This window comes from Microbulbifer litoralis (assembly GCF_023634065.1).
Classification (GTDB): Bacteria; Pseudomonadota; Gammaproteobacteria; order Pseudomonadales; family Cellvibrionaceae; genus Microbulbifer; species Microbulbifer litoralis.
The window spans coordinates 1-57,671 of the sequence record NZ_JALKCV010000014.1; the positions used below are offsets into that span (position 1 = coordinate 1).

At 59.9% G+C, this 57,671-nt stretch carries 40 protein-coding genes (1 of these 40 running past the window's edge); 21 read left to right on the plus strand and 19 right to left on the minus strand.

What is annotated here, in order from left to right; genetic code table 11:
- Positions 1 to 71: 71 nt before the first annotated feature.
- The 9 genes from MWN76_RS17155 to MWN76_RS21055 all read right to left on the minus strand — a co-directional run bounded on the left by MWN76_RS17155 (position 72) and on the right by MWN76_RS21055 (position 15,602).
- Positions 72 to 1,328 (minus strand): hypothetical protein, encoded by a 1,257-nt coding sequence (locus MWN76_RS17155; RefSeq protein ID WP_250463636.1) that lies wholly within the window; start codon positions 1,326 to 1,328, stop codon positions 72 to 74.
- A 113-nt stretch (positions 1,329 to 1,441) separates the two neighbouring features.
- Entirely contained in the window at positions 1,442 to 2,086 is a 645-nt protein-coding gene (locus MWN76_RS17160) for a hypothetical protein (RefSeq protein WP_250463639.1), read from the minus strand.
- Between the two features lie 1,080 nt (positions 2,087 to 3,166).
- Entirely contained in the window at positions 3,167 to 3,718 is a 552-nt protein-coding gene (locus MWN76_RS17165) for a hypothetical protein (RefSeq protein ID WP_250463641.1), read from the minus strand.
- A gap of 63 nt (positions 3,719 to 3,781) precedes the next feature.
- The gene (locus MWN76_RS17170; protein ID WP_250463643.1) at positions 3,782 to 4,318 is read right to left on the minus strand and encodes a hypothetical protein; all 537 of its coding nucleotides are present in this window, start codon (positions 4,316 to 4,318) and stop codon (positions 3,782 to 3,784) included.
- Between the two features lie 474 nt (positions 4,319 to 4,792).
- Positions 4,793 to 5,545 carry an acyl-homoserine-lactone synthase gene (locus tag MWN76_RS17175; protein ID WP_250463645.1) on the minus strand — a complete coding sequence of 251 codons (753 nt, stop codon included), beginning with the start codon at positions 5,543 to 5,545 and terminating at the stop codon, positions 4,793 to 4,795.
- A 369-nt stretch (positions 5,546 to 5,914) separates the two neighbouring features.
- A complete protein-coding gene (locus tag MWN76_RS17180; RefSeq protein WP_250463647.1) occupies positions 5,915 to 6,643 on the minus strand; it encodes a helix-turn-helix transcriptional regulator in 729 nt (242 codons plus the stop codon).
- Between the two features lie 794 nt (positions 6,644 to 7,437).
- Entirely contained in the window at positions 7,438 to 7,962 is a 525-nt protein-coding gene (locus tag MWN76_RS17185) for a hypothetical protein (protein ID WP_250463649.1), read from the minus strand.
- 526 nt (positions 7,963 to 8,488) lie between these two features.
- The gene (locus tag MWN76_RS17190) at positions 8,489 to 12,814 is read right to left on the minus strand and encodes a thrombospondin type 3 repeat-containing protein (RefSeq protein ID WP_250463651.1); all 4,326 of its coding nucleotides are present in this window, start codon (positions 12,812 to 12,814) and stop codon (positions 8,489 to 8,491) included.
- Positions 12,815 to 15,479: 2,665 nt separating this feature from the next.
- A complete protein-coding gene (locus tag MWN76_RS21055; RefSeq protein ID WP_284500683.1) occupies positions 15,480 to 15,602 on the minus strand; it encodes a hypothetical protein in 123 nt (40 codons plus the stop codon).
- 28 nt (positions 15,603 to 15,630) lie between these two features.
- Here MWN76_RS21055 and MWN76_RS17195 point away from each other — a divergent pair, with 28 nt between their 5' ends.
- The 6 genes from MWN76_RS17195 (at position 15,631) to MWN76_RS17220 (ending at position 23,401) form a co-directional block, all read left to right on the plus strand.
- Entirely contained in the window at positions 15,631 to 17,109 is a 1,479-nt protein-coding gene (locus MWN76_RS17195) for an AlkA N-terminal domain-containing protein (protein WP_250463653.1), read from the plus strand.
- Positions 17,106 to 17,606 (plus strand): methylated-DNA--[protein]-cysteine S-methyltransferase, encoded by a 501-nt coding sequence (locus tag MWN76_RS17200; protein WP_250463654.1) that lies wholly within the window; start codon positions 17,106 to 17,108, stop codon positions 17,604 to 17,606. Before MWN76_RS17195 ends, MWN76_RS17200 begins: the two co-directional genes overlap by 4 nt.
- Positions 17,607 to 17,869: 263 nt before the next feature.
- Positions 17,870 to 18,400: a gamma carbonic anhydrase family protein gene (locus MWN76_RS17205; RefSeq protein ID WP_250463658.1), complete on the plus strand. Its 531-nt coding sequence runs from the start codon at positions 17,870 to 17,872 to the stop codon at positions 18,398 to 18,400.
- Positions 18,400 to 18,603, plus strand: coding sequence for a DUF1289 domain-containing protein (locus MWN76_RS17210; RefSeq protein ID WP_250463662.1), 204 nt, complete (start codon positions 18,400 to 18,402; stop codon positions 18,601 to 18,603). The genes MWN76_RS17205 and MWN76_RS17210 overlap by 1 nt, the downstream gene beginning before the upstream one ends.
- Before the next feature lie 99 nt (positions 18,604 to 18,702).
- Positions 18,703 to 22,242 (plus strand): DNA polymerase III subunit alpha, encoded by a 3,540-nt coding sequence (gene dnaE / locus MWN76_RS17215; protein ID WP_250463665.1) that lies wholly within the window; start codon positions 18,703 to 18,705, stop codon positions 22,240 to 22,242.
- 202 nt (positions 22,243 to 22,444) lie between these two features.
- Positions 22,445 to 23,401 (plus strand): acetyl-CoA carboxylase carboxyltransferase subunit alpha, encoded by a 957-nt coding sequence (locus MWN76_RS17220; RefSeq protein ID WP_250463668.1) that lies wholly within the window; start codon positions 22,445 to 22,447, stop codon positions 23,399 to 23,401.
- Between the two features lie 133 nt (positions 23,402 to 23,534).
- Here MWN76_RS17220 and MWN76_RS17225 read toward each other — a convergent pair whose 3' ends face one another.
- Positions 23,535 to 23,828: a DegV family protein gene (locus MWN76_RS17225; RefSeq protein WP_250463671.1), complete on the minus strand. Its 294-nt coding sequence runs from the start codon at positions 23,826 to 23,828 to the stop codon at positions 23,535 to 23,537.
- Between the two features lie 961 nt (positions 23,829 to 24,789).
- On the opposite strand from MWN76_RS17225, the gene MWN76_RS17230 reads away from it, so the two are divergent.
- The 9 genes from MWN76_RS17230 (at position 24,790) to MWN76_RS17270 (ending at position 41,228) form a co-directional block, all read left to right on the plus strand.
- Positions 24,790 to 25,893 carry a TolB family protein gene (locus MWN76_RS17230; protein WP_250463675.1) on the plus strand — a complete coding sequence of 368 codons (1,104 nt, stop codon included), beginning with the start codon at positions 24,790 to 24,792 and terminating at the stop codon, positions 25,891 to 25,893.
- Entirely contained in the window at positions 25,894 to 26,556 is a 663-nt protein-coding gene (locus MWN76_RS17235; protein WP_250463678.1) for a hypothetical protein, read from the plus strand.
- 151 nt (positions 26,557 to 26,707) lie between these two features.
- Positions 26,708 to 28,609, plus strand: a complete 1,902-nt coding sequence (locus MWN76_RS17240; RefSeq protein ID WP_250463681.1) for a cellulase family glycosylhydrolase — start codon at positions 26,708 to 26,710, stop codon at positions 28,607 to 28,609.
- A 181-nt stretch (positions 28,610 to 28,790) separates the two neighbouring features.
- Complete coding sequence (locus MWN76_RS17245; protein WP_250463684.1) at positions 28,791 to 30,554, plus strand: glycoside hydrolase family 6 protein; 1,764 nt, start codon at positions 28,791 to 28,793, stop codon at positions 30,552 to 30,554.
- A gap of 196 nt (positions 30,555 to 30,750) precedes the next feature.
- Positions 30,751 to 32,154: a cellulase family glycosylhydrolase gene (locus MWN76_RS17250; protein WP_250463687.1), complete on the plus strand. Its 1,404-nt coding sequence runs from the start codon at positions 30,751 to 30,753 to the stop codon at positions 32,152 to 32,154.
- 100 nt (positions 32,155 to 32,254) lie between these two features.
- Positions 32,255 to 33,646: a methyltransferase family protein gene (locus MWN76_RS17255; protein ID WP_250463690.1), complete on the plus strand. Its 1,392-nt coding sequence runs from the start codon at positions 32,255 to 32,257 to the stop codon at positions 33,644 to 33,646.
- Positions 33,647 to 33,726: 80 nt separating this feature from the next.
- Complete coding sequence (locus MWN76_RS17260; protein ID WP_250463692.1) at positions 33,727 to 36,387, plus strand: rhamnogalacturonan lyase family protein; 2,661 nt, start codon at positions 33,727 to 33,729, stop codon at positions 36,385 to 36,387.
- Between the two features lie 356 nt (positions 36,388 to 36,743).
- A complete protein-coding gene (locus tag MWN76_RS17265) occupies positions 36,744 to 39,548 on the plus strand; it encodes a glycoside hydrolase family 9 protein (protein ID WP_250463695.1) in 2,805 nt (934 codons plus the stop codon).
- Between the two features lie 291 nt (positions 39,549 to 39,839).
- Positions 39,840 to 41,228 carry a cellulase family glycosylhydrolase gene (locus tag MWN76_RS17270; RefSeq protein WP_250463697.1) on the plus strand — a complete coding sequence of 463 codons (1,389 nt, stop codon included), beginning with the start codon at positions 39,840 to 39,842 and terminating at the stop codon, positions 41,226 to 41,228.
- Between the two features lie 100 nt (positions 41,229 to 41,328).
- On the opposite strand, the gene MWN76_RS17275 is transcribed toward MWN76_RS17270, so the two are convergent.
- A complete protein-coding gene (locus MWN76_RS17275; protein WP_250463699.1) occupies positions 41,329 to 41,982 on the minus strand; it encodes a tyrosine-type recombinase/integrase in 654 nt (217 codons plus the stop codon).
- Entirely contained in the window at positions 41,961 to 42,359 is a 399-nt protein-coding gene (locus tag MWN76_RS17280) for a phage integrase N-terminal SAM-like domain-containing protein (protein WP_250463701.1), read from the minus strand. The genes MWN76_RS17275 and MWN76_RS17280 overlap by 22 nt, the downstream gene beginning before the upstream one ends.
- 1,295 nt (positions 42,360 to 43,654) lie before the next feature.
- Between MWN76_RS17280 and MWN76_RS17285 the strand changes: the two genes are divergently transcribed.
- The 3 genes from MWN76_RS17285 (at position 43,655) to MWN76_RS17295 (ending at position 45,726) form a co-directional block, all read left to right on the plus strand.
- Positions 43,655 to 43,924, plus strand: coding sequence for a hypothetical protein (locus MWN76_RS17285; RefSeq protein ID WP_250463702.1), 270 nt, complete (start codon positions 43,655 to 43,657; stop codon positions 43,922 to 43,924).
- 54 nt (positions 43,925 to 43,978) lie between these two features.
- Complete coding sequence (locus MWN76_RS17290; RefSeq protein ID WP_250463704.1) at positions 43,979 to 44,617, plus strand: glutathione S-transferase family protein; 639 nt, start codon at positions 43,979 to 43,981, stop codon at positions 44,615 to 44,617.
- Positions 44,618 to 44,856: 239 nt separating this feature from the next.
- A complete protein-coding gene (locus tag MWN76_RS17295; RefSeq protein WP_250463707.1) occupies positions 44,857 to 45,726 on the plus strand; it encodes a gliding motility protein GldB-related protein in 870 nt (289 codons plus the stop codon).
- 32 nt (positions 45,727 to 45,758) lie between these two features.
- Here the strand turns inward: MWN76_RS17295 and MWN76_RS21215 are convergent, their stop codons facing one another.
- The 5 genes from MWN76_RS21215 to MWN76_RS17320 form a co-directional block, all read right to left on the minus strand.
- Positions 45,759 to 46,544, minus strand: a complete 786-nt coding sequence (locus MWN76_RS21215) for a CLCA_X family protein (protein ID WP_250463711.1) — start codon at positions 46,542 to 46,544, stop codon at positions 45,759 to 45,761.
- A gap of 106 nt (positions 46,545 to 46,650) precedes the next feature.
- Positions 46,651 to 48,681 (minus strand): ATP-dependent DNA helicase, encoded by a 2,031-nt coding sequence (locus MWN76_RS17305; RefSeq protein ID WP_250463714.1) that lies wholly within the window; start codon positions 48,679 to 48,681, stop codon positions 46,651 to 46,653.
- Between the two features lie 102 nt (positions 48,682 to 48,783).
- A complete protein-coding gene (locus tag MWN76_RS17310; protein ID WP_250463717.1) occupies positions 48,784 to 49,242 on the minus strand; it encodes a hypothetical protein in 459 nt (152 codons plus the stop codon).
- Positions 49,239 to 50,942 (minus strand): VRR-NUC domain-containing protein, encoded by a 1,704-nt coding sequence (locus MWN76_RS17315; RefSeq protein WP_250463720.1) that lies wholly within the window; start codon positions 50,940 to 50,942, stop codon positions 49,239 to 49,241. The genes MWN76_RS17310 and MWN76_RS17315 overlap by 4 nt, the downstream gene beginning before the upstream one ends.
- A gap of 133 nt (positions 50,943 to 51,075) precedes the next feature.
- On the minus strand, positions 51,076 to 51,555 hold the full coding sequence (locus MWN76_RS17320; RefSeq protein ID WP_250463722.1) for an HPP family protein: 480 nt from the start codon (positions 51,553 to 51,555) through the stop codon (positions 51,076 to 51,078).
- Between the two features lie 142 nt (positions 51,556 to 51,697).
- Here MWN76_RS17320 and MWN76_RS17325 point away from each other — a divergent pair, with 142 nt between their 5' ends.
- A complete protein-coding gene (locus tag MWN76_RS17325) occupies positions 51,698 to 52,264 on the plus strand; it encodes a TetR/AcrR family transcriptional regulator (RefSeq protein ID WP_250463725.1) in 567 nt (188 codons plus the stop codon).
- Here the strand turns inward: MWN76_RS17325 and MWN76_RS17330 are convergent.
- Complete coding sequence (locus MWN76_RS17330) at positions 52,261 to 53,259, minus strand: cyclase family protein (RefSeq protein ID WP_250463727.1); 999 nt, start codon at positions 53,257 to 53,259, stop codon at positions 52,261 to 52,263. The genes MWN76_RS17325 and MWN76_RS17330 overlap by 4 nt on opposite strands.
- Positions 53,260 to 53,400: 141 nt before the next feature.
- Between MWN76_RS17330 and MWN76_RS17335 the strand changes: the two genes are divergently transcribed.
- Complete coding sequence (locus MWN76_RS17335; protein ID WP_250463895.1) at positions 53,401 to 54,294, plus strand: LysR family transcriptional regulator; 894 nt, start codon at positions 53,401 to 53,403, stop codon at positions 54,292 to 54,294.
- Positions 54,295 to 54,450: 156 nt separating this feature from the next.
- Here MWN76_RS17335 and MWN76_RS17340 read toward each other — a convergent pair whose 3' ends face one another.
- Entirely contained in the window at positions 54,451 to 57,027 is a 2,577-nt protein-coding gene (locus tag MWN76_RS17340; protein WP_250463730.1) for a glycoside hydrolase family 3 protein, read from the minus strand.
- A gap of 305 nt (positions 57,028 to 57,332) precedes the next feature.
- On the opposite strand from MWN76_RS17340, the gene MWN76_RS17345 reads away from it, so the two are divergent.
- Positions 57,333 to 57,671 carry the 5' portion of an AraC family transcriptional regulator gene (locus MWN76_RS17345; RefSeq protein ID WP_250463732.1) on the plus strand. Its footprint extends 864 nt past the window's final position, so the window shows 339 of its 1,203 coding nt (coding positions 1-339); the start codon lies at positions 57,333 to 57,335; the stop codon falls past the right edge of the window.

Here is a 57,671-nt window from a genome sequence, read left to right on the forward strand (position 1 = left end):
CGCCTTGATCTGAACACTTTGGCTGTGCTCCTTAGTCACCAAACTTTCCGCATGGACCACTAGTGCAAGATTTAGAATGGATCTATGAAAACATGCTGATGTCCAGTGGGAACCTGACTGGTTCCAATGACATTTCCATTATCGCTGATATCGACCGCCATGCTGTTAGGGCCACCGAGAGTGCCGATATCAAACAGACCACCAAAGCCGTTCCAGTGAAAAGCCCGTTGTGTCCCGTCGTCAAATTTCATGTTTCCGATAATGATCGGTACGGCGCCGCCTGACAAGTCGACTGCGGTGCTGCTTAATCCTCCAGGAAGGACGCCTATGTCGAGAAATGCGTTGCTGGTAGGGTTCCAGATAAAGGCGTGATCAAATCCATTAGAAGTGAGAAAAGTACCGGTAACGAGGTCACCGGAGATGGCTGCCACACTACTCCGGATTGTGCCGCTGGGGATGTCAGATGCCACTGATTGCGGGGTGGTAGAACCGTTAGGCCAGAATACTGCCTGGGATTCATCGTTCGAATCTGTACAGTTTCCGATAATTTCACCTCTGTTATTGATACTAATGGCATCGCAGTTTCCGGTAGGAATCAGTGTATCCAGCACATTGACGGCATAATTCCCGAGGCCGTTTCTTCGCCAGAAAACCGCCATTGATTGCATCACATCGGGGTTGTCGGTGATGTTGCAAGTGCCTGCGACCACCGGCCCATTGCTGGTGGAAATGGTGTCATTCAGGGCAACTGCTTCACAGTTGATCGAATTTAGCCCTCCGGAAGCCAGGGGATCTACCGAAGGGAGCAATTCTGGCGTCAGCTGGCCGCCTGGCCAGACTACTGGCCTCGCGTTGCCATTGGCATTGACACTGGTTCCGATGATCCAGCCATGGAAATTAATGGGGCCGCCAGTAGCTGCGACGTCGGGAAGTAAGCCGAGCAACCCGGGTAGGGCTTCAAGGACTTGACGCGTACCGCTGGATTGCCAGCGTACAGCGCGAACTTCGCCACTGCCGCCGGTACATTGTCCGGAAACAACGTCATTGTTATTTATATTCAGTGATCGGCAGGACTTTCCCGATATTGTCGGAACTTTCTCGATTGGTTGTCCGGAGAGTTTCCGGATGCCGAATGTCCGGCCTTGAGAGTCTTCGCAGTTTGCAATTACGGTTTTATTATTATTGATGCCAATACCTTCGCAGTTTAACCCGCCCGGTAGAACTCCAATGTCGGTTAGTGAAGACTGCGCGTGCGAAACCGTTGAGGAGGCGGCGTTGGCTAGGCAGAGCAATGAGATAAAAAACGCTGTTTTTTTAGTTGGTTTCATAATTTTCCGGGGTTGATTTATAATCGTGGTTGTTTTGAGCCGATAAGTTGCCTGTTCGTTGGGTTCGGAAGTTGTTCCTTTGATTTTCGTTGAAAGATTTATAAGTCAGCGGCTTACAATCTTGTAACTGTAAAAGTGCCTGTACTGAATGAATCGCTGATACCGCTTCCGAGGCACTGTACCAAGTCTAATGTTGGGTTGATAAAAGTCTCCAGTACATTAGACCCTTGATAGCGCCCATCTATGATCGTCGCGTTGATGGTGCCGATCCTTTGACCAGCAATTGTCTGTATCGTGATATCGTTCTCTGTCCAGCTGTAGGTAGAGTAACTTCCATCGGTCCAGTTTATGGTCTGCTGCCCAGAGTCACTGTCGAACAATGAGAGGCAGCTTCGGTTGTCGACGATAGATGCAGAGGCTGTCCCGCTATCAACATTTCCTAGCGCACAAGAATAGTTCGTGGTCCAGGATACAGTGACAGCGAACTCTTGAAGTTTAAGCGGTGGGCTATACGAAGTTGTTCCTTGAGATGTGCATTGTAAGAGGTTGTTGTTTTGAGATAGTGCTGTTCCAGAAAGGGTGAATATTATTAAAAAAAATAGAAATTGATTCTTAAGCATTTTAGTTCCTTTCTCTTTATCTATGAAGTGCCTTGCTGTGTTGAGTCTAAATTCGATCTGAATTGTCTTTCTAAAGTAAAAAATAGAAGGATCTGTCAGTTTTTTCTTTGCTTTCAATAACAGTTTCACTACGATCAATGCCAATCTCTTTGCAATTGACCAAGGAGGGTAGAAAACCAATGTTGGTCCATGAGGATTTCGTGTGTAAAATCGTTGATAAGACGCCACTGGTTAGGAATGTTAGCCAGGTTAGAAACGTGTTCTTTGTGCTCGATTGCATGAAATTTCCTGAAATTCATTAGTTAAAATTTCTTGGGTCGGAGCATGATATTTTTTAATTCTAAAATTTATTTATTGATTATTTATAAAGGATCTCATAATTGTATTGGCAGTTGTCCAGAATCCTTTTAACAAGCGGCAAGCCCTGTATTCATCTCCTTGAGCCGTCATTTCGGACTCGATCCGGAATCCAGGGCGACGGAACCTTTTCGCTGGATCCCGGATCGAGTTCGGAATGACGACTGCGACGGGTGGTTTTGGTCAAAACAATTTTGAGGAAACTGATAAGGTGGATTTGACTTAGGTGTCAGTGATTGTAAGCGTACCGGTGCCGGATGACCCGCTGATGCCACTTCCGAGGCATTGTGCCAGATCTAGTGTTGAGTTGATAAAGATCTCAAGTACGTTGGATCCTTGATGTAGTCCGTCTACAATCGTTGCGTTTATAGTGCCGACTCTCTGTCCGGCAACTGTCTGTATCGTGATGTCATTTTCGCTCCAGGTGTAAGTTGAGTGACTTCCGTCATTCCAATTTATTGTCTGTTGCCCTGAAGAGCTGTCGAGTACTGAGAGGCAGCTTCGGTTGTCAACGATAGAACCAGATGATATTCCGGTTTCGACATCGCCCAGTAGACAAGAGTAGTTCGTTGTCCATGAAACATTGGTCTCGGATTCTTGAAGGTTAAGTGGTGGGCTGTAAGATACGGTTCCCTGGGCGGTACATTGTAAAAGATTAGCACTTTGGGAAACTACTGTTCCAGGAAGGCTAAATATTATTAAAAAAAGTAGAAATTTATTCTTTATCATTTGGCACCTTGATATCTTGTCTTTAATTTGATTCGGGTTATTAAGCTGTATTTAATGAGGTTTTATATTCAAAGTAAGTAACAGAGCTGGGATCTGTTACTTACTTATCTAGTGGGTAGTGGTTCTCTTGCCTCAGAGCAGAACGTTGAAAGTTACTGGGCCGTTGAGCGATGTGAGGCCATCTTCTGTATTACAGGCATTGATGTCTCCTACAAGGTTCATGGTATCGGTTGTTACCGATCCAAGAAATTTGCCTTGGGTAATACTTCCCTGGCCAACCAGTGTCAATTGCCCGCCTGAGTAGGTTACCGTGTAGTTGACAGTTTCCTCGCTCGTTTCACCGGTGTTCCAAGTCGTGTCTACCACCAGGGAGCCGCCGTTGAGAAGATCATTGCAGCTTCTGGAAAGCGTAGCTTCAAGGCTTCTTGCCGCAGATATAATCGTCGGATTGCTGATGGATACGCATATCAGGTTGGCCTGCAGTTCAATATCTACATTTTGTTGTTCATAAGTGAGCCCTGGCGAGTACGAGAGGGTTTGCAGACCAGTACAGGTGACTTGGGTCGGCAGAACCTGCGCTCTTACGTCTGCTGGAGAGAAGGTGAGCAGCAGCGCAGATGCCATTAATCCGGGTATAAGCATGAAAGCGCAGGCTCTATTCACGATCGTCTTGAGGATGTCCATGGAAGGTCTCCGGGTTGGGTAGGAAATTCCGGCTTGGGAAACCGGGCTTTGAAAATTTTCCATTTAGAAAGTGCCAGTAAGCGTGAGCAGAGAGGTCCCGCTGGACTGGCTTACGCCGCTGCCAGCGCAGGCAGTCAGGTTAAGCTCCGGGTGGAGGACGGTCGAAACAGCGGTGGTATCCAACACGCCAGGCAGGGATGACAGGCCGAAACCGCCCGTAACAGTGCCCGCAGAGGTAATATTAACGTTACCATTCACCCGTGTGACTGTGGTCAGATTCCACTGGACATCGGTGTAGCTGCCGTCGGCCCAGTTGAAAGTGTTGGTGTGTTGGGGGATAGCATACAGGTCGGTACAGGAGAACTCAGCCTGCGCAGTGAAGGTATAGTTGCCGGGGACTTTCCCCTCGTATCCGGGGCAGCTGGTGGCTTCGACAGTAAATTCTACGGTATGTAACTCGGATGTATTGGTTACCGCAGGGTCATAGGTCACTGTCGACGAGCCGGTGCAGGTTACGACATCCAGAACCTGGGCACTGGCAGTGGATGAGAGTAGGAAAGCCGTGGTTGCAATAGCGATGATAGAGAGAAGGGTTTTCATCATTGGTCTCCTTTCGATGGTTTATTAGGTGGATTTCATGGTCCACAGTCTTCACTGGATCGGAAAGGTAAACTTATATCGCTGTGCCAACTTGATAGCTTTGAGTTTGCCTTGACTTTTATGGATCTAAGGTTCCCTTTCTCGATGTGATCAATGAATATTCATGCTTACAGTTTATTTACACTGCGCCAGTGACCCGAATCTTTCGGGTGCATACTTTCCAGGAATGAGTGTTGCAATGTAAAATGAATAAGATTCTGCCTCCCTGAGTATTCCGTGTATTATCAATTCAATTTTATTGAGTGCCTGCCTCTTATTGCTTGATAATTAGAATGTAGTTATATGAGATCTTTTACCTGTTGAGTCAGGTGTAAGACTGTACGGTTTTTATCTGTGTTACTACCTGCGATATTTGACAGCTCCTATGGTTTCTTATGTTACTAGGAGAGCGAAATTCTGGTATCTATTGGATGACTAAGAATTAATCAATGTGGTTTGGTGTCCGGATTGGTCTTTGCCTAGGCATCTGGATTCCCGGCAGCCCAGAAGGTCTTTCATGCACAGTTCTACTGTATGGTAGAGTTCGCCTTGCCGATTCACGGTAGCCTGCCACGCCATGGATCTTCCATAGTGTGGTGTAGTTCCAGAGAATATTTTCCTTTCTATTTTGTTTTGTATTGGCAGTCGAAATGCGATACTCATTACTTTTCCAAATTTCTTTGGTGGTGTAAATCGATCGACCTGGAATCCAAGCTTCAAGAGCATACGTTCTACGGGAATAGTGGTAACGCCCACAATTTCGTGCAGATTTTGCCGCCTGGCCTGACACCATAGCGCTCGAAGCATTGCCGTCGAAAGCGGGCCAAAACCAAATTGGGATCTGGGGCCTTCCGGCGCGACAGCGAACCGGCTTACTTCCCATGCCGCTAAATTTTTGGGGGCGCTGCTCTCACCCAGGAGTGATGTAAAAACATCACTCAGCATATAGGGTCCGGTGCTCGGCAACATTCGCCAGCAACCGATTGCTAAGTTGGGGTTGGTCGAGTCGTAGGCAATCAGGTAAACAGGATTCAGCTTGTCGTAGATATCGTATTCCTTGCCAGAGTATGACTGGATGCTCCAGTTGAGTCTCTCTCCAAAAACGGAATTCCTCAGGCGAAACATACTGTCCAGCATTGGATGACTCAATATACCGGATCGCGCTGGAGCAACCAGAATTTTAAGCATCTCCTCCCTCCCCTCATCTGTGGACATATTGATGTAGCGCTCAATACCTCATAGCAGATCCAGCCACTTTTTCTGATGTGGTGTTAGTATTTACAGCTGACTTTCCAGCAATATTTGAATGATTTGACAAGGTCCTGTAATTTTTTACGGGTGCCTGGAAGGTCAACCCTGAAGTTTCGGGTTATCCTGGATAGGGGGTTAAAACGGAGGAGGTGGGGAGGTGAGGAGAGACTATTGGTGCGTGGATGCTCGGTTTGTAGGTTTCTATCTTGCTAGATAATGAAATTTATTTAATTTAATGATATTCTTCCTCTTTGAATACTGATTGTTTTTTTGAGTCAGGTTTTCTTTTCATGGAAATGGGTTGCTCTACAGGATGATCAACCCCCTGGAAACAGCGTGTGCTACTGCGGATTGTCTAGAAGCGACCCCCAGTTTTCTACCAGCATTTCCCAGGTGAAAATTGACAGTGCGTTCTGTAATTTTAAGAAGTTTTCCAATCTCCCAACTACTTTTCCCAATAGCCGCCCAGGTAAGGCACTCCTGTTCACGCGGAGTTAGCTGTCGATCTGAAGATTCCTGGTCTCCATCAAGGATCGTGATAATCTTTTCATGGACCATGCTACCCATCAGCATCATACAGGGAGCCAGTTCAGAGACATCTCTTTCCGAAACGAAATGGTCCAGTGCCACGGAGAAAAGCCCACGATATTTTCCGGGGCCATGTAGTGGAAAGGTGATGCCTCTCAAGAGCCGAAATTGCCTGGCTTCATTAAAGAACTCTCGAATTTTACCCGGTTTTCGGATTTGACCAGTCGGCGGCCATATATAGGGCGTTACACGTTCACGGCAATGCTGTATGGTGGGGTCGACATGGATATAGTCACTCTCGAAGTAATGTTGTATCCAGTCGTCGGGATAGTTTCCGAATACAAAGGGCGACTTTGTCAGCGGGGATGGGGGGAAACCCTGTGCGTAGATCCAGTATCTAAATCCATTCCTTCGGATCCAGATGGAAATTTCCTTGTATAAAGCTTCTTTGGAAAAGGAGTCTGAAAATTCAGTAAATACTGAAAGGCATTTAGGCGGATTATTCATATTCTATACACGATTATTTGGCATTAAATTTCATGTCATTTTTGTTTCTTAAAGTTTTCTGTGTTTCTGTAACTTATCATGTTTTTATTGCGCTTCAGGAAAGTCTACATTGAATTGTGCGCCTTAATATTATTTTTGCCAGATAGGTCTATTTTCGGCACGTTTTGATGCGACAGTGATTGGTTCCAACTGAAGAGTCCAGGGTATTTTGTTTTTTAATTATTTCCAGTTGGAATGTTATTGATTAGTATAATAATACCCAGCCAATACCGACGCTTCAGCAGTGCCCGTTCAGACTTGGAGCCAGAAAGTCTTGCAGTTATTCCCGGGTGTCAAGAGGTCGTACAGGTCGGGTAAAGAACCGTCTTGTTGGGAGATTTGCGATGACCCCCACGTTTATCCGAGCCTGATTGAAGGTTTCTGCTGGTTTCCAGCGCCACCAGTCCACGGCCTCCAGTACAGAGCCAAGACGGATATTCCAGTAGATGTGAATTTTTAATATAGTTATTAGTTGTCTCAATATTGTTTTGGCCCAAACCACTCATCGCAGTCGTCATTCCGGACTCGATCCGGGATCCAGCGAAGAGACCCGATCGCCCTGAATTCAGGATCGAGTCCGTAATGACGAATCAAGGAAGTGAATACAGGGTTCTCCGGCTGTTAAAATGATCCTGGATAACTGTCGATACAATTATGAGGCTTTTTATAAATACTGGTATTGACAGGTTTTTAGTAGTTAATTGTAAAAAATTTGTAGTAGAAAACGGATATCGTTTGAGGTCCGTTTTTATCAGTCAAATCGAAGTTATTTGCATCTGGACAGGTCCATATAGTGTTTCAACGCCATCATTAAGACATGCTACTGGGTTGAGGTTCAGCAATGTGATTTCCTGGAGCATTGTGCTTCCGGAAAACTTGCCTGAGATTATCTCCCCATCAAGAATAATAATGACGTTACCCAGGGGCCTCTGGGCAACAACGGTGGAGAAAGTGAAATCACTGGTTTCCCCGGTGTTCCAGGTAACTTGGGCGGACCCTGTTGATCCACCGCTGAGGCAGCTGAGGCCTCCCGCACCGGACCATTCGATAACTGCGGATGTGATTTCCGGATCGCTACCAGATAGGCAGGTGGAGAAGTCGCTGGTGGCAACAAATTCAGTATATTGCTCGGTAAGGGTCAGCCCTGGAGTGTAATTGGCAACCTCTGTACCAGTACAAATCGCCTCGACTGTTTGTGCGTTCGAGTGACTAGTTGTAAAAACAGTAAGCGCGAAGACGAATAGTATTGAATGAAAACGATATTCTGGTTTACTGAACATGGTATTTTCCCTTATTACAATAAAGACGTTACTGTCAATGTGGCTGGTCCGCCAGCGCTCGATACACCTTCAGCGGTGTTGCAGCCATTGCGGTCTGTCTGCAGAAGAGTCAGTGTGCGGACCCCTGTTCCTCCAGAAAGTCGCCCTGTCGGCCTCTGCGTAATATCGCTGATTGTCTGGGCAAAGCCCTGTTTTGTGTACCTGTAGAGTCTAGCGGTCGAAGGTGCCGGATTGATTGGTCTTTGTGATGGGATTCATGCCTTGTGGTTGGTGTTGCTTATTGGTAAGCAGAACGGGGCGTATAATCCATTGTTCAGGTGGAATAGCTCGGGCGGCGTTCTTGTTTAAATACCATGACACATAGTGCGCTGACCGCACTGTGCAACCTGCCGCTCAAAGTTCTGGGAAACCAGTTTAGTTCGGGAAAACTACCGCACAGAAAGCCGGGCACAAAAAAGCCCCGGCAATGCCGGGGCTCAAGCAGTGGCCCGTTCAGCCTTCGGGCCAGAGGAGTCTCGCTGTCAGGTCAGGGTGCCACCGGGGCCACACAGGCCGAGTAGACATCCGTCTGGTTCAGCAGGCCAACCAGTGCTCCCACGTTGATCTGTACCTGGTTGAAGCTGCCGCTGGTCTCGAACACCACCAGCCCGCGGTCGCCGCCGCCCAGCAGGCTGAGCGCCAGCAGGCTGCCACCGGTTTCACTGTCCACCACTGTACCGTTCAGCAGCGTGGTGAGGGTGAAGGATTCCAGCAGGGCCAGGTCGATGATGGTGCCCGGGTTTTCCACTACGAAGCCGACGCGGTTGCTGCCGGTATAGGTAGTGTCTGTGTCTTCCACCCGGACAAAGCCACTTCCAGTCACGCCAACCGGGACTGAGACGCGTGCCGCATTGTCGAGGTTGGCATCGATCACGTTGCCTTCATCGCTGACGGAACACAGCAGGCAGACTCCCGCGATGCCGTCAGTGGCTGTAGCATTGGGCAGCAGGATCGGCTCGTACTGCTGGCCGGGTCCGCAGGAGGCGAAGTCGGGATCGCACACATCACCGATACCGTCGCCATCCGTATCCAGCTGGTCTGCGTTGGCAACATCCGGACAGTTGTCGACGTCGTTGTTGACGCCATCGCCGTCGCGGTCATCGTCGCAGGCATTGCCGATGCCATCGCCGTCCAGGTCGCCCTGGCCGGGGTTGGGCACAACGGGGCAGTTGTCGCTGCCATTTTCGACACCGTCGCCATCGAGGTCGTTGTCGCAGGCGTCGCCGATACCGTCGCCGTCTGTGTCGGCCTGGTCGGCGTTGGGAGTCATCGGGCAGTTGTCACCGCCGTTGTTCACTCCGTCGCCGTCGGCGTCGTTGTCGCAGGCATCACCGATACCGTCGCCATCTGCATCCGCCTGGTCGGCATTGGCAATTAGCGGGCAGTTGTCGTTGCCGTCGTCGACACCGTCGCCGTCGTCGTCGGTATCGCAGGCATCGCCCAGGCCGTCGCCGTCTGCATCCGCCTGGTCGGCGTTGGGGACGAGCGGGCAATTATCCGCGCCGTCGTCGACACCGTCGTTGTCGTCGTCGGTATCGCAGACATCGCCGAGGCCGTCACCGTCCGCATCCAGCTGGTCGGCATTGGAGACGAGCGGGCAGTTGTCCGCGCCATCGTCGACGCCGTCGCCGTCGTCGTCGTTGTCGCAGGCATCGCCGCTGCCGTCGCCGTCCGTATCCGTCTGGTCGGCATTGGAGATGAGCGGGCAGTTGTCGTTGCCGTCGGTAACGCCGTCGCCGTCGTCGTCGTTGTCGCAGGCATCGCCAAGGCCGTCGCCGTCGCTATCCGTCTGTGCGGAGTTTGCGACCAACGGGCAGTTGTCGTTGCCGTCGTCAACGCCGTCGCCGTCGTCGTCAGTGTCACAGGCGTCGCCGATGCCGTCGCCGTCCAGGTCTTCCTGGCCGGGGTTGGGTACGGCCGGGCAGTTGTCGGCTGAGTCCGGTACACCGTCGCCGTCCTGGTCGGTAAAGCCATCGCAGGCATCGCCGATGCCGTCGCCGTCCGTGTCGGCCTGGTCGGTATTGGCCACCAGCGGACAGTTGTCGTCGCCGTCGCCAACGGTGTCGTTGTCGTCGTCGCCGTCACAGGCGTCGCCGAGACCGTCGCCGTCGGTGTCGGTCTGGTCGGCGTTGGCGGTCAGCGGGCAGTTGTCGTTGCCGTCGTCGACGCCGTCGCCGTCGTCGTCGCCGTCACAGGCGTCGCCGATACCGTCGCCGTCCGTATCGGACTGGTCGGCATTGGCTACCAGCGGGCAGTTGTCCGCGCCATCGTCGACGCCGTCGTTATCGTCGTCGGTGTCGCAGGCATCGCCGATGCCGTCGCCGTCAGCGTCGGCCTGGTCCGGGTTGGCAACTGCCGGGCAGTTGTCATTGCCATCGGGGGTGCCGTCGCCGTCGTCGTCGGTGTCACAGGCGTCGCCCAGGCCGTCGCCATCCAGGTCTTCCTGGTTGGGGTTGGCCACAGCCGGGCAGTTGTCGTTGCCGTCGTCGACGCCGTCGTTGTCGTCGTCGTTGTCACAGGCATCGCCAATGCCGTCTCCATCGGTATCCGCCTGGTCGGCATTGGAAACCATCGGGCAGTTGTCGTTGCCGTCCTCGACGCCGTCACCGTCGTCGTCGTTGTCACAGGCATCGCCCACGCCATCGCCATCGGTGTCGGTCTGGTCGGCATTGGCCACGGCCGGGCAGTTGTCGTTGCCGTCGTCGATGCCGTCGCCGTCGTCATCGTCGTCGCAGGCATCGCCGATGCCGTCGCCGTCGGTGTCGATCTGGCTCGGGTTGACCACCAGCGGACAATTGTCGTTGCCGTCGTCATTGCCATCGCCGTCGTCATCGTTGTCGCAGGCGTCGCCGAGGCCATCGCCGTCGGTGTCGGTCTGGTCCGGGTTGGGCACTGCGGGACAGTTGTCCGCGCCGTCATCGGTACCGTCATTGTCGGTGTCGGAATCGTCGTCGCAAGCGTCGCCGATGCCGTCGCCGTCCTGGTCTTCCTGGCCCGGGTTGTCGACCAACGGGCAGTTATCCACACCGTCGTTCACGCTGTCGTCGTCGTCATCGTTGTCGCAGACATCGCCGATGCCGTCGCCGTCGGTGTCGGTCTGGTCCGGATTGGGCACGGTCGGGCAGTTGTCGTCGCCGTTGTCGGTGCCGTCGCCGTCGGTGTCGCCGTCACAGGCGTCGCCGATGCCGTCGTTGTCGGCATCCTCCTGGCCGGGATTGGCCACCAGCGGGCAGTTGTCGTTGCCGTCGTCGACGCCGTCACCGTCGGTGTCGGTTTCGCAGGCATCGCCGATACCGTCACCGTCCAGATCTTCCTGGCCGGCGTTGGCAATCATCGGGCAGTTGTCGACATCGTCGTTGACGCCGTCACCGTCGGTGTCGTCGTCGCAGGCGTCGCCGATACCGTCGCCGTCCTGGTCGCCCTGGCCGGGATTGGGAAAGAGCGGGCAGTTGTCGTTGCCGTCGTCGACACCGTCGTTGTCGTCGTCGTTGTCACAGACGTCGCCGATACCGTCGCTGTCCACGTCGAGCTGGAGCGGGTTGGGTGTCAGCGGGCAGTTGTCGATGCCGTCATCAGTGCCGTCGCCGTCGTCGTCGGTGTCGCAGGCGTCGCCGATACCGTCGCCATCCAGGTCTGACTGGCCGGCGTTGGCGGTCGTCGGGCAGTTGTCGTTGCCGTCATCGATACCGTCGCCGTCGTCGTCATCGTCACAGGCATCGCCGATGCCGTCGCCGTCCAGGTCTGCCTGGTTCGGGTTGGGAACGCTCGGGCAGTTGTCGTCGCCGTCGTCGACACCATCGTTGTCGCCGTCATTGTTGTTGTCGCAGGCGTCGCCGATGCCGTCGCCATCCGTGTCCAGTTGATCCGGGTTGGCGACTGCGGGGCAGTTGTCGTTGCCATCGTCGACACCGTCGCCGTCGTCGTCGGTGTCGCAGGCATCGCCAATGCCGTCGCCGTCGGTATCGGTCTGGTCGGCGTTGGCCACTGCCGGGCAGTTGTCGTTGCCGTCGTCGACGCCGTCACCGTCGTCGTCGTTGTCGCAGGCATCACCGGTGCCGTCGCCATCCGTGTCCAGTTGGTCCGGGTTGGCCACAGCCGGGCAGTTGTCGTTGCCGTCGTCGACACCGTCGCCGTCACCGTCGCCGTCACAGGCATCGCCAATGCCATCGCCATCGGCATCTTCCTGGTCCGGATTGGGGATGTTCGGGCAGTTGTCCATGGTGTTGGTCACGCCGTCGCCGTCGCGATCATTGTCGCAGGCGTCGCCGATGCCGTCGCCATCGGTGTCGGTCTGGCTGTTGTTGGCGACCAGCGGGCAGTTGTCGTTGTCATCGTCGACACCGTCACCATCGTCGTCGTCATCACAGGCATCGCCGGTGCCGTCGCCGTCCTGGTCCGCCTGGTCGGCGTTGGGGATATTCGGGCAGTTGTCATTGCCGTCTCCGACGCCGTCGTCATCCCCGTCCTGGCTGTTGTCACGCGGCTCGCCGAGGTCGCAGGCATCGCCCTGGCCGTCGCCATCGCTGTCCTTCTGCTCGGGGTTGCCGACATCGGGGCAGTTGTCGTCACCGTTGTCGACGCCATCGCCGTCGCGGTCGTCATCGCAGACATTGCCGACGAGATCGCCATCCCAGTCGAGCTGGTCGATATTGGATGTCTGCGGGCAGTTGTCCACATCGTCGTGAATCGTATCGCCGTCCGCATCGGCGTATTCGGCGGTGTTGCCCCTGGTCGATGGTCCGTTGCCGTCGGCATCACAGCCGGACAGCACCGCCATCGCCAGGGCGAAGAACAGTATTGGGGTTCGTGTCATGAGTTGTATCTCCCGGGAGCGAACTTCCATCTCGCTCATCATTGCCAGGTAGGGCTTCGGGGGATGTAAGGTGTGGTTTTGCGACATTGCGAATTGCACTTACACGGGGTCCGTGCGGACCGCGGCAAATGAATCCGTTGTAGAGGCAGGCGTTCGCAGTAACCACGGCCCAACTTCCCTGTTCAGCCGTGTTCGCCCCGTTTGGATGGGGGCAATAAACCGGGGGGGCCCGGTGCGGAAATCCCTATCCGCATCAGCAGTTTTAGGCCAATACTACACGAGCGTCTAAAAACTGGCGGGAAAACAACCTTTATTAGTCCGGAGGGTGGGCCGGGGACTCTGGTTGAGGCGTCGATTTTCTCTTTCCGGTAGAGGGATTAAATGACCTGATCCACTTGGTGGTCGCGGAACCGTTCTTTGGCCTTACGGGTGACGATGGGCCGTATACCCGGCCGTTCTGCCTCGGCGCGGTTCGAAGTGTTGTCGATTGTGCTGAGAACCTGGTATGCCGTACGGGAAGTTCGCAATCAGTTCGCTGCGCCAAAGCGCCCAGCTCTGCGTTGAGAAAACTTGAAATAACCCTGCTGTTCCAGTGCTTTCTCGCCTGGACCTGAACGCTGTGGCTCTGGTCCTTTGTTCGAGAACTTCCCGCGCAGCACACTAACCCGGATATTTCACCGGGGGCCACGATGATCGCGTCGAGATCTGTGCGCTCAGTGCATTTTGGATGAAAAACATCCTTGTTTTTCACCCGTTGTTTGACGGAATTTTTTCTGAAAATATTCTTGGTCAGCCGAAAAACGACGCCTGCGGGAGTGCACGATTCAGAGAGATACGACAAACACTGCGGGTCCAGAAAGTGATGTCAGGCCATCGGGTGTGAAGCATGTAGTTAAATCGCCGATGACGGTCACTTGAGTTATCGTGGAGGACCCAAGGAACTTCCCTGAAGTTATCGTTCCTGTTCCTACTAAGACATTTTGTCCATTAATATAGGATATTGTAAAATTTATGGATTCCTGGCTGGATTCTCCGGTGTTCCAGATTATATCGACGGTGGCAGTGCTGCTATTGATTAGGTCGTTGCAGGAGCGGGAAATAGTAGCTGAAGCAGTGCGTAGTCCTGAGGTGATTTCCGGATCGGAAATGGAAGTGCAGTTCATTGGCGCATAGAGAGAGAAGTCAACTGTCTGCTCCTGATTAGTGAGTCCGGGTGTGTAGGTGACCTGTTGCGTTCCGGAGCAGGTTATGCTGGTGGTGGTTGGCAAGGGAAAGCATGGCATGGCTATTGAATATAGAAAAACACCTATACTGAATAGGGCACGATTTAAATTTATCTTGTTTCTAGGGTTCATCGATTTTTTGTCTCCAGTTCTTAAGTTCTCGGGATTCTTGATTATGATGCTTGTTGGGATGTTTGTTTGAATTTTTGCAGGTTTTTATCTTCGTTTTGGGATATCTCTGTATTTGCAGAGGTTAATGTGTGAGTGTCGGTAAATCGTGGGCGGAGAAATCACTTGGGTCGACAAGAAAAAACGCTGCAGTGGTCGATCTCGGTGCCCATCGGCATAAGGCTGAGTTTATTTGATTCGCAGCCTTCTGCATGATCTTAATGCTTTTCAGGGTGAATGATATTTATTGCTCCTTTAGAATCCATCAATAGACGAATTTATTTTGTTGGTCGGTAGGTTGTAACCTTTTATTTTTAGTTCTATGTCTGAGTTTTTTCCAGTGAGTGGAGCTTTCGATAAATGGCTTTGGCGCGATTGTGCTTGCCTTCCATGGGAAGAAAAACAAGCGTTAAAACAGCGCGACTATAGGAAACCATTTTTCATAAGATCGGTAAGCACTTTAGCCTCTTGAAATATACGCCAGTAACTCTATGAGCATCCAACAAAATTATTTTTCACCGTGAAGCAGGAAGGTCGACTGCCTGAAACCCCCAATCTCCCAGGAATATCTTTATGATTTCCAGGTGCGCACAAACCAAGTGTCAGGCTCAGGAGGCGAGCTTGGCGTTGAGAAAACCCATGGTGTATGGAAGTCGAGCAGGTATGCTGGTCTGTAGGTGCATTGCCGTACCAGTCCTTGGCACGACAATGCAGAGATTTACCTCGTCCTTGAGGTTTTACACCGGCTTGTGAAGGGTCGGTGTGCCGAAGGCGAACTTCACTGTTTATCCGAGCACTCGTTCAAATGATTTTCCTTTCCATGGTGAGTTGGATGTTTGTTGAGGAATTTACTGGTCATCTAATGTGGCAAAGAATTATTCTGTGATTTTTCGGGGCGCAGAAAATTTCTCTCTACCATCTAAATGGTTATCTAGTAAATTTTTCCTATAGAGTGTTTAGTTGAACTTTTGTACTAGTCAACATGTTGGCGGGAGTTGCTCTTATTCTGTTACGCCGTTAAAGGTTGGCGTGCACTTTTTACAGGGACGATTTTTGAAGGGCATATATATGAACTTCATGTGCTGATCGAATTTTCGACAGTTGGTCGTCTCAGGGGCGGGAGCGGTGTATGTGGAGAGTCGTTGCCGGAGGGCGGTTCGGAGCCAATCGGTATTATCTGAGCAGGCTGTAGGTTTCTTTCTCTGGTCGTCGGTCGCAAATCGGGGCGCCGCGGATCCGCACGGGCGGGCCATGTGGATCTGAGGTGGGGTGGGTTACTCCGGTTTGATGCCGGCCAGGTAGCCATCCGGCAGGCTGAAGATCAGCGGTGTCAGGCCATCGAAAGGCGCGTGACTGTCAGTTCCGGATATGACTAGTAGAATTCGGCAGCGGCGCATAAACTGCTGGCAACTGGAGGAAACAGCCGTGCAACTCGATCCCGAAATCTGCGCCAGTGCGCGCCTCGCCCGCGACCGACGTTTCGATGGTCGCTTTTATACTGCGGTGAAAACCACGGGTATCTTCTGCCGGCCCATCTGTCCCGCACGGCCGCCGCTGGAACGCAACGTGACCTATTTTGCGACGGCGGTCGAGGCAGCCAGCGCCGGCTACCGCCCCTGCCTGCGTTGCCGCCCGGACGCGGCGCCGGACAGCCCGGCCTGGGGGCTGGTGTCGACCACCGTGGAGCGGGCGCTGAAACTGATGCGCAGTGAGCGGGAGGCGCAGTCGATCGAGACCCTGGCGGAGCGCCTCGGCGTCAGTAGCCGCTACCTGCGCCGCCTGTTTGCCGAGCACCTGGGGATCAGCCCGCTGGCGGTCTGGCAGGCGGAGCGGGCGCTGTTTGCGTTTGGCCTGCTGCGGGATACGGCACTGCCGGTGGCCGAGATCGCCCACGAGGCCGGTTTCAACAGCCTGCGGCGTTTCAATGGTGTGTTCAAACAGATCTACCGGCGCACGCCCTCGGATGTGCGCCGACAGCAAGCGGGCGGTCGAGGGCCGCAGCGCGACGCGGATGCCGGCGGGCCCGCGGCAACGCGGCTCTATCTGCATTACCGGCCACCGTTCCACTGGCCACAGTTGCTCGCGTTTTTCCGCGCCCGCGCCCTGGCCGGCGTGGAGCAGGTGGACGGGGATGTCTACCGGCGCAGTTTTGCCGTGAACGATGCGCGCGGCGTGCTGCAGGTGTCGGACGATGCGGACGGAAAGCGGCTGGTGGTGGACGTCAGCGGCGAGGGTGGTGCGTCGCTGTACCTGGTCAACCAGCGCCTGCGGCGGCTGTTCGACCTGGATGCGGACAGCGACCAGATCGGTGCCGTGCTGTCCGGGGACCCGCTGCTGGCACGGGAACTGGCGAAAACACCCGGCGTGCGCCTGCCGGGCGCCTGGGACCCGTTCGAATACGCGCTGCGCGCGATTCTCGGCCAGCAGATCTCGGTGGCCGCGGCCACCACGATTGCCGGGCGGGTGGCGGCGCGCTACGGCGAATCCTTTACCGATGACAGCGGCGCGGAATACCGGCTTTTCCCGTCGGCCGCGCAACTGGCCGGCGCGGACTTCGAGGGAATCGGCCTGACCCGCGCGCGGGCGAGGACGCTGCGCGAATTTGTCGCGGCGACACTGGATGGCCGGGTGAATTTCGACGAGCAGGACCTGGACCAGTGGTGCACGCAGGTGACACAACTGCCGGGTATCGGCGACTGGACTGCCCACTATATCGCCATGCGCGGCCTGTCGATGCCGGATGCGTTCCCGGCCTCGGACCTGGGCATACTGCAGGCCCTGGGCAGCGGTGGTGAAAAGGCCAAACCGAAACAGGCGCTGGCCCGCGCCGAGCACTGGCGCCCCTGGCGCGCCTATGGCGCCCTGCTGGCGTGGCAATCGCTGAAGAGCGGAGACAACGGATGATCAACTACGAAATCCATACCACCCCATTCGGGGAAATGCGTATCGCGGCCGGCGAGCGGGGCCTGGTGGCATTGTCGTTTCACCGCGGTGAACGGCCGCTGCCCACCGGCGCCGACTGGCAGCGGGGTGCCTCGCCACTGACCGACGAGGCGGCGCGGCAACTGGCCGAATACTTCGCCGGCGAGCGCCGCGAGTTCGACCTGCCACTGGCGCCGCCGGGCACTGATTTCCAGCGCCGGGTCTGGGACGCGCTGCGGCAGATTCCCTACGGCGAGACCCGCAGCTACCGCCAGCAGGCAGAGGCGCTCGGCAATCTGAAGGCAATTCGTGCGGTGGCCCGCGCCAACGGCGCCAACCCGATCGCGATCGTCGTACCCTGTCACCGGGTGATCGGCGCCGACGGCAGCCTGACCGGCTATGCCGGTGGCCTGGAGATGAAGGCGCGGCTGTTAACGTTGGAGGGGGCGCGTTTCATTCAGCAGGCCGAGCTGCTGTAGTCGTTCTTTGGCCTGCGGGGCAGGCTCCCGATATGGATGGACCTGCCAGCTATCGGCAGGGCGTAGCCCGGATGGAGGCGCGCAGCGCTGGAATCCGGGATTGTGGTGCCGGGCCGCACTCTTGTTTCCCGGATTCCGCTGCGCTCCATCCGGGCTACGCCTTTCGATCCGTAATCTCGAACTCCGAAACTTGAGTTACTAGCCACGGCCCCTCCGGACCCGGATAATACCCGGCTCATCGTCGACCCCCTGCCGGAGGCCAAATGCTGTACAAACTGGGCGACAAGCAGCCGCAACTGGAGGGCGAGGGCCATTACATCGCCCCCGGTGCCCACATCATCGGCAACGTGCGGATGCTCAGTCACAGCTCTGTGTGGTTCAACGCCGTGGTGCGCGGCGACTGTGACCGGATCACCATCGGCGAATACAGCAATGTGCAGGACGGCTCCGTGCTGCACACCGATCCCGATATCCCGCTGACCATCGGTACCGGCGTGACCATCGGCCACAAGGTGATGCTGCATGGCTGCACCGTCGGCGACTACAGCCTGATCGGTATCAATGCGGTGGTGCTGAACGGCGCGAAGATCGGCAAATGCTGTATAGTCGGCGCCAACGCGCTGGTGACCGAGAATACCGAGATCCCCGACTACTCGCTGGTGCTCGGCAGCCCCGGGAAGGTGGTCAAATCCCTGGACGAAGAGACTTTCGAACTGCTCAAGGCCAGTAGCGACCACTACGCGGCCAACGGTCGGCGTTTTGCCGAACAGCTGGAGCCGATTGAAGAATCGTGATGTCCGATAAGGCAGCCGCGGCCGAACGGCCGGTAAAATCCCCCTGTGTATCCGTCTGCGTATTGAATGCGGCGGATATCTGTGAGGGCTGTTTTCGCAGCGTGGCGGAGATCAGCCGCTGGGGATCGATGGACAACGACGAGCGCCGTGCGGTGCTGGAAAACTGCAACGAGCGCGCGCGGCAGATGGGCCGCGTTCTGTAACGACATTAGAAGTACCCTGCGGGGCCGGCGGGCGTGTGGAGCGGGGCCTCCGTGCCGGACTGCTGCCGTGGGGTTCATTGCCGAGAATCAAACAAAAATATGACCCAACCTTTCGTCCATTTACGTGTCCACTCCGAATTCTCCCTGATCGACGGCCTGGTGCGCATCAAGCCGCTGGTGGCGCGGGCCGAAGAGCTGCAGATGCCGGCGCTGGCGCTCACCGACCAGAGCAATTTCTACGGCCAGATCAAGTTCTACAAGGCCTGCCTGGGCGCCGGTATCAAGCCGATCACCGCGGCGGATTTCTGGCTCAGCGAGGGCGGCGAGGACAAGCCGACGCTGATCACCCTCTATGCGATGAACGGCGACGGTTATCGCAATATCACCGAGCTGATCTCGCGCGCCTGGATGGAGGGCCAGTACCACGGCTACGGCTATATCCGCCGCGAGTGGCTGCCGGAGTATGCCGAGGGCGTGCTGATGCTGTCTGGCGGCAAGTACGGCGATGTGGGCCGCGCGCTGGTCGCCGGCCGCCGCCAGCAGGCGCAGGAGCTGGCCGCCGCGTGGGCGCGGACCTTCCCGGGGCGCTACTACCTGGAACTGCAGCGCACCGGTCGCCCCGGCGACGAGGACTACCTGCACGAGGCGGTGGCCCTGGCCGGCGAGCTGAACCTGCCGGTGGTGGCCACCAACGATGTGCGCTTCCTGGAGGAGAGCGAATTCGAGGCCCACGAGGTGCGCGTCTGCATCCACGACGGCCGCACCCTGGACGACCCGCGGCGCGAGCGCCGCTACTCGCCGGAGCAGTGCCTGCGCACGCCGGAGGAGATGGCGGAGCTGTTCAGCGATATCCCGGAAGCGCTGCAGAACACGGTGGAAATCGCCCGCCGCTGTACCTCGCCGATCCAGCTGGGCAAGTACTTCCTGCCGGAATACCCGATCCCGGAGGGCATGACCGAGAACCAGTTCTTCGAGAAGGTCTCCTTCGACGGCCTGGAGCGGCGCCTGGACAAGATTCTCGACCAGTCCGCGCCGGATTACGGTTCGCGCCGCGCCGTCTACGAGCGTCGGTTGCGCTTCGAGCTGGACATCATCCTGCAGATGGGCTTCCCGGGTTACTTCCTGATCGTGATGGACTTTATCCAGTGGGCCAAGGACCACGATATCCCGGTGGGGCCGGGACGGGGTTCCGGTGCCGGCTCGCTGGTGGCCTACTCGCTGGATATCACCGACCTGGACCCGCTGCAGTACGACCTGCTGTTCGAGCGCTTCCTGAACCCGGAGCGGGTGTCCATGCCCGACTTCGACGTGGACTTCTGCATGGAGAAGCGCGACCGGGTGATCGGTTACGTGGCCGACAACTACGGCCGCGATGCGGTGAGCCAGATCATCACCTTCGGCACCATGGCCGCCAAGGCGGTAGTGCGCGACGTGGCGCGGGTGCAGGGCAAGTCCTACGGCCTGGCCGACAAGCTGTCCAAGATGATCCCGCCGGACCCGGGCATGACCCTGGCCAAGGCCCTGGAGCAGGAAGAGGTGCTGCGGGAATTCCTGGAGACCGACGAAGAGGGCCAGGAAATCTGGGAGATGGCCGTGCAACTGGAAGGCGTGGCCCGCAACGTCGGCAAGCACGCCGGCGGCGTGGTGATCGCGCCGACCAAGCTCACGGATTTCGCGCCGCTGTACTGCGACGAGACCGGCGCCGGCCTGGTGACCCAGTTCGACAAGAACGACGTCGAGGACGCGGGCCTGGTGAAGTTCGACTTCCTCGGCCTGCGCACCCTGACCATCATCGACTGGGCCAAGGAGATGGTGGACGAGCAGCGCGCGCGCGAGGGCGCGGAGCCGCTGGATATCGCCGCGCTGCCGCTGGACGACAAAGACACCTTCACCATGCTGAAGAAGGCCGAGACCACGGCCGTGTTCCAGCTGGAATCCCGCGGCATGAAGGAGCTGATCAAGCGCCTGCAGCCGGACAACCTCGAGGACATGATCGCCCTGGTGGCACTGTTCCGCCCCGGCCCGCTGCAGTCGGGCATGGTGGACGACTTCATCAACCGCAAGCACGGCCGCGCCCAGGTGGCCTATCCCGATGCCAAGTACCAGCACGAGAAACTGAAACCGATCCTGGAGCCCACCTACGGGGTGATCGTCTACCAGGAGCAGGTGATGCAGATCGCCCAGGAGCTGGCCGGCTATACCCTCGGCGGCGCCGACCTGCTGCGCCGCGCCATGGGTAAAAAGAAACCGGAGGAGATGGCCAAACAGCGGGAGATCTTTGAAGCCGGTGCCAAGGAGCAGGGCGTCGACCCGGACCTGGCGATCAAGATCTTCGACCTGGTGGAAAAGTTCGCCGGCTACGGCTTCAACAAATCCCACTCGGCCGCCTACGCACTGGTGTCCTACCAGACCGCCTGGCTCAAGGCGCACTACCCGGCGCAGTTCATGGCCGCGACCATGTCCTCGGACATGGACAAGACCGACAAGGTGGTGATCTTTATCGAGGAGTGCCGGGCCATGGGCCTGGACCTGGTGCCGCCGGATGTGAACCTGGGCAGCTACCAGTTCTCCGTGCCTGTCTCCGAGAACGGGGACAACCGCATCATCTACGGTCTGGGCGCCATCAAGGGCCTGGGCGAGGGCCCGATCGAGAATATCATTGCCGTGCGCAACGAGGGCGGGCCTTTTACCGACCTGTTCGATTTCTGCTCGCGTATTGATCCGCGCAAGGTCAACAAGCGCGCACTGGAGGCGCTGGTGCGCTCCGGCGCCCTGGACAGCATCGGCCCGGACACCGCCGGTGACGACGGCCTCGACTACTCCCGCGCGGTGCTGTTCAACGCCCTGGACGAGGCGGTGAAAGGCGCCGAGCAGCAGGCCGCCAACGCCAGCGCCGGCATGATGGACCTGTTCGGCGAAGTGGTGCCGCAGGCCAGCGACGGCGATGTCTACGCCGATTTCCGCCGCGCGCGCCCCTGGGGCATTCGCGAGCGTTTGGAGGGCGAGAAGAACACCCTCGGTCTGTACCTGACCGGCCACCCGATCGACGAGTACGAGGATGAGCTGCAGCACCTGGTCAAGGCGCGGCTCGCCGATTTGAAGCCGGGTAAAGAGACGCAGAAAGTGGCCGGCCTGGTGGTGGCCATGCGGGTCATGAAGACCAAGCGCGGCGATTCCATGGCCATTGTCACCCTGGACGACCGCAGCGCGCGCATCGAGGCCGCGGTATTCAGCGAGGCCTTTGGCGAGCACCGGGAGAAACTGGCCAAGGATGCGCTGCTGGTCCTGGACGGCCCGGTATCCCACGACGAATACAGCGGCGGCCTGAAAATGACCGTCAACAACGTCGCCACCCTGGACGAACTGCGCCAGGGCAGCGTCAACGGCGTGCGCCTGCAGGTAGACACCGCCGCTGCCACCGCGGGCCTGGGCAAGCGGCTGGCCGCCTGCCTGCAGCCCTACACCGGCGGGCCGGCCAGCAACTGCGGTGTCAGCGTGGAGGTACTGCGCAGCGATGCCCGCGGCACCTACCGGCTGCCGCAGGTATGGAAAGTGGAGCCCAACGACCAGATGGTGCAGTCGCTGCGCGAGCTGCTGGGGCGGGATCGGGTCGCGCTCAACTACACTGAGCGGCGATAGGTGCGGCCCCGTGGCCAGATTGGCCGCAGGCCCTGCGAGAAACGCCGGAACGGGTGGCTCGACTAGGCAGTTCTATCTGGGTAAGCTAGCCGGCATTTTAAATCGACGATAAAGGGGCGGGCCTGCAGCCCGCAAGCGGAGCTGGAGCCTTTGGCGTTCCGGGAAAGCTCCGCGCTCCCGGAGCATTCAAGGCGCGGATTTCATGAATTTCAATTTTCTCGAGTTTGAACAGCCGATTGCCGAGCTGGAAGGCAAGATCAAGGAGCTGCAGCACGTCGGCGATGACAACGAACTGAATATCGCCGAAGAGGTCACCCGCCTGCGGGAAAAGAGCAAGAAACTGACCGAATCCATCTACTCGGACCTGTCCCCCTGGCAGGTAGTGCAGGTGGCGCGCCACCCGCAGCGCCCCTACTCGAAAGACTATATCGAACGCATCTTCACCGACTGGGACGAGCTGCACGGCGACCGCCACTTCGGCGACGACAAGGCGATCATCTCCGGCATTGCGCGCCTGGACGGCAAGCCGGTGGCGGTGATCGGCGAGGAGAAAGGGCGCTCGGTGAACGACAAGGTGGCGCGCAACTTCGGCATGCCCAAGCCGGAGGGCTATCGCAAGGCGCTGCGCATCATGGAGATGGCCGAGCGCTTCAAGATGCCGGTACTGACCCTGATCGACACCCCGGGAGCCTACCCGGGTATCGACAGCGAGGAGCGCGGTATCAGTGAGGCGATTGCGCAGAACCTGGCGGTGATGTCGCGCCTGCGCACGCCGATCATCTGCACCGTGATCGGCGAGGGCTCCTCCGGCGGCGCACTGGCGATCGGCGTTGGCGATCAGCTCAATATGCTGCAGTACTCCACCTATTTCGTGATCTCCCCGGAGGGCTGCGCCAACATCATCTGGAAAACCGTGGACAAGGCGCCGCTGGCGGCCGAGGCCATGGGGGTGACGTCGAGCGTGCTGGAGGAACTGGGAATCGTCGACGAGACCATCGCGGAACCCCTGGGCGGCGCCCACCGGGATCCGGCCGCCATGGCCGACCGGCTGCAGGAGCGCCTGGCGGCACAGCTGGACCAGCTGCGCGGCGTACCCATCGACGAGTTGCTGGACAAGCGCTACCAGCGCCTGATGAGCTACGGCAACGTCGTTTCCTGATCGCCATGCCCTCCCCGTTCGGGAGGGCGCCGGTGGGTTCTTTTCCCGGATTCCGCTGCGCTGCATCCGGGCTACGCCTGGATCGGGCTGATGCGGATGTGTCTTGTCCCGGCCGGCCTGTAGGGGAGCAGCTCTAATCCCGCGTGGCCAGCGCCAGTGCCACGGTCCCCGGCCCCAGGTTGATGCCGCCGGACAGGCTCATCACCGAGCGATATACCTTCACACCTTTCTCTTCCGCCGCCTGTTCCAGAGCGGCGAAGCCCGGCGTCTTCGCCAGGTCCTCCAGACGGCCGGCGATACTCACCACCATCATCGGCACCAGCAGTTCGCCGGCGCGGATCCTGTCTGCCGCCAGCTCGAACAGCGCCTCGGTGCACTGGTCGAAGCCGCGCGGAGTTCGGGTTACCGAGCTGCCGGTGTGCTCCATGCACAATAGGGCCGTACGGGAATGGAGAATCTGCGCAGGAACTCATCCGACAGGTCACAACCGGAATCAACGACTAACTGAAGCATGGGTACATCTTGCTACACAGGTACGGTTTGGGGTGCGAAATCTATCACTTCATGGCAATACAGGCCAACAGCCCCGGGTAAGAGTTGCGGTCGTGGCGGAATGCTTACCCCCGCGGACCGGGTTTGCGGCCTCTATCCGGACAGCGGGCCCTGAAAATTTAACCGCCAGAGCCATCGGGCATATACGGCCCGTCGATCGATCCCGGAGCCGGGAACCCGCCCGATACCGGTGGCCGGGGAGTCATCGGACCCGCGTACAACTACGGACACAGCAGGTTCAACGAAGTAAAAATTTCAGTCGGGTCGCAAACATGGACGACCGCCCTCGGGGGATGTCCTAAAAATAGTGCCAGTAGGACAAGGCGACTGCGCTGTCGAACAAAAAGCCTGAAATAAATCGAGTAGCGCTGATCGTCTACCCCGGATGGTAACGACCCGGTTTTGGTGCGAGCTTGGTGGGGGGGCAACTCCCTGCCATTTTTTTTTGCCCGTTTAAAGCCGGAGGGCCACAGGTGGGAAAATATCGGTTCACAGTTTCAGGATGAAAAAAACGAAAAACAGTACTTTTGATTGCCCGGCAAAGGTGAACAGCGATAGCCTGTTTATTACTACTGAGTCGAAAAAATAAAAAAGGCAGGCAAGACGAACTGTCAAAAAATGTTGCGACTCGATATTTTAAGTTGATAAAAAACAATAATACAGTGGTTCCAGAGATTCGGAATTGACGTGCCGCCCAGGGTTCCGGGCGCTCCCGGCAATTCCGTATAGCGTCCACTGGTCGTTCCCAGATCGCACCAACAAGCTCATGGATACACCGGACAGTGTTTTTCTGTCCGGTGCATTCGGATTGTCAAACCGTGGCTTGGAAGGTGCGTATGCCAGACCTGCTCCGCCGGCCCCTTGTAAGGGCCTTTTCACTGTCGTTTTCCCTGTCTGTGATTCCGTTCACGGCCGCAGCGGATATCGTCTTTGCGGCCAAGGTGGCGGGCCCTGTATCCAATATCTATGCACTCGACGATTCCGGTGAACTGCATCGCCTGACCGACAATATCAGTTGGCGCGATATACAGCCGGATATCTCCGCTTCCGGCGATCTTGTCTTCTCTTCCAACCGCGAGCCAGAGGCGGGAGTGGACCTGGAGCGCCGTTCGGAAAATTTCAATATTTACCTGGTCGCCGCCGGTGAAAAGCCGCGCGCGATCGCCTCCAGCGAACACCAGGACCTGGAACCGCAGTTTGCCCCGGGTGGGAATCGGGTCGCATTTATCAGCCGCAGTCAAAACAGTGTCCGGCTCGGCCTGGTAAATCGCGACGGCAGCCAGCGGCGGGAACTGCTGCGGGCCGACGATATCCTCGACTACGCCTGGTCGCCGGACGGCAACCGGATCGCACTGGCCGTGCGCCGGGGAGGGGAATTCCTGCTAGGAACACTGCCCGTTACCAGCGGCGATGGTCCCGCCGCCGAAATCGAGGTGTTGATGGCGTCGGCCGGGCGGCCGCCGGTGGCGATCTCCTGGTCGCCGGACAGTCGCCACCTGGCGTATGTCAGGCATCCCCTGGAAGGCGGCAATCGCACCCTGTGGTTACGAAACCTGGAAACCGGCCGGGAGCGGAGGATCTCCGCCGACGGGGTGGAAGTGCAGGCCGCGCCGGAATGGAGCCGGGACGGGCGGCGGCTGCTCTACTCGGGGCTGGTGGATTACCGCTTCTACTACGACGAGCAGACACATCGGAAGGTCTATCGCGGCGGCATGCAGCTGTTCTCTGCCGATATGCAGGGGAAAAACCGCCAGCTCACCGATGGCGAGGCATTGCACCGGGCGCCTGTTTTCTATCCCGGTGAAGATCGCATTGCATTTCTCTACGGCGATGCCCTGGACGCGCGCTCGCTGGTGCTGGCCAGCATGGACCTGGACAGCGGCGAGGTCCGGCGGTTGTACGACGGTGTCGCGCAGCGTTCGGAACTGAGGTGGCGATAGATGAATATTTATCGCTGGTTGACAGGCCTGGGGACCCTGGCGGTGCTGTTGCTGCTGATGGTGTGGAATCGCGGCGAGCAATCGGTACAGCGGCACTCGCCGGTGAGCGACGAGCCACCACCGCCGGCAGTGGTCGGGAATAGCGCGGCCGAGGCCGCCACTCGTGAAGCGCCGTCGCCGTACACATCCGATTCCGTTGGGGATGAGGCGCGCGAGACCACCGCTGTCGTTCCCGGTGATATACAGCCAATCCTCGGCCAGTCCCTGAAATTTCGCGAATTGCGCGGCGCTGACGGCGCGCTGCGCAACCTGGAGTTTGTTGTCCGCCGGGGTGTCCTGCCGCGGCGACTTTTTTCCGGTACCCGCCAGCTGATCGACAGCTACCGGCCACTGTATCGCAACAGTGTCGGCTATGGCGCGGCCACGGTTTTTTTCCTGTACCAACTGGTGCGCGAAGACCGCAACGGGGACGGCCGGCTGACGCGCAGTGACGGCGTAGACCTGGCGATAAGCCGGCCGGACGGCAGCGATTTCCGCATTCTCGATCGCGGCCTGCAGGCAGTGGCGGAGATCGAGCATTTTCCCGCACAGGACCGATTGCGGCTGGCAGTGGAGGTCGGCGGTACACGGGAAAGCAGGGAGTACGCGCTGTCGGGTGGTTGATCGGCAGGCGCGCTGAGAGGGAGCGGTAACTTGTGTGCAGTCCACCCGGCTGCAAACCGGTTCAACGGATGAACCATTCAATATTCAACAGAGTGAAGCACAGATGACGGGAGAACCAAAAATGCATCGACTATTAACCAGAAAGTTGTGGATGCTCATACTGTGTTTATGGATGCCCTCCGCCTTCGCGGCGCAGGCAACCATGAACATCCTCAACGATTGGGGTGGCGGTTTCCAGGGGGAAATTGTCGTCGTCAATGACGGTGCCGGCGAGCTTACCGATTGGTCGGTGGAGTTCGATATGGCAGTGGATATCAACAACCTGTGGAATGGCGTGATCGCATCCCACACGGGCGATCACTACGTTGTGGATGCCGCCAGCTATAACAGCAGCATCCCGGCCGGTGGCCAGGTCAGCATCGGCTTTACCGCCACGCCCGGCAATGTCGCCGCGGTGCCGGTGGTGGTCATCGGCGACGGCGGCTCTTCATCCAGTTCCTCGAGCAGCTCCAGCTCTTCGAGCTCCAGTTCCAGCTCCTCGAGCTCCAGTTCCAGCTCCTCGAGCTCGTCCAGTTCCAGCTCGAGCAGCTCTTCGAGCTCCAGCAGTTCCAGTTCATCCAGCAGCTCCAGTTCGTCCTCGAGCAGTGGCGGCGGGCGTTTCCGTGTGGATACTTCCGGCAATATCACCAAAAACGGTGAGGTCTTCCCGGTGCAGTGCGGTTCCTGGTTTGGCCTCGAGGGGCGCCACGAGCCATCGGACGATCCGGACAACCCCAGCGGTGCACCGATGGAGCTCTATATCGGCAATACCTTCTGGGCCAACAACAACCAGGGCACCGGACGCACCATCCAGCAGACCATGACCGAAATTACCGGTATGGGTATCAACGTTGTCCGTATGCCGGTCGTGCCACAGACACTGGATCCCGATAATCCGCAGGGCAAGGAACCCTACCTGAAAAACCACGAGTCGGTACTGGTACCGAATGCGCGCCAGGCGCTGGAGGAGTTCATCGTCGCCGCGGATGCAAACAACATCGAAGTCATGCTCGACGTGCACTCCTGCTCCAACTACATTGGCTGGCGCTCCGGTCGCTTCGATGCGCGTCCCCCCTACGCCGATGCGGATCGGGACAACTACGACTTCTACCGGGAGGACAGCTCCTGCGCTGCCACCAACAACCCGGACGGCGTGACCCGCATCCAGCCGTACGACAAGACACAGTGGCTCGATAACCTGCGCGAGCTGGCCTCGCTGGAAGCGCAACTGGGTGTGGATAACATCATCGGTATCGACATCTTCAACGAGCCCTTTGACTACACCTGGGAAGAGTGGAAGACACACGTCGAGGACGCCTATGACGTGATCAACGCAGAGAACCCGAACCTGTTGCTGTTTGTTCAGGGTATTTCCGCTACGGCAAACGCCCAGGACGGCACACCGGACTCCACCACCGAGGTTCCGCACGGTGAAGAGTTCACCAACCCCAACTGGGGTGAGAACCTGTTCGAGGCCGGTGACAACCCGCCGGATATTCCCAAAAGCCAGCTGGTCTACTCGCCGCACACCTACGGTCCGTCCGTATTCGTACAGAAGAGCTTCATGGACCCGGCACAGCCCGAGTGTGAAGGTCTCGAAGGCGACGAGGCCGGCGATAACGATTGCAACATCGTGATCAATGAGAGCCTGCTGCGGCCGGGTTGGGAAGAGCACTTCGGCTACCTGCGCGACCAGGGCTACGCGATTGTCGTGGGCGAGTTCGGCGGCAACCTGGACTGGCCCGACAAGGGTGCCATCCGCGACCAGAACCGCTGGGATCACATCCAGCCGGGCGTGGTGGATGGACAGTGGCAGGATGCATTCGTCGATTACATGGTCGATGAAAATATCCAGGGCTGTTACTGGTCCATCAACCCCGAATCCGGTGATACCGGTGGCTGGTACGGCCACGCCTATGACCCGATCAGCAACACCACCGGCTGGGGCGAGTGGCAGGACTTCGACCAGCGCAAGACCAACCTGCTGGAAAGGTTGTGGAACGGCAACCAGTAGTAGTTCCGCTGTATGAAGGTTGTGGAACGGCAACCAGGAGTAGTTCCGCTGTATGAATGCGCCGCCCCTGCCGGGGTGGCGTATCCCGCGAAAAAGGTGCGGCCCCGGAAACCGGGGCCGCATTCAATATCCAGATGAAGTTTTCCAGAAAAATAACTGAATCAGCGAGAAGGGAGAAACCATGTACCGTTTATTCAACAAAAGCCTGCTGCTTTTGATGTTTGTATTCGGCCTGCCGTCTGCCTATGCGGCCCAGGCCACGATGAACATCGTCAATGACTGGGGCGGCGGTTTCCAGGGCGAAATAGTGGTGACCAACGACGGCGCCACGACGTTGTCCAACTGGTCTGTCGAGTTCGACATGGCCGTGGACATCAACAATTTATGGAACGGCGTGATCAGTTCTCACCAGGGAGATCACTATGTCGTCAACGCCGCCGGTTACAACAGTGAGATAGCACCGGGCGGCCAGGTGAGTGTCGGCTTTACCGCGACGCCGGGCAATGTATCGGCAGTGCCGGTCATCGTGAATGGCGACGGCGGCAGCTCCTCGTCGAGTTCCTCGAGCAGCTCTTCCAGCAGTTCATCGAGTTCCTCCAGCAGTTCTTCCTCCAGTTCCTCGAGCTCCTCCAGCAGCAGCTCGAGTTCGAGCAGCTCGTCTTCATCCAGCAGCAGTTCCAGTAGCAGCTCGAGCTCCTCCGGCGGCCGCCTGGACAATCCGTTTGCGGCGTCCAACAGCTGGTATGTGAACCCGGTCTGGGCCGCCAACGCCATGGCCGAGCCCGGAGGCAGCGCCATTGCCGGCTACAGCTCCGCCGTGTGGATGGACCGCATCGGTGCCATCACCGAGGGCACGGGCCTGCGCGGTCACCTGGACCAGGCGCTGGCCAATGGCGACGACCTGTTCATGTTCGTGGTCTACGACCTGCCCAACCGCGACTGCTCGGCACTGGCCTCCAACGGCGAGCTGCTGATCGCCGAGAACGGCATGCAGCGTTACCAGGATGAGTATATTGCGCCGATTGTCGACATTCTCTCCGATCCCGCCTATGCGAATATCAATATCGTCGCCATTGTCGAGGTGGATTCCCTGCCGAACCTGGTGACCAACCTGGATATTCCCGAGTGCCAGGAGGCCAACGGTCCGGGCGGCTATCGCGACGGTATCCGCTACGCGCTGAACCAGCTGTCGCAGATCCCGAACGTCTACTCCTATGTGGACATCGCCCACTCCGGCTGGCTCGGTTGGAGCAGCAACTTCGGCCCGGCGGTGAACCTGATCGGCGACGTGGTTGAAAGCACCGATGCCGGCTGGGACAGCGTCGCCGGCTTCGCCTCCAACTCCGCCAACTATACGCCGGTGGAGGAACCCTACCTGCCGGATCCGACCCTGAACGTCGGTGGCCAGCCGGTGCGGGCGGCGGATTTCTACGAGTGGAACGACTACTTCGAGGAGCTGGACTTCGTGCAGGACTGGCGCGATGCCATGATCGCCCGCGGCGCACCGCAGTCGCTCGGCATGCTGATCGATACCGGCCGCAACGGCTGGGGTGGCCCCGACCGGCCCACTGGCACTTCCTCCAGTACCAATATCAATACCTACGTCAACGAGTCGCGTATCGATCGCCGCATTCACCGCGGCAACTGGTGCAACCAGCCCGGCGGTGTCGGTTTCCGGCCGCAGGCGGAACCACACCCGGGCGTGGATGCGTACGTATGGATCAAACCCCAGGGCGAGTCGGACGGTATCAGCGATCCCAATTTCGAACAGGATCCCAACGACCCGAACAAGAAGCACGACCCGATGTGCGATCCGAACTACCAGGGCAATGAGCTCAACGGCAACAACGCGACCGGCGCGCTGCCCAATGCACCGCACGCGGGCCGCTGGTTCCCGGAGGCTTTCCAGGCGCTGACGGAAAACGCCTACCCGCCGCTGGATTGAGGGACTGACTCCGTAGTTTTGATTCCCTCTCCCCGACCCTCTCGATATGAGGGAGTGCGGGATATCCCTCTCCCTCCGGAAGAGAGAACGGGGAGAGGGAACGGGGAGAGGGCCATCTGCGGAAGCCGGCAACGGAAATTCCAATCCCGGATGCAATCAAGCAACACTCAAGCAGCAGGAAAAACAGGAAAGAAAAATGCAAAAACTGATTCACCAGATCTGCGCCGCCGGCCTGGCACTGGCCGCGGCCAATACCTGGGCCGGTTTCTCGATCGAGAACGGCCAGCTGGTCGACGCCAACGGCAATCCGTTTGTCATGCGCGGCGTCAACCACGCCCACACCTGGTATACCAGCCGCACCCCGCAGGCGCTTTCCGATATCGCCGCGGCGGGGGCCAACAGCGTGCGTGTGGTGCTGTCCAATGGCGGCCGCTGGACGCGTAATGACGGCGCCGATGTAACCGGTATCATCCAGCAGTGCAAAGCCAATGCACTGATCTGCGTGCTGGAAGTGCACGACGCCACCGGCTGGGGCGAGGACAGTGCCGCGGTGCATATCTCCAGCGCCGCGGAATACTGGACCAGCCCGGATATCCTCGGGGCAATCCAGGGGCAGGAAGATTATGTCCTGGTCAATATCGCCAACGAACCCTTCGGCAACACGGTTACCGAGAGCGCCTATGTCGAGGACACCAGCGCGGCGATACAGACCCTGCGCGATGCCGGCCTGACCCACACCATCGTCGTGGACGCCTCCAGTTGGGGCCAGGACTGGCAGGGTTTCATGCGCGACAACGCCGAGACCCTGGCCGCCGCCGACCCGCTGGGCAATACGCTGTTCTCCGTGCACATGTACCAGATCTACCCGGACCAGGGCAGTGTCGCCAGCTACATGCAGGCGTTTGAGGATATGAACCTGCCGCTGATCGTGGGTGAGTTCGGTCACGAGCACCAGGGGCAGCCGGTGGACGAGGACTCGATCCTGGCGGAAGCCGAGGCGCGCGGTATCGGCTACCTGGGCTGGTCCTGGTCCGGCAACACCGAGCCCTACCTGGATATGGCGCTGAACTGGGACCCGGACAACCTGTCCGATTGGGGCGAGCGGCTGTTCAACGGCGCCGACGGTATCGCGGCCACGGCCCAGTGCGCCAGCGTGTATCCCGGCTGCAGCGGCACCGGTTCCTCGTCGAGTTCGTCCTCGAGCTCCAGCTCCTCGAGCAGCGCTTCTTCCAGCAGTAGTTCGAGCAGCAGTTCGTCGAGTTCCAGCAGTTCCTCTTCCAGCTCGTCATCGGGCGGTGGCGCCGGCCTGGGTTGCAGTGTCGAGCAGGTGAACGACTGGGGCTCCGGGTTTGTGCTCAACAGTATCACCGTCACCAATAACGGCAGCGCGCCGGTGAGCGAATGGAGCGCGCAGTTGCAGTTCGGGCAGGACGTGACCATCAGCAACGCCTGGAGCGCGCAACTGGACGGGACCAGCGGCAGCCTGCTGACCGCGACCAACGCCGACTACAACGGCCAGTTGCAACCGGGCCAGAGCGCCAGCTTCGGCATGCAGGGTGCGCCGGGCAACCTGGGGACGGTTACCTGCACAGCGGAGTAATTCGCGGTAACCTGTGGGGACCTGTTCGCAGGCCCCCCAGAATAACAAGAGGAACAACCGATGCGCCGCATACCGTTGCAACCCGCCAGGAGATACGCCCGTGCATAGCCCGACAGCCGATGTCGCGGCGCTGTCCGCGGAGAAAACCGAGAATACCTGGATCATGGATCGCGCCTGGCTGAGCGGCCTCGCCGGCGCCCTGGCGGTGGTGCTGCTCGCCGCCTGGTTCGACAGTGATAACGCACTGGCCCAGGGGCTGTCGATCGGCGCCTGGCAGGTGACCGACAACCGGCTGGATACGGTACTGGCGGCGCTGGCGCTCAGCACCGGTGCCATGTTGCTGGTGGAACTCATGCGCTTGCGGCAGTGGCACGGCCGGGATTTTTTCCGTCTGCACCCGGACCTGCGCCGCGGGCTGTGGCTCAAGTTCCTGCTGGACGGCTGCCTGCACTACGGCGTCTACCTGGGGCTGCTGGCGCTGGTGATCGGTTTTTTCCACACTGCCGGGGAATACGGCTTCGCCCGCCAGCACCCCTACTACCAGCCCTGGTTCCGCTTGCTGGAACTGGTTTGGAGCGCCTGGCTGTTGGGGGGGCTGCCCTATGTGCTGCTGACCCGCGCCCTGCGCCACTCGCCGGAGGCCGACCGCATGGATACGGCGGCGATGGTGATCGGCTGGCTGGGGGAACTGCTGCGCGCGCGCAAGCCGACCCTCGGTGAGGCGCAACGCAAGAACCTGCGCGCGCTGCTGGTAAAGCTGTTTTTCGCCCCGCTGATGACGGTGTTTTTCGCCGACCAGTTCCCGCACCTGGTGAATAACATGGGCTATTTCCTCGATGGCCTGCCGGCAGCGGTGGAGGCGGGTCGCTACAGCCACCGCCAGTTCAATACGGACTTCTTCAATATTTCCGTGGCCCTGGTGTTTTCGATCGATGTGGCCCTGGCCTGGTGCGGCTATGTAATTTCCAGCCGCTGGGTCGACAACCAGACCCGCTCCGCCGAACCCTCCATGTTGGGCTGGCTGGTGTGCCTGGTGTGCTACCCGCCGTTCCAGATGTTCCTGGGCCTGTATTACGGCGCGCCGGGAGAGCGGGAAGTGCTGCAGTTGGGCAACACCTGGCTGGTCAGCTTGTTCACTACCCTGATGCTGGCCAGCTACCTGATCTACGTGGCGGCGACGGCGCATTTCGGTGTGCGTTTTTCCAACCTGACCCACCGCGGCATCATCCGCACCGGCCTCTACGGGCTGGTGCGCCACCCGGCCTACGCGTCGAAGAATTTTGCCTGGTGGTGCGTGATGTTCCCGGTGATCGTCTACTGGGGTTTCAGCGGCAACTGGCAACTGGCACTGGCGCAGACACTGGGCCTGCTGTTGATGACCTGGGTCTACTACTGGCGGGCGATCACCGAGGAGCGCCACCTGGGCGCGGACCCGGAGTACGGTGAGTACTGCAGGCAGGTGCGCTACCGGTTTATTCCCGGGCTGCTTTGATGGCCGGCGAAATTTTTACAACGACATTTGGTGAGGAGTGGAGGTAAAACAGCGCGCGCCGACAGACAGAGAAAACGGCGATGAACAAACACGATCATTTTGCGGCTGCCCGCCTGTGGGCAGCGTGTCTGGCCTGCAGCTGGCTCCTGCCGCTGCAGGCCCAGTCACAGGAAACGGTTTCCTGTGCGGTGGATTACCCCATCAGCGACTGGAACGGTGCCTACCAGGTGGATGTGGGGATCACCAACAGCGGCGGCGAGGCCATTGCCGGCTGGACGCTGGAATGGGATCTGGGGGCGGGCGAGAGCCACAGTGGCGGATGGAATGCCGATATCGTCCAGAGCGGCACCCGTGTCAGCGCCTCCAATGCCGCCGACCACTGGAATGGCACCATCGCCCCTGGCGCCACCCACCGTTTCGGTATCCAGCTCAACGACAGCCAGCCGCCGGCCCATGTGCCCGCGGTCTTTACGCTCAATGGCACCCCGTGCAACGGCGGCGCATCGTCGGGCAGCTCGTCCAGCAGTAGCAGTTCTTCCAGCAGCAGCTCCTCCAGCTCTTCCAGTTCCTCCAGCAGTGGCGGCGATGACAGTGCCGTTACCCTGCAGGAAAACGCCGCCGGTTTCTGTGGTGTCGACGGCACCGTCGACAGCAATCACGGGGGCCATACCGGCAGCGGCTTTGCCAACTCGGAAAACCTGGCCGGCGCGGGCATTCGCTGGAGCGTCGCTGCGGCGGCCGCCGGCGATTACCTGCTGGACTGGCGCTTTGCCAACGGCGGCGACAGTCGCCCCGGCAGTGTGCGCGTCAATGGTGTCGACCTGGCGGGAGTGGATTTCCCCACCACTGGTACCTGGAGCAGTTGGAGCCAGGCCAGCGCCGTGGTCCACCTGGAAGCGGGCGAGAACAGCGTCGAGCTGGTGGCGAGCGGCAGCGACGGCCTCGCCAATATCGATGCGCTGACCGTCACCGGCCACGGGCCTGCGGCGGGCAGTTGCGCCTCCGGCGGCAGTGGCCGTTACCGGATGGAGAGGCTCGGCCGCGGTGTTTCCGTGGTACCCACTGGCGGCGGCAACCTGGTGAGCTGGCGTCTTCTGGGCACGGACGATCCGGCCGTGGCCTTCAACCTCTATCGCAACGGCCAGAAAGTGAATGGCAATCCCATAGCCGATGCCTCCAATTACCTGGACAGCGGCGCCGCGGCGTCGGCGCAATATTCGGTGCGCGCCGTGACCGGCGGCAGCGAGGGCGCACCGGCGGCCGCTGAGGTGGTGTTCAACAGCGGCGGCTACTTCGATGTCCCCCTGCAGCGCCCGGCGGACGGCCCCGATTACAGCTATTCCGCCAACGATACCAGTGCGGCCGATCTCGATGGGGACGGCCGCTACGAACTGATCGTCAAATGGGACCCGAGCAATTCCCGCGACAATTCCCAGAGCGGCTATACCGGCAATGTCTACGTCGATGCCTACCGGCTGGACGGCGAGCGGCTGTGGCGCATCGACCTGGGGCGCAATATCCGCGCCGGGGCCCACTATACCCAGTTCCAGGCTTACGATTACGACGGCGACGGGCGCGCGGAAGTGGCGATGAAAACCGCCGACGGCAGCGTGGACGGAAGCGGTACTGTCATCGGCGATGCCGGGGCCGATTATCGCAACTCGGCCGGTTATATTCTCTCAGGCCCGGAATATCTCACCATCTTCGACGGCGTTACCGGCGCTGCGATCGATACCGTCGACTACCAGCCGCCGCGCGGCAATGTGAGCAGTTGGGGCGACAGCTACGGCAACCGCGTCGACCGATTCCTCGCCGGCACCGCCTGGCTCGACGGCGAGACACCCAGCCTGGTCTTCTCCCGCGGCTACTACACGCGCACGGTTATCTGGGCGGTGGATTTCGATGGCCAGAACCTCAGCACCCGCTGGCTATTCGATTCCGACCAGGCCGGCAGCCAGTACGAGGGGCAGGGCGCCCACAGCCTGTCGATTGCCGACCTGGACGGCGACGGCCGCCAGGATATCGTCTTCGGCGCCATGGCGATCGGCTCCGGCGGCCAGCCGCTGTGGAATACCCGGCTGTACCACGGCGATGCGCTGCACGTGAGTGACCTTGTCCCAAACCGCCCCGGCCAGGAAGTGTTCATGCCCGGGGAGCACAGCGACCAGCCCTCGTCGCGGCTGATCGACGGCACGAACGGCTCGGTGATTTTCCAGACCGCGCCCGGCGGCGACAACGGCCGCGCGGTGGCCGGCAATGTCTGGAGCGGCAGTGCCGGCGCGGAATTCTGGTCGTCCCGCGTCAGCGGCCTGCTGGACGCCGGCGGCAATGTCGTGGGCAGCAAGCCCGGTTCCGCCAACTTCCTGGTCTGGTGGGATGGCGACGGCGAGCGGGAGCTGCTGGACGGCACCCACATCGACCGCTACGACCCGGCCCAGCGCCTGCTGACCGGTTCCGGTGTGGCTTCCAACAACGGCACCAAAGCCACCCCGGCACTGTCCGCCGACCTGTTCGGAGACTGGCGGGAAGAGGTGGTGTGGCGCACGACGGACAGCTCGGCGCTGCGGATCTACGCCACACCGCAGGCAACCGGGCTGCGCATTCCCACGCTGATGCACGATCCGCAGTACCGGGCGGCCATCGCCTGGCAGAACAGCGGCTACAACCAGCCGCCGCACCCGGCCTTTTATATCGGCAGCGAAGTCCAGTCCTACCCCTGGCCCGATATCCACACGCCCTGACGAACCGGCGGCTCCCGCCTGTCGCCGGTGCCGGGAATACTGTGAACGGGTTCGCCCCCCGTGCATTCCCGGCCCGCGGCGGCGCCCAAAGTGGGAGGTTCAACCTCCCGCGACTCGCGAAGTTGAACCTCGTCTGCGCAATAAATCGGCCCGTCTCATTTAGTCGGACGCACACCTGGCTCGGAGCCGATAGGGTGGAATTGCGGTATCGACGGAAAGGGAAGTTCTGAGCGGTAGTTTTGGTGCGGTGTGTGTGACCTGGATCCCTGCTGGATCGTTGCGTTACCGCCGTCAAAACGGCCGGTTTGTCCAGGGCTTCAGACAATAAAAAATGAGGCTTCTGTATGAAACGATTGATGAGAGTTTGCTATCCACTTTGCGCGCTGGCGGCCGGCGTGGCCGCGGCTGCCCAGGCGCAGGTCGCGCCCAACTACGGCGAGGCGCTGCAGAAATCGATTTATTTTTACGAGGCGCAACAGTCCGGTCCCATCCCCGCCTGGAACCGGAACGAGTGGCGCGGCGATTCCGGTATGGGCGACGGCGCCGACAACAACGTCGACCTGACCGGCGGCTGGTACGATGCCGGCGACCACGTCAAATTCGGTTTCCCGATGGCGGCCAGTGCCACCATGTTGGCCTGGGGCGCGGTGGAAAACCGCGCCGCCTACGAGCAGACCGGCCAGCTTGAACACCTGCAGAACAACCTGCGCTTCGTCGCCGACTATTTCGTCAAGGCGCACACGGCACCGAACGAACTCTGGGGCCAGGTAGGCGCGGGCAACGCCGACCACGCCTGGTGGGGTTCGGCGGAAGTCATGCAGATGGCGCGGCCCTCCTACAAGGTCGACGCCAGCTGCCCGGGTTCCGACCTGGCCGGTGAAACCGCCGCGGCGCTGGCCGCGATCTCCATGGTGTTCGAATCCACCGACCCGACCTACGCCGCCGAGCTGCTGACCCACGCGGAACAGCTCTACAGCTTTGCCGACAACTACCGCGGCGTTTACACCGACTGCATCACCGATGCCTCCTCCTTTTACAATTCATGGAGTGGCTACAACGACGAACTGGTGTGGGGGGCCGGCTGGCTGTACCGCGCCACCGGCGACAGCAGCTACCTGGACAAGGCCGTTACCTACTATGAGGACCTGAGCAACGAGCAGCAGCAACCGGTGAAATCCTATGGCTGGACCCACGCCTGGGACGACAAGAGCTACGGCAGTTATGTGCTGATGGCACAGATTACCGGCGATGCCCAGTACCGCGCCGATGCCGAGCGCTGGCTGGATTTCTGGACCACCGGTTACGACGGCAACCGGGTCACCTACACGCCCGGCGGCCTGGCCCACCTGGACCAGTGGGGCGCGGCCCGCTACACGGCCAACACTTCCTTTATCGCGCTGGTGTATTCGGACTTCCTGCAAGCCGAAGACCCGGGCAATGCGCGGGCGCAGACCTACTACGACTTCGCCGTCGGCCAGATGGAATACCTGCTGGGCGACAACCCGATGAATATGAGTTACCAGATCGGTTACGGCAGTGTCTTCCCGCTTTCCCCGCACCACCGCACCGCGCACGGCTCCTGGAACGACAGCCTGCAGGAACCGGTGGAAAACCGGCACACACTGGTCGGCGCACTCGTGGGTGGCCCGGATACCAACGACAATTTCGAAAACGACCGCGGCGACTATGTGCTGAACGAAGTGGCCACCGATTACAACGCCGGCTTTACCGGCGCGCTGGCGCGCCTGTGGCAGGACTTCGGCGGCGACCCGATTCCGGAAGCCCAGTTCCCGGCCCCGGAAACCCGCGACCTGGAATTCTTTGTCGATGCAAAGCTGAACTCCAGCGGCCCTCGCCACACGGAAATCAGCGCGCGCCCGCACAACCGCAGCGCCTGGCCGGCGCGGCTCACCGACGACCTGAGCCTGCGCTACTGGATCGATATCTCCGAACTGGTGGACGCCGGTTACAGCGCCGACGACCTGATTCTCTCCAGCGCTTATAGCCAGGGCAGTGGCTATACCGGCCCCTTCGCCTGGGGCGATCCGTCGGACAACCTCTACTATGTGGAAGTCGCCTTCGACGGCGTGGACATCTATCCGGGCGGCCAGTCGGAATCCAAGAAGGAAGCGCAGTTCCGCATCGCCGTGCCCGAGGGCGCGCCCTGGGAGCCCGGCAACGACCCATCCTGGGACGACTACGGCAGCAGCCGCGAACAGGCGCCACTGATCGCGCTGTACGACGGCGGCGAACTGATCTGGGGGCAGGAACCCGGCGGCGGCTGCGGCGGCGATACCGGTGTCAACTGCGCCCCCAGCGCCGACGGCCAGAGCCTGTCCACGCCCTACGAAACCTCGCTGGCGATCAACCTGAGCGGCAGCGATAGCGACGGCAGCATTACCGGCTACAGCATCGAGAGTGGCCCCGCCGACGGCAGCCTCAGCGGCAGCGGCGCCAGTCGCCTGTACACACCGGACAGCGGTTTCTTCGGCACCGACAGTTTCACCTTTACCGTTACTGACGACGCCGGCGCGACCTCCGGTGCGGCCACGGTATCCATCGACGTGGAGGCGCCGCTGGTGCCCGCGGTGAATATCGCCAGCCCGGGCGACGGCGACCGCTTTGCACTGGGCAGCGATATTCCGGTGCAGTACAGCCTGCAGAATGCCGAAGGGGTCAATCTCTACCTGGATGGCAGCCAGGTGGACAGCGGCACCGGCTCCGGAACCCTGACGGTGCCGGCACCGGCGGCAGTCGGTCTCTATCAACTGGATATCGTCGCCACCGAGGACGGTGCGGAACTCTCCGCCAGCGACAGAGTGACGGTGGAAGTCTACGAGCCGGTCGCCGGGGAAGTGAGCTGCAGTCTCGGCAACAACGATGTCTGGAACAGCGGCTTCGTGCTGAACGGCGTGACCGTCACCAACGAGAGCGACACGGCCATCGAGGGCTGGCAGGTAACGCTGACCTTCGACCAGCCGGTGGAACTCGTCAACGGCTGGAATGCCAACCTCGATATTTCTGCAGACGGCCTTACCGTCACCGCCAGCAATATCGAGTGGAATGGCAACCTGCAGCCCGGGGGCAGCGCCTCCTTCGGCTTCCAGGGCGGCCACGGCGGCGACTTCCAGCCACCGGTGTGCAGCGCCAGCGTTAACTGATGGAGAGAGCGGGCGGCATTGCCGCCCGTTTCTTTTTCACTCCAGTTTCGGAATTCGAGGACTCGTTGGCGGCACAAGCCGGGGCAGGGTGCGCCCTTCTGGGACTGTCTGCGAGAGGGACCTCGCGGACAAGCCCCCATGGATGGGTCTACGGCGTGTCCCAGAAGGGCGCATCCTGTGCCGGCTCCCGCAAATGAACTCCGAAACTTGAGTTGTTCATTAAACGATTTTCAATAAACCATTCCATTTTCTACCGGGTTGTTTTCCGGTTCCCGATACGGAATCACCGCGATGAAAAACCTGATCAAAGAAAAGCTACATAAATGCAGCCGCTCGCTCGGCATTACCACAATATTATTGCTGGCACTGTCCGGCAACGTCGCCCTGGCAGTGGAACCGCTGACGGTCAACGGCAACCGTATTCTCGCCGGCGGCGAAGTCCGCAGCCTGGCCGGGCCCAGTTTTTTCTGGAGTAATACCGGCTGGGGCGCCGAGCGTTTCTACAATGCCAGCGCAGTGAGCTGGGTCAAGAGCGACTGGAACGCGACCCTGGTGCGCGCCTCCCTGGGTGTGGACGGGGAGGGCGGCTACCTGGAGGACCCGGCGGGCAACAAGAGCCGGGTCACCGCGCTGGTGGATGCGGCCATCGCCAATGACCTGTACGTGATCATCGACTGGCACTCCCACCACGCCGAGGACCACACCGCCCAGGCGGTCGCCTTTTTCGAGGAGATGGCGCAGACCTACGGCCACCACGACAACGTCATCTACGAGATCTACAACGAACCGCTGCAGATTTCCTGGAGCGGCGTGATCAAGCCGTATGCGGAAACGGTGATCTCCGCCATTCGCGCCATCGACCCGGACAACCTGATCGTGGTCGGCACACCCAGCTGGTCGCAGGATGTGGATGCGGCTTCCTGGGATCCGATCCAGGGCCATGCCAATATCGCCTACACACTGCATTTCTACGCCGGCACCCATACCCAGTACCTGCGGGACAAGGCGCAGACCGCGCTGAACAACGGTATCGCGCTCTTCGTTACCGAGTGGGGCGCAGTCAATGCCGACGGTGACGGCGCAGTGGCACACGGCGAGACCCAGACCTGGATGAACTTCCTCGAGGCCAATCACATCAGCCACGCCAACTGGGCGTTGAATGACAAGGAGGAGGGCGCCTCGGCACTGGTACCGGGCGCCAGCGCCACCGGCGGCTGGGGCCAGAGCCAGCTCACCGAATCCGGCCGGCTGGTGCGGGATATCGTGCGCGGCTGGGACGGAGGATCTTCTTCCAGCTCTAGCTCGTCGAGCTCCAGCAGCTCCAGTTCGTCGTCCAGCTCCTCATCCAGCTCTTCATCCAGCTCGGGCGGCGGCGGTGGCCTGAGCTGCGACCCCGGTACTGCCGACGTGTGGAGCGATGGGTTTGTACTGAACAATGTCAGCGTCAGCAACGGCGGCAATTCGGATGTCGACGGCTGGCAGGTCTCGCTGCAATTCCCGCAGCCGATTCAACTGGGCAACGGCTGGAACGGAAATTTCAGCCTGTCCGGTGATGGGAGGACCCTGACGGTTACCAATATCGGCTGGAACGGCTATCTGCAGCCGGGCCAGTCCACCTCGTTCGGCTTGCAGGGAAGCTACGGTGGCAATTTTCTGATGCCGGAATGTATCGTTGACTAAAACAAGCACGGGCGGCGCGAACCGCCCTGTTTTCAAAAAACGGCCCTGCAACGGAAATATCTGGGAAGCGGCCACGGCCGCGATCCTCCACACAACCACCTCAAGCAGCCAGGGAATAAATTGCCGCGGATTCCGAAACCCCCGGGAACAGCCAGTCCAGCGGACTCTGCACATCCCTGCTGTTGCGATCGACCAGATAAGTATAGATTTCCGTGGTGCCAATATCCGCATGCCCCAGCAGTTGTTGCACGGTCCGCAGGTCATAGCCGGCCTCCAGTAGATGCGTGGCAAAACTGTGGCGGAAAGCGCGCGCCTGCGCCGGCTTGTCGACCCCCGCTGCCTGTACCGCATGGCGAATCTGCTTCGTCAGGGCCGTCGAATGTGTATGATACCGACGCAGATCCCCGGACTCCGAATCCGCACTGAGCCGGCTCGCCGGAAACAGGTACTGCCAGGCCAGTGAGCGCGACAACCGGGAAGGACTGTGCTCGGATGATTTGGGCAGCAGGACTGTACCGTGGCCGTCAGCGAGGTCCTGTGAATGTATCAGGCGGACCAGGCCGACCTGCCGCCGCAGCGCCGGAATCAGCACCTTCGGCAGCGGGGTAGTGCGATCCCTGTCGCTCCTGTGATCGCGCACCAGGATATTGCCACTGTCAAAGTCCAGGTCCCCGACCCGCAGTGACAACAGTTCCACGCCGCGCAGCCCACTGCCGTACAGCAGCTCCACCATCAACCGATAATCGCTGTGCAACTGCGCCAGGATGCCCGCACCTCGTCGCGGCTGTAGACCACCGGCAACTGCCGCTGACGCTCCGCCGGGGAGTACTGCAGATCGGAAATATCCCTGTCCAGAAAGCGACGATACAGGTACACCAGTGCATTCAACGCGATCCGCAGCGTATTGGCCGAGCAGTGGCGCTCCACCGCCAGGTGATCCAGGAATGTCTCTACTTCGCGAGAGCCAAGCTCCTCCGGGTGACGGAGCCCATGGAAATGGATAAATCGCTTTATCCAGTGGACATACGTCTGCCCGGTACGGTCAGCCAGTCCGGCCTCGCGAATATGCTGCTGAAGCTGCAGAATAAACGGCCCGGATTCCTGTAACAGGGCGTGGTCAATATCGCCCATAAGTGCCTCCTGAATACTGTTTTTATATACAGTCTATGCGTCAATTGCTGGCTGTCAACAGCCGAGATCAGAAGCGGGAGGCTTCTATCTACAGAAAAAAAGCGTAAGTTATTGACTTATAAGGACATCACTATAGGATCAAAAGCGAAGAGAGAGATAATGCGACAAGCTGCTTCGCCTTGCAGTTCTGTATAAAAGATGACCGTGCCCTCTATGTTTATGATTTTAAAGATTTTTTATCGTTTCGGGTCAGATGCTTTCTGCAGATAGAAGTAAAGTGATATAAAGCGGTGGCTTTTGAATTGCTAGTGGGCCGCTTGTAAAGTTCGGTAACAAAGAAGCCCAGCCAAATCGTTCAGATCAAGGCGAGAAAGCGCAGGAATAGCAGCGTTATTTCAAGCTTTCTCAACGCAGAGCTGGGCGATTTGGCGAAGTGAACTGTTACCTAACTTTGCGAGCAGCCCACTAGTTGTCTCAAAATTGTTTTGACCAAGACCCGCCCTTTTGAGCCGTCATCCCGGACTCGATCCGGGATCCAGCGAGTGTGCCCTGACGATCTGGATTCCGGATCGAGTCCGGAATGACGATCGGATCGGGGGAATGCAGGAAACGTCCGTTATTAAAGGAATCTGAGCAGCTGTTAATACAATTATGAGCTCTTAATAACTGTTAAATATCTATGAAAACAGAATACTTTGCATACATTGCCGTAACCGTGTTGATAGGGTTTAACCTTTACGCATGCTTTCGCTGCATTCGCTCGGAATATGCAAGTAGGGAGCAGAAAGCGATCCAATGTATTTTGGTTTGGGTTTTTCCCGTTGCGGGCGCGATCACAGTAGCCCAATTCGCTAGTCCTATTGAGAACAGCGAAGGCTACAGGGGGCCTGATTCTTCCGCTGCGCAAGATCTCTATCCTGGGATCGGAAGCAGTGATACTGGTGGCGGAGACTAGTGCCGAGATCAACATTTAACCATACAAGCGCAGGCACAGGGAAAATTTTTCCGCTGCGCTACAAATTTTCCCGTACTGCGGGCGTTATGCAGTGAAAGCATCGTGATTTTATGAGATGTTTGGATATATAGTTTTAGCAATTTTAATTTGTGCTGCAGTGGTCTTGCTTCCGTACTTCGTTACCAAAATGACTGAGTCAGAGAGAAAGGATTCGCAGTTTCGTGATCTTTTCTGGCGTGAGGCAGGGTGGCGAGGCCGTCGGATAGTTTGCTCCTTGGGCTGTTTCTGGCCTCTGTTCATTATTTCAGGTCTGCCACCGAACGCAAAAAGCATTTTGATAATGGCCTTGATCATTGGTTATTGCTTTTACGAGCACTTAAAGCTCTACAGGGGTGTCAAAATTTTTGATCAAAAAATGATAGAGATTTTGTCAGCTTTGGTTTCAGCCAATATTGTTATTCAGCTATTAAACAGGTTTGAGGTTATCGGTATGTTCGCACTGGTATTTATATCTGGCCTGTTTGGTCTTTTTTGGGGATGGCTTGTTAACTACAAGCGATCAAAGCAGCTTATTCGTAGTCAACCGGTACCGGAAGGTGAGGTTACATAACTCGATAGTGAAGGATACCCCTTTACCCCATAAATGATAGGAATGGAGAGCGAAATGACGGAGTTAATCCTGACTACATTCGACTGGGTCCCGGAATTACCCCGAGGCTACGTACGCGACATCCGCATTCGTTGGGCGCTGGAAGAAGCCGGTTTGCCCTATCGGGTTGAAAGCGTGCCGTTTGGCGACCGGAATGAAGCGCATTTCTCGAAGCAGCCTTTCGGCCAGGTACCGTGGCTGACGGATGGGGGTATCTCCATTTTCGAAAGCGGTGCGATTCTGCTTCATCTCGGTGAGCGCAGTGAGGTACTGATGCCGACCGATTCCCTTAAGCGCAGTGAGGTTATTGAATGGCTGTTCGCGGCGCTTAATTCGGTTGAGGCGGCGAGCCTGCCCTGGTCAATATTCCAGTTCTCTGGCGATAGCAGTGAAACGCCAGGCAGGAAGCATCTGGACGATTTTCTCGAGGCCAGGCTGGGACACATGGAAGCGGTGTTATCGGGGCGGGAATGGCTGGCCGGGACTTTCTCGGTGGCCGACATACTGATGGCCGATGTGTTGCGTCTCGTCGACAGATTCGACGGGCTGGCAGGACACCCGGCCTGTCGTGACTATATGGCGCGCGCTGTGACTCGCCCGGCCTTTGAGAAGGCGTACTCTGACCAGATGGCGCATTTCGCGGCGGCAGATTAGGCGAGGTCGGTTTCGCGCTGTAGTTCTGGGAAAGAAGCGACTGAGCGGGTTTTTCCCGGTTAAAGGATGGGGTTTCCCGGGCGTGATTGTGTCCTGTATGGTTAGGGTATAAAAACCAGGTTTTCGGAGGTCCGGTGCCGATGTGGCGGAATAATATTGGGAGTATGGGAACTGGCAACTCCTTGTATCGAGCTGCCCTGGTCAGTGCATTATCGATCGTGATCTGGTCGGGGGCAGCCGTGGGCAGTACAGCCTCCACAGGGGCAGTGCAGCCTGTTATCAATACCACTGATGTATCACTGTTCTATAAGATCTATGACGCCGCAGAGGGGCATCCAACCGCGGAGCAGCTGCAAACGGACTATATCGAGGCCGGTTCGGAAGGGCTCCAGGTATTCTCGCGGTTGAGAAATATTACCGGGGCCCGGATTGCCGGAACGATCGATAAGAAGCCCGGTATCTATGCAGACGCCCGGCGCTGCGCAAAGGTTTTGCCCCAGGTTCGCAGCAGGCTGGCAGGTGCGCTCGAGCGGCTGGCTGCGGCTTATCCCGAGGCGCGTTTCCCCCCGGTTACCATCGCGGTGGGCCGCGGGCGCCCGGTGGGCGTCGGCGGGCCGGAGGACGGCGTTCAGATCGGGCTCGAGGCCCTGTGTGCAACGGACTTTCTCAACGCGGACGTGGAAGACCGGTTCGTCTATGTCATTACTCATGAGTTTGTTCATGTACAGCAGGCGCAGGAGTTTGTCGATCAGGAGGCGCCCACTGTGCTCGAGGTGTCCCTGCAGGAGGGAGCCGCTGAGTTTGTCACGGAGCTGATTGCCGGCGGTGTTGCCTATTCGCATTTGCAGAGTGCCACTGCGGGTAGGGAGCTGGAAATCGAGACGGCTTTTGCAGTGGATAAAGACAAGACCGATCTGTCCGATTGGGTTTACAACGCCACGAAAGACAATCCCGGTGATCTCGGCTACTGGGTCGGCTACCGCATCGTGAAATCCTATTACCGGAATGCTGGGGACAAGGATAAGGCCCTGCGCGAGATACTGGAGATGACCGATGCGCAGGCCTTTCTGGATAACAGTGGCTGGAGCCCCGGTGTCAGCCTCCGGTAACTCCGGGTTCTTGCCGACGGCGGATCAATACTTTATGCCGATTGGCCCGGGTTCCTTTGCAAGGCTTTGCCCAGACAGGAAAAGTACTCTGCAAACGCGGCATTGATTCTCCGCCGGTGTCCACCGTCCGGGTAGAGACCGAGCCGGGCCTCTTCGGTGGCTTTTGTTCCCGCGACAAGAAAGTTGTTGCTGATCGCCGAATCCTGCACGAAGGCCTCGAACGCCCGCGCACAGAGCTCCACCGGCTCGCTATAGTAGACGCTGCCATTTTTCCTGTCGCATTCAATTGACGCGCGCACCAGGTCACTGGGGTTTTCGCCGCTCTCGTCCAGCATGATGTTCCTGAAGCAGTGAAACAGGCGGTCGTTGAGCGGGTGCGGGATCGGCGTGGCGTCGCGCAGCCAGGCTTCCGAGGCGTAGATGCCGCGGCCGGTATCACTGAACGCCTTGTCGGCGAGGTAGTGGTCCAGGGCGTGGAACCATTCGTGCGCGATGGAGCCGGGGCCGGCGTTCTTGGCCAGCGAAAAGCTCCTGGCCGAGGGATCGTAGAAAGCGGATACCCCGGGGCGCCCGCCGATGCCGTACTGGAAAGACAGGGTCTGGCGCAGGGAAACCAACAGTTCCGGGCCCTGGAGTATCCACATCAGGTCGGTGAGGGCATCGTAGAAGAGCCCGGCGGCCCGGTCGCGCTCCTCCCGGGTTACCCAGCGGCCGACGCTGATGGAGCGGAAACCAAACTGCCTCCTGATATCGACGAAGGTGACCGGCTGCTGGACTTGCCGGGCGGGGCCGCGGCGGTAGAATTTTCGGGTAAGCACTGTGACCGGGATGTTGGGGACGTCTGGATTTGGACTGTATGTTAATACAGCCTTTTTAGTCGCTGCAAATTGGTGGCTCCAGGTCCACAGGCGGTTGAAGACGCTTTCAAACGGTTTCTACTGCCTGCCAGAAGCTGGACAGCCCGTCTGACAGCGCCTCGCCGCCGCTACAGGTGCGGGGCTGCCAGTGTTCCGGATACAGGTTTCGGTAAAACGGCCCGGCGAAACGGCAGTCCGCCAGGATCAGCACACCGCGATCGGATTCGCTGCGGATCACGCGCCCGGCGGTCTGCAGCACCCGGGTTGCGCCCGGGTAGCGATAGGTGAAATCGAAGCCGTTGACAGACAGGGCCGGTGAATGGCTCGCATCGGCATCGTAAGCCTGGCGCAACAGTTCCTGCTCTGCGTTGACCTGCGGTAACCCCGTACCCACCACGATCGTGCCCACCAGCCGTTCGCCGGTGTAGTCCACACCCTCGCCGAACACACCACCCATAATGGCAAACCCCAGTGTCTGCCGGCCCTCGTCGAAGTGTTGCAGGAAGGCGGTGCGCTGGCTGTCGCTGGCACCGGGCTGCTGCTGTACCAGCTCGATTTGCGGAAACCGCTCGGCAAAACGCTCGGCCACCTGCTGCAGAAAGCGGTAGGACGGAAAGAACACCAGGTAATTGCCGGGGCGGCTCCGATAGACCCGGGCCACCATATCCACCAGTGCGTCAATGGCCCTGTGTCGTGCGCGGTAGCGGGTGTCCACGTAGGGGCAGAGAAAAACCCCCAGCTGTTCCGGCCGGAAAGGCGACGGCAGGGCCAGGTAGGCGGAATCCGGTTGCAGCCCGAGCTGGTCGCGGATATAGGCCGCCGGGCGCAGGGTGGCGGAAAAGGCAATCACGGCATGGAATTGCCGGTAACACTGCTGCAGGTAGCCGGCCGCGTTCAGGCACAGCAATTTCAGCGTCTGTTCCCGCCAGCGGTTTTGCCGCTCCTCCGCGCGGGTCAGGCAGCGGTGCCGGTCCGTCAGCAACTGTTCGATGCAGAGGTAGCGGTGGAGCGCTTTCAGCCAGTCGCCCAAGGCCTCGGGTGGTGCCTGGGACTGTTCCCACAGCTGGTTGACCAGCGCCATGACTTTGTGGGCTGCGCGAGTGACGGCCGCCGGCTGGCTTTCGGTTTCGGCCGGGGAGGTGACCCAGAGTTCGGTGTCCCCGTTGTCCGCTGCGGTTTTGTCCTGTCGTTGCTGTTCGACCCATTTGTCCAGCGCCCGCACCAGGGACTGGATGCTCCGGCGCAGTGTCGGGTGTGAACCTTTGCAGGCCGCCGCCGCGCGGCGGCTGTCGCTGCGTGTCAGGATGGCGCTGTACATCGAGCGGGCGCGGTCGCCGAGATTGTGGGCCTCGTCCACCAGCAGTGCCCGGCGCCGGCTCTGGTCCTGTAATGTGTTGAGGCGGACCAGAGGATCGAATACATAATTGAAATCGCATACCACTAGGTCGACCCAGGGCAGCATCTGCAGCGACAGTTCGAAAGGACACAGTTGCCAATGGTCCGCGGTCCGGGCCACCGTCTCCGGTGTCAGCAGCGGTTCGCCCAGCAGTTGTTGCCGCGCATCCGGCAGGCGGTCGAAAAAGCCGCGGGTGCGGGGGCAGATACCGTCGGCATCGCGGCTGCACAGGCCGAGGCTGCAGGCGCAGGTTTTGTCGCGCGCGCGGATTTCCAGCAGCGACAGCGCGAGGCCCTCTCGATGCAGGCGCGCCGCGGTTTCCCGCACGACGTCACGGCCGGAATTTTTCGCGGTCAGGTAGACGAGTTGATCCAGTTGCTCTTCTCCCAGCGCCTTGATGGCCGGGAACAGGGTGCTGGCGGTTTTGCCGATGCCGGTGGGCGCCTCCACCACCAGCTCGCCGCCGTCGCGCAGGCAGCGGTACGCGGCCACGGCCAGCTGGCGCTGGCCGGCGCGGTAATCGGGAAACGGAAATGCCAGTGCGCGCGCGGTGCTGCGCATCCGCTCGCGGTGCCGGTGCCAGCGCCGGTACCACTGGACATAGGTTGTCACCGCAGAGCCGGCGAAAGTTTCCAGTTCGCGCCAGTCGAACTCGCGCAACTCCGGGTAGGTCTTGTTCTCTTTCAGGTTGTGCCACAGCATCTGCAGCGCGATGCGCTCGCCTTCGGCATCGGACCCTTTCGATTCCGCCCGCTGCTGTAGCAGGTAGCAGAAACCGTAGATTTTCAGCTGGGCCCAGTGCCGTTAGCGCGCCGAATTCGGCAACTGTGCGGGCGGGCAGTAGGTGGTCTTGATCTCGTCCAGTTGCACCGGGCGGTGCAGGTCGGTCTGCGGGTGCAGGATATCCACGCGCCCGTTCAGCACCAGTGCCTGGCCGTTGCACTGCCAGGGCACCTGCAACCGGTATTCGGCTTCGCTGCCCGGCGGGCGCTGTTTCTGCAGTTTCTGGTGCGCGCGGATGCCCTCCTGGGCCGTGGGGCCGCCGGCGCGCTCACCGACCAGGTCGCCGCTGCGGCAGGCGAAAGCCACCAGTTCCCGCACTGGCAGTTGCAGCGGCGGGGTGTCGGCGGCCGGCGTTGATGCTGCCGGGTCGGTGTCTGTGGTCCCGGCGCTGTTCGCGGCCGTTTTGTTCCCGCTTACGGCTGTCTTGTCCCCGCTCATGGCGGTTTCATCCCCGCTCATGGCTGTTTCATCCCCGCTCATGGCTGCTGCCACTCCACGTGCAGCACCCGGTGGGGGATCCGGTGTCTGTCGAAGAAGGCCAGCCAGCGCAGCTGGTTTTGCTGCAGGCGGTCGCCGGGTCCTTTCACTTCCACCAGTTCGTAATCGCCTTGCCCCGGAAACAGGATCAGATCCGGCAGGCCGCTGCGGTGGTGGGCGATATCGACCAGCAGGCGTTGGAACAGGGCCCGCCAGTGTGCGGCGGGAATGCGCTCCAGGGCGAGTTCCAGCAGCGGCTCCGGCAGCGCCTCCCAGGCCACCAGCGGGTTGGCGATCCCCCATTTCTCGCGGTAGTGCCGCCAGACCCGCCGCGACAGGCGGTCGCCATCCAGTTCGGCCAGTCGCTGTTGGAACGCCGCGCGGCGCTGCGGGTAGAAGTCATCGGTGCGAAAGTCGATGGGCGCAACCTGGAACGGATTGAAGAAGGCGCCGGGCACCGGTGCGAACAGGATATCCCAGATGTACAGGCCCAATACGCCGTTGAACAGGCAGTTCTCGACGTAGAAACACTGGTCTGCGGGTTTTCCGTTGTGCGCTTCTGTCTCTCGCCGTTCCCGTTTTTCCTGTTCCATCTCCAGGTAGGCGGCTGCCAGCCGTTCCACCCGCTCTGGCGCCGGTGGCAGGGAGACTGTCTGTGTGGGAGGGCGGGGCCGCGCCGGTGCAGTCCAGCCCGGCAGGCGCCGCTCGCGTTTGGCGGTGCGGTAGCCGAAGCTCTCGGCGAAAACCCGCTCGGCCTCGTTGTATGGGGCCTGCAGGATTTCGCGGCACAGGGCCAGGCCGCTGTCGATATCGCCGCGCTTGACGGCGATCCGCGCGCGGCGCTCGCGGGCCGGTGGCCGTGTGCAGTGGCGGTACAGGTGGTCGGCGGCTTCCGGTGCATCCAGCCGTTCCAGTTGCCGCGCCAGTGTCAGGCGCAGGCGGTCGAGGCGCCGGTGCAGGGTGGCGTCGCCGTCGATGCCGGCGGGCAGTTGCCCGGCCAATGCCAGTATTTCTTCCGGGCCCGCTTCCAGTGCACTGTCCAGTTGCTCCAGGCAGTGGTAGTAGCGCAGGTGCTGGTCGATCTGCTCGCGGCTCTGGAACGGCAGGTGCCGCCGCTCCAGCGGATAGCTTTCGTAGCGGTACAGGCCCAGGTCGCGCAGGACATAGTCGGTCAGGTCCTGGCGCAGGTTGCCGAAAAAGCACAGCTTGAACGTCTCGAAGTGCTCGGCCGCCCGGACCGCCAGCAGGGGCTCACCGCTCAGCAGGACGGCGGGATCCGCTTCCCGCTCCAGCAGGGCCAGCTCCAGCGCCGGGCGCTTTAGCGCTTTGGACAGAGGCACGGGGCTGGCGGCCAGCAGTTCCGCTTTGCTGAACAGGGGCAGGTATTCGGCCAGCGGCAGTGCGGGATTGTGCTGCAGCAGGCCGGCCCCATGCAGCCGCTCCGCCGCCAGCGGCAGGTCCGCGATCTCGGCGTAGGCCAGCTTGCGCAGCCGGAACAGGGCGCCGGCGGAAGAGGGCACCCCCTTGCGCGACAGCAGCCGCACATACAGCCGCTGGCTGTCGGCGTCCAGTGCACAGAAGCTCTGGTAGAACTGTTTTTCTCCGTCCGACATCAGCGGCTCGTAGCGCGCCACCACAAATTCCACCAGGGCGCGGAAGTTGGTCAGGTAATAGTCTGGAGCCAGTTCGACGGGGTCGGCCATGGAATGCAGTGGGTTTGTTCGTGGGCAGGGAGTTGTCCAGTGAAAGTTTCTCGGGGGGGCGTAATCCCGAACACTGCATGTTTATACAGTATCGCGTGGACGCAGACAAACCCGCGGCGCGACTGCCTGGCCATCACAGCCAGCGCTGGGGATAGGGCTGGCGCGACAGCAGCCGGTGGTAGGCCAGGCCGAAGGCGACGATGGCCAGGGTGCCGATCGCCACTGGCGAGATCAGGAAGTGCCAGTCTTGCCCGGTCAGCATCACCACCAGCGGGTTGGCGCCCGCCGGTGGGTGCGTGGTGTCGGTCAGCAGCATCAGGGTGACCGCCAGGCCCACGGCGAGGCCCAGTGTCCAGGCGTTGACGCCCAGGGCGGTGGCGACCAGCAAGCCGACGCCGGTGGTGAGCAGGTGCCCGCAGACGATATTGCGCGGCTGTGCCAGCGGACTGGCGGGCAGCCCGAACAGGATCACCATGGTCGCGCCGAACGGCGCCATCAGCCACAGGGCATCGTTCAGGCGGCCCAGCCCGCTCAGCAGGGTGATACAGGTGGCGGCGCCGAGGCCGGCGATCAGGGCGAGCGGGTAGGGTGCGGCATTGGCCGGGCGTTTCATCGATGCCTCCAGGTTGGCTTTCTATCGGATTGATGAATTATCTGGGTAGACAAATTTGTCTACTTTAGGGTAGACAGATCGGTCTCCCGATGTCAATCTGTGGCAAATTCTCTTTGCAGACCGGCGTGAATGGCGGGGTTTTATGGACAAGCGCGAGCAACTGGTGCGGGCAGCATTCGATCTCTTTTACCGGGAAGGTATCCACGCGGTGGGCATCAATCGCGTGTTGGCGGAGTCCGGGGTGGCCAAGAAAACCCTGTATCACCATTTCCCGGCCAAGGACGCTCTGATCGAGGCCACCATCGAATACCGCGACCGCCGTTTCAGCGACTGGCTCAGGCATCGCATGGCATCGGTCCCGGCGGGGCGCGAGGCCCTGCTGGCGCTGTTCGATGCCCTGGATGACTGGTTTCACGGCCGGGCAACCGATATCCAGGCGTTCCACGGCTGCTATTTCATCAACGTGAGCGCCGAGTTCGGCGATCCGGCGCATCCGATCCACGCCCGCTGCGCCCGGCACAAGGCGTCGATCCGCAGCCTGTTGGCGGAGCATGTGAACCACTGCGCGGAGAGTGCCGAACAGGCTTCCTACCTGCTCGACACCCTGTGTCTGCTCAAGGAAGGGGCCATCGTCCGGGCGCATGTCGAGGGGGATCGACGGGCCGCACAACAGGCCCGGCAGGTGGTGGCCGGCCTGCTAGTGGACTAACGCACGGGAATCGCCACCGGGCTCATGGGACCCGCGTCGGCGCCGCGCAGTTTCAGCGAATTGCCTATGAAGGCGAATTCATATACCCGGTCGCGGGCCAGGGCTTCCAGGTTGACCACCTCCAGAATCGGCACCCCCTGTTGCGCGAGCAGGTAGGTATGTACCGGAATGTAATTGCCCTCCACCCGGGATGGAAATGCCTCCGGGGCGATATTGTCCGCGCCGATAATCATGGCCCCGGCATCTTCCGCCAGAAACTGTGCGGCGTCCATAGTGAGGCCGGGATAGTTTTCCTGGTAGGTTTCGGCCCTGTCGTAGTCCCGCATGCGACCGGTGCGGATCAGCACCACATCCCCCCGTTCCAGCGCCACTTGCTGCCGTTCCAGCGCCTGTTTCAGGTCTTTCACGGTTATCCGGTAGTTGTCCGCCAGCTGGGGCAGGTCTTTTGCCGCTGCGATATCGATCATCACGCCCCGGGCGATGACCGGGGGAATGGTCTCGGCGCCGGCGACAGTCCAGCCCCGGTCTCCCTGGTACTGATCGGCGGTGAAGCCATTCCAGATTTCGCCATTGAGCCCGAAGTGGCTCAGGGCATCGATATGGGTGCCGCTGTGGGTGTACATGGAGATGGCACTGCCGCTGTAGCTGACGTGCCGGTTGATGTCTTCCCCGAGGTTCATGGGATCTGCGATCCGGTTACCCCGGGGAGTGTGGGTCATCCAGAAACGGTAGGGTGGGTCCCCGGCAATATGGACGCCGGGCATGCCGATATAGTACTCCACGGAAAGATCGTACACCTCGCCGCTACTGATGCGGGAGAGAATGTGGAGTCGCGACTCGGGTGTCATCAGGTTGAGGCGCCCGCGCTCGTCTTCCGGGCCCCAGGGGCTCTGGCCGACATCGCTGTCTGGCTGGGCGGGGGAGGGGGCCGACAGTAGCCCGGTCAGCAGCAGGGCAGCGCCCCGGGGCAGGAGGGATTTCCCGATTCTGAACATAATGACCTCGTTTCCATTGCAGGGGATTTGAGGCCACTCTATTGATTTCTCGGAGTGAAATAATCGTGATAACTTTCCATAAACTGTTAATGATTCTTCAATAATCAATTGTGGGTTGGCGGAACTGGGCCCTGGGTGACTATGGATAAACTGGTGGCGCTGACAGTGTTCCGCCGCGTGGTAGAGTTGAACGGTTTCGCCGCCGCGGCGGCGGACCTGGGATATTCCGCGGCGGCCGTCAGTAAACATGTGCGGGCGCTGGAGTCCGAACTGGGCGCGCGGCTGCTGCACAGGACGACGCGCCGACTCTCCTTGACCGATGCCGGCAGGGCCTACTATCGCAGTGCCGTCGAGGTGCTGGATCAGGTGCATTCGATGGATGAACTGGCGAAGAGCCTGAGCCAGACGCCGCGGGGGCACCTGCGGGTCAACGCGCCCATGTCGGTGGGAATAGAGCTGTTGGCCCCGGTGGTCGGCGATTTCCTGGCGACCTATCCCGATATTCATATCGAGTTGTCACTGGACGACAGCCGGGTGGATATGCTCCAACAGGGGTTCGATCTCAGTATCAGCGGTGCCAGTGGCCTGAAGGATTCCAGCCTGGTCGGGCGCACACTTGCCGAGTTGCCGCGGCGGGTGTACGCCAGCCCGGATTATCTTCGCCAGTGGCCGGCGCCCGAAAGCCCGGAACAACTGGGCGAGCACCGCTGCCTGCTGTACTCGCTGGCGGAAGAAACGGCGCGATGGCGCTTCGCCAGGGACGGCCGGTCCGAAACCGTAGCCGTGGGTTCCCATCTGGAGATCAATAACTCAATGGCGCTCTGCCAGGCGGCGGTTGCGGGGGCGGGGATTGCGCTGCTGCCCGAGTTTATCGCCGATCGACATGTCCATTCGGGACGGCTCCGGCCGCTACTCGAAGAGTGGCGGCCGGAGCCCCGGTTTCTGTACCTGACCTATCCCCGGCACAGGGAGAGTGCGCGGGCATTGCGGGTGTTTGTCGATTTCCTGCTCGAGACATTCCGTACAATACACTAGTGGTCCATGCGAAAAGTTTGGTGACTAAGGAGCACAGCCAAAGTGTTCAGATCAAGGCGAGAAAGCGCAGGAATAGTGGTTCTATTTCAAGCTTTCTCAACGCAGAGCTGGACGCTTTGGCGACGCGAACAGTTACACAACTTTCCGCATGGACCACTAGCCCCCACAGCGGATTTGCGCCGATTCCGCGGCGCCCGGCACATACTTGATATTGGCCACCGCCAGCGACAGCGGGCCTTCACTGCTGAGCGACAGGCTGTTGGAGATCCGCGAGAAGTCCGCGCCGTCCTCGGCAAAGCACTGCAGGTCGATGGTCAGTTGCGACCAGTCGCCGGTGGGCAGTGACTGCAGCGGCTCCTGCAGTGGCAGTTGGCCGGTACAGCCATCGGCGCAGGCGATCTGTGCGAACACCGGTTTTCCGGGCAGTTGATCCACGCGGATATCCAGCGACAGCGCGGCGTTCTCCTTGATGTAGCGGCTCAGGTCCTGCGGCTTCTGGGCGCTGAGCCGCACACTGCCGCCGCGCAGGCCTTTCCAGTCGATCAGGCGGGCGTCCTCCTGGGATTCCATGTCGATGGAGGCCACGGTGATATTGTCGTCCCCGCCGCTGCTGGCGCGGTTGCCGGTGACGGCCACCGGGTCGCGGCCGTTTTCGGCGATCACCAGCTGCCAGGGCGCGCGTGGGCGGGATACCATCAGCCAGGCGTCTTCCAGTGCGCCGTCGGCGTAGGTCTCACCGTCGTCCGGCAGGTTGTTGCTGATCTGGGTGTTGTCGCCGTAGTGCAAGCCATAGCCATAGGTGAACAGCGGTTTGTAATCGTCGTCGCCGTGGTTGATGACGGTCTGGTGGACCAGGCGCGGCCAGGTGAAGGACAGGCGACCGGTGAAGTCGTACTGTTTTTTACCCTCGGCGTCGGTCAGTATCACGTCGGCGACTCCGGCGCCCTCGGAGCCCGGCAACCAGGCGGCGACGAAGGCATCGGACGCATTCATTTCCTTGTTGACCCACAGCGGGCGGCCGGAGAGGAAGATGCTGACCACCGGGATCTTCTGCTGCTGCAGTTTCTGCAGCAGATCCAGGTCGGTCTTGGTGCCCAGCTGGTACTCGATGCTGGCCAGGTCGCCGTGCCACTCGGCGTAGGGATTCTCGCCGAAGACCACCACCGCCACATCGGGTTTGCCGCCATCGTCGAAGGTGTCCGATTCGAAGCTGCCGTTCGCGCTCAGCACTGCCTCGCCACCGGCCGCGCTGACTGCGCTGCTGATGCCGTCGTAGATGGAAGTGGCCCCGGGGAAATCGGCATCGGTGTTGCCGGTGCCCTGCCAGGAGATGGTCCAGCCACCGCTCTGCTTGGCGATATTGTCCGCCGCGTCACCGGCCACCAGGATGTTCTGTTTCGGGTCCAGCGGCAGCAGGCCGCCGTTGTTCTTCAGCAGCACCAGGGATTTGCGCACTGCCTCGCGGGCGATGGCGCGGTGCTCCGGGCTGCCCATGATATCGGTGCGGCCGGCCAGTGGCTGGTTGCGCTCGAACAGGCCCGCGCGCAGTTTGACACGCAGGATGCGGGAGACGGCGTCGTCCAGCCGCTCGGCGGAGATCTCGCCGCTTTTGGCCTGGGCCAGGGTGTTCTTGTACAGGGGTTTCCAGTCGGACGGCACCATGAACATGTCCAGGCCGGCGTTGATGGCCTGGGGGCAGCTTTCCACGGTGCAACCCTCGACGAAACGGTGGCCGTTCCAGTCGCCGACCACGAAACCGTCGAAGCCGAGGCGCTCCTTGAGGATGTCGGTCAGCAGGTACTTGTGGCCGTGCAGGCGCTTGCCGTTCCAACTGTTGAAGGAGGCCATCACCGTTTGCACGCCGGCCTCGAGGGCGCTGATATAGCCGGCGGCGTGTATCTCGGCCAGCTCTTTCTCACTGATCCGGGTGTCGCCGCGGTCGATACCGCGCTGGGTGCCGCCGTCGCCAATAAAGTGCTTGGTGGCGGAGACCAGGTGGCGGCCGTCGAGGAAGGTGTCGCGATCCTTCTCGCCCTGGATGCCTTCCACCATCTGCTCGGCGTACTGCTGCACGATGCGCGGGTCTTCGGAGTAGCTCTCGAAGGTGCGGCCCCAGCGGTCGTCGCGCACCACGGCGACGGTGGGGGCGAAGGTCCAGTTGATGCCGGTGACCGCCACTTCCCGGGCGGTGGCCTCGCCGATACGGCGGATCAGCTCCGGGTCGCGCGCGGCGCCGAGGCCGATATTGTGCGGGAACAGCGTCGCACCGATCACGTTGTTGTGACCGTGCACGGCGTCGCTGCCCCAGATCACCGGGATGGCGACGCCGCCGTCGGAGGTATCCATGGAGGCCTCATAGTAGGCGTCCGCCATGGCCAGCCAGTCTTCCGGGGTCGCGAACTTGTCGTTGTCGGGGTAGGTGCCGCCGCCGTTGAGAATGGAGCCCAGGTGGTATTTCTTTACATCCTCCGGGGTCACGTACTTGATTTCCGCCTGGATCAGCTGTCCCACTTTCTCCTCGACGGACATCCGGGACAGCAGGTCGGCGATCCTGGTTTCCAGCTCCGGGTCGCGCGGCAGGGCGGGCTGTAGTTCCGGCCAGGCGCTCGAGGTGCCGGCCTCCGGTGTCGACTTGGATTTTTGCCCGGGTGTCGGCGCATCGCTATCGCCGCAAGCTGACAGGGCGGCGCACAGTGCCAGGGCGCAGGCCGCACGGGTGTATCTGTGGAACATGGCTACTCCAGATGACTTGTCTGTATCGGGGGTGTCTGTGCCCCCTTTGTTTTTTTCTGTGTTGCCCCTGCGTGCCCGGTGGGGCCGGGGAGGCATAACAACGTGCGGCCTATTCTGGTGGCTCCGGGGAGAGGATTCGTCCTGATTCGCCCCGTTTCACAATGTTGGACGTTCGACTTTCTCCGTCGCGGGAAGTCTGACCGTTTCCGTCCGCGGTGTCTGCACAAATATTGCACGCTTGCGCGCCGCCGGCGGCCGGATTAGTCTTTGCCGCAAAACAATAAGTACCAGAGAAGACGAGAAACATGGATATCCTGCTGTTCAATTTCCACGATGTGGTGCTGATGATGACCGCCTACCAGTGCACCCTGTTCGGGTTGCTGCTGCTGGTCATCAGGCGGGAGGGCTATATCAGCAATGTGTTGCTGGCGCTCTTCCTGTTTACCCAGGCCGCCATCCCGGTGGATATCCTGATCAATTTCGGGGCCGGCTTCCGCCAGTGGGCCATCCAGGCCTCGCCCAACCTGTTCTATGTCTTCGGCTTCGCCTACTGGCTGGAGGGGCCGCTGCTGCTCTGGTATGTACGTTCGCTGATCTACCGCGACTACCGCCTGAAGCGCTTCGACCTGATCTATCTGGTGCCG

Bases quoted from the DNA above. Each gene is read 5' to 3' on its own strand.
- MWN76_RS17165 (WP_250463641.1), bottom strand. From the start codon at position 3,718: ATGGACATCCTCAAGACGATCGTGAATAGAGCCTGCGCTTTCATGCTT.
- MWN76_RS17190 (WP_250463651.1), bottom strand. From the start codon at position 12,814: ATGACACGAACCCCAATACTGTTCTTCGCCCTGGCGATGGCGGTGCTG.
- MWN76_RS17200 (WP_250463654.1), top strand. From the start codon at position 17,106: ATGATCAACTACGAAATCCATACCACCCCATTCGGGGAAATGCGTATC.
- MWN76_RS17155 (WP_250463636.1), bottom strand. From the start codon at position 1,328: ATGAAACCAACTAAAAAAACAGCGTTTTTTATCTCATTGCTCTGCCTA.
- MWN76_RS17320 (WP_250463722.1), bottom strand. From the start codon at position 51,555: ATGAAACGCCCGGCCAATGCCGCACCCTACCCGCTCGCCCTGATCGCC.
- dnaE (WP_250463665.1), top strand. From the start codon at position 18,703: ATGACCCAACCTTTCGTCCATTTACGTGTCCACTCCGAATTCTCCCTG.
- MWN76_RS17340 (WP_250463730.1), bottom strand. From the start codon at position 57,027: ATGTTCCACAGATACACCCGTGCGGCCTGCGCCCTGGCACTGTGCGCC.
- MWN76_RS17230 (WP_250463675.1), top strand. From the start codon at position 24,790: ATGCCAGACCTGCTCCGCCGGCCCCTTGTAAGGGCCTTTTCACTGTCG.
- MWN76_RS17290 (WP_250463704.1), top strand. From the start codon at position 43,979: ATGACGGAGTTAATCCTGACTACATTCGACTGGGTCCCGGAATTACCC.
- MWN76_RS17180 (WP_250463647.1), bottom strand. From the start codon at position 6,643: ATGAATAATCCGCCTAAATGCCTTTCAGTATTTACTGAATTTTCAGAC.
- MWN76_RS17210 (WP_250463662.1), top strand. From the start codon at position 18,400: ATGTCCGATAAGGCAGCCGCGGCCGAACGGCCGGTAAAATCCCCCTGT.
- MWN76_RS17330 (WP_250463727.1), bottom strand. From the start codon at position 53,259: ATGTTCAGAATCGGGAAATCCCTCCTGCCCCGGGGCGCTGCCCTGCTG.
- MWN76_RS17250 (WP_250463687.1), top strand. From the start codon at position 30,751: ATGCAAAAACTGATTCACCAGATCTGCGCCGCCGGCCTGGCACTGGCC.
- MWN76_RS21055 (WP_284500683.1), bottom strand. From the start codon at position 15,602: ATGCGCCGCTGCCGAATTCTACTAGTCATATCCGGAACTGACAGTCAC.
- MWN76_RS17245 (WP_250463684.1), top strand. From the start codon at position 28,791: ATGTACCGTTTATTCAACAAAAGCCTGCTGCTTTTGATGTTTGTATTC.
- MWN76_RS17235 (WP_250463678.1), top strand. From the start codon at position 25,894: ATGAATATTTATCGCTGGTTGACAGGCCTGGGGACCCTGGCGGTGCTG.
- MWN76_RS17315 (WP_250463720.1), bottom strand. From the start codon at position 50,942: ATGGCCGACCCCGTCGAACTGGCTCCAGACTATTACCTGACCAACTTC.
- MWN76_RS17305 (WP_250463714.1), bottom strand. From the start codon at position 48,681: ATGCTGTGGCACAACCTGAAAGAGAACAAGACCTACCCGGAGTTGCGC.
- MWN76_RS17205 (WP_250463658.1), top strand. From the start codon at position 17,870: ATGCTGTACAAACTGGGCGACAAGCAGCCGCAACTGGAGGGCGAGGGC.
- MWN76_RS17325 (WP_250463725.1), top strand. From the start codon at position 51,698: ATGGACAAGCGCGAGCAACTGGTGCGGGCAGCATTCGATCTCTTTTAC.
- MWN76_RS17280 (WP_250463701.1), bottom strand. From the start codon at position 42,359: ATGGGCGATATTGACCACGCCCTGTTACAGGAATCCGGGCCGTTTATT.
- MWN76_RS17220 (WP_250463668.1), top strand. From the start codon at position 22,445: ATGAATTTCAATTTTCTCGAGTTTGAACAGCCGATTGCCGAGCTGGAA.
- MWN76_RS17285 (WP_250463702.1), top strand. From the start codon at position 43,655: ATGGCCTTGATCATTGGTTATTGCTTTTACGAGCACTTAAAGCTCTAC.
- MWN76_RS17175 (WP_250463645.1), bottom strand. From the start codon at position 5,545: ATGCTTAAAATTCTGGTTGCTCCAGCGCGATCCGGTATATTGAGTCAT.
- MWN76_RS17240 (WP_250463681.1), top strand. From the start codon at position 26,708: ATGCTCATACTGTGTTTATGGATGCCCTCCGCCTTCGCGGCGCAGGCA.
- MWN76_RS17225 (WP_250463671.1), bottom strand. From the start codon at position 23,828: ATGGAGCACACCGGCAGCTCGGTAACCCGAACTCCGCGCGGCTTCGAC.
- MWN76_RS17310 (WP_250463717.1), bottom strand. From the start codon at position 49,242: ATGAGCGGGGATGAAACAGCCATGAGCGGGGATGAAACCGCCATGAGC.
- MWN76_RS17265 (WP_250463695.1), top strand. From the start codon at position 36,744: ATGAGAGTTTGCTATCCACTTTGCGCGCTGGCGGCCGGCGTGGCCGCG.
- MWN76_RS17335 (WP_250463895.1), top strand. From the start codon at position 53,401: ATGGATAAACTGGTGGCGCTGACAGTGTTCCGCCGCGTGGTAGAGTTG.
- MWN76_RS17185 (WP_250463649.1), bottom strand. From the start codon at position 7,962: ATGTTCAGTAAACCAGAATATCGTTTTCATTCAATACTATTCGTCTTC.
- MWN76_RS17270 (WP_250463697.1), top strand. From the start codon at position 39,840: ATGAAAAACCTGATCAAAGAAAAGCTACATAAATGCAGCCGCTCGCTC.
- MWN76_RS17170 (WP_250463643.1), bottom strand. From the start codon at position 4,318: ATGAAAACCCTTCTCTCTATCATCGCTATTGCAACCACGGCTTTCCTA.
- MWN76_RS17260 (WP_250463692.1), top strand. From the start codon at position 33,727: ATGAACAAACACGATCATTTTGCGGCTGCCCGCCTGTGGGCAGCGTGT.